We start from the raw sequence: 55767 nt of genomic DNA on the forward strand, positions 1-55767 counted from the left end.
CCAGCGACTTCACGCGCACGCGCGCCAGCATCGCGTGCGAGGTCATGTACAGCATGTGGCCATCGTTGCCGAAGGCGCAGTTGGAAACGGCCTCGCCGGTGGCGATGCGACCCAACCGTTGGCCGGCGGGATCGAAGACGATCACGCCGCCAGGGCCGGTGGCAAACAGCGTGCCGTCGGCGGCCACGGCCATGCCGTCGGGCAGGCCGGGCACATCCTTGGCGATCAGGTCCGATGCATCGGCAAACACCCGCTTGCCGGTGACGGCGCCCTGCGCATCCAGTGCATAAGCCATCCAGATCGGCCGTTGCGGATCGGAGTTGGAGACGTACAAGGTGCGCGCATCCGGCGACAGGGCAATGCCGTTGGGAAAGCTCAGGCCATCGTCCAGCAGATGCACGCTGCCATCGGTGTCCAGGCGATAGACGCCATTGAAGCGCAACTCCTTGACCGGCGATTTATCCAGGTCCTTCAACCCGTACGGCGGGTCGGTGAAGAACACCACGCCATCGCTGCGTCGCACGACATCGTTGGGGCTGTTGAAACGGTGGCCCTCGAAGGTGGTCGCAAGCGGCGTCTTCTTGCGCGTGACCGGATCGAGCCGGGCCAGGATGCGCGTGCCGGAATCGGCCAGCAGCACCGTGCCGTCGGGCTCGGCGTACAGACCATTGGCGCCGGCCTCGCGCAGCGTGGGCAGCTCCGGGCCGGTGTAGCCGGAGGGCGACAGCAAGACCGACAGGCCGGCCTGTTCGGACCAGCGATACAGCGTGTTTTCCGGCACATCCGTGAACAACAGATAGCCTCCGCTGCGCACCCATGCCGGGCCTTCGGACCAGGTGAAGCCTTCGGCGAGCTTCTCGATGCGCGCATCGCTTGCGACCGCCTCACTGAAGCGGCGGTCGAATGTCTGCAGCTGGCCAATGGCCGCAAAACGCGGCGTCGGTGGAGTCTGCTTGGTGCACGCAGCAAGCACCGCCAGCAACGGCACGGCCAACAGCAGATAAGGCGGCAAGCGCATCGGTCAGTCCTGTCTCATGGTCGGGGCGTGATGCCATCCTGCGTGTGCAAGCGACTGCCCTAGCGCCGACCAACGCGTCGCGCACCCATCTGTGACGTGCACAGCACGCAGGAATGCGGAGTTCGAGCAAGCCATGCCGCACGAACATCGGCCGTGCCCGCCTGTTGCCTGGGCGCTGGTCGTCAGCCGCTCTTCGGCCGGCAGGCGCTAGCGTGCAGCGGTCGCGGAGGGCACCGCCACCACCGCATCCAACGCCGGTTTGGGTTGATGATTGCGATCGAACAGCAGCGGATAATTGGTGCGTCCAGGCACCGGGTAATCGTTTTTCCACGACATGTCATCGCTCACTCCCCACACGCTGACGCGCGCAATCTTGTCGCGCTTGCGCCAGAACAACGCGAACAATTCGGCATACCGGTCGCGCAATTGCGCCTGCACGTCGGCAGGCAAACCATCGCGATAGGGGTCGAGAAAACGCTTGAATTCCGGCAGTTGAAACTGCTTGTGCGCCATGCCGGTACCGATGATCTGGCCTTCCTTGGTGAGCGGCAACACATCGATGTCCAGCTCGGTGATCATCACTTTGACGCCAAGCGCAGCGTACGCATCGATTGCGTCTTCGATATCGCGCAGGCTGGGGTAGTTCAGCCCCCAATGGCCCTGCATGCCCACGCCATCGATGCGGACACCGGCCTGCTGCAGCATCTTGACCATGCGCACGATGCCCTCGCGCTTGGCCGGCCGCCATGCATTGAAATCGTTGTAGTAGAGCTGCGCATCCGGTGCATAGCGCTGTGCGAAGGCGAAGGCATTGCGGACCACCGTGTCGCCGTCGCCCACGCGCTGCACCCAGTTGGTCGAACGGTAACTGCCGTCTTCGTCGATGATTTCGTTGACCACATCCCAGGCTTGCACCTTGCCCGTGTAACGCCCGGCCACCGCTGCGATATGCGCGCGCATGCGCTCCAGCTGCTGTGCCGGCGTATTGGGCCGACCATCGGCGGTGGTGAAGAACCACTCCGGTGTCTGGTTGTGCCAGACCAGGGTGTGACCGACCACGAACTGCCGATCGCGCTGTGCGTAAGCCACGAATGCATCGGCCGCGCTGAAATCCTGCACGCCACGACGCGGCGCCACCACTTCGGCCTTCATCACGTTTTCCGCGGTGACCGCATTGAAGTGACAGGCCACCAGCGCAGCAGAGGCTGCGTCCTTGCCGGAGACGATATCGGCATTGACGGCAGTCCCGAGCAAAAACCCTTGCGCATACGCCTGCTTGAGCGAGGTGCCGGGCGTCCCGCATGCGGCGAAGGCCTGCAGTGTGCACACTGCACTCAGGCCGGCGATCAGCAAGCCCAGGGGTTTGGTGAGGTTGGTGCGGTTGATGTGCATGGGCAGGTCCGTTGAGAGGCCGCAGGTTTCGCTTGCACTGGATCGCATCACTGCACCGCCACCTGTGTCTGTGCGGCTTGCAACGTGTCCGATTCCACATGCACGGTGATCGTGCCACGCGCCCCGGCCTTGGCACGCACGATCGCCAGGCACAGCCCGTTGAAGGCATGACGCTGCGAAGAGGCGAATGTTTCCAGATTGGTGGGATCGCCGTTGTCGGTGGCCACCAACTCGCCCGGGCCTTCGATGCGGAAGCGCAGGCGGTCGCCCGCGGTCGGCGCAGGACGTCCGTCGCGATCGAGCAGGCGCACGGTGATGAAACTCAGGTCCTGTCCGTCGCCGCGGATACTGCCCCGATCTGGCATCAGCTGCATGCGCGCGGCGCGGCCTGCTGTCTGCACGCGCTCGCTGGCCCACGGCTTGCCATCCTTGTACGCCTGCATCTGCAATTCGCCCGGCTGGTACACCACCGCGTCCCAGCGTAGCCGGTACTGCAGTGGCGCCTTGCGCTTGCGCCCCTGCGAGACGCCATTGACGAACAGTTCGGCCTCGTCGCCGGAGGTGAACACATGCACGGGCGTGACCTGTCCCTCGCGCCCTGGCCAGCTCCAATGCGGCAGCAGATGCGCCACCGGCAATTCCGGGCGCCAGCGCGATTGATAGAGCCAGTAACGGTCCTTCGGAAAGCCGGCCAGATCGAAGATGCCCGAGTAGGAACTGCGCGAGCTGTAATACGGGGTGGGCTCGCCCAGGTAATCGAACCCGGTCCAGACGAACTCGCCGGCGACGTACGGGTGTCGATCCAACGCAGCGAACACCTTGTCGGCACTGGAGCCGAAATCCACGGCATGCAGCTCGTACGCGCTGACCTGATGCGCCGCCGAATCGCCGCCACGGCCATCGCGTACCGGCGCGCTGTTGTCCGGAGTAACCGGAAACAGATACACGCCACGACTGCTCAGTGCCGAGGCAGTCTCGCTGCTGACGATGGCCTTGTGCGGAAACCGTGCATGAAACGCCGGGTATTGCGGCGGCTTACGGATGCGCTGCGTGCCCTCGAACTCGGCTGCATCGCGGATGCCTTCCCCCTGGTAATTGAGGCTGACGACATCCAGCGCGGCGGACAACGGCATCTCGGGCGAGGCGTAGTTCATCGCCACCGCGGCCGGGCGCGTCGGGTCTTCTGCATGCACGATGGCGCGCAGCGCGCGCGCAATCGCCGCGCCCTGTTCGCCGGTGTATTGCTCGCCAACCTCGTTGCCCACGCTCCATAGCATCACCGAAGGATGATTGCGGTCGCGGCGCAGCATCGCGCGCAGATCGGTGGCATGCCACTGCGGAAACACCAGATGGAAATCCAGCGGGGTCTTCTTCATCTCCCAACTGTCGAACACCTCATCCACCACCAGCAGGCCCATGCGGTCGGTCAGCTCGAGCAACTCGGGCGCAGGCGGGTTATGGCTCATGCGAATGGCATTGGCGCCCATCTGCTGCAGCAATTGCAACTGCCGCTCGGCGGCGCGTCTGTTGAACGCCGCACCGAGCGCGCCCAGGTCGTGATGATTGTTCACCCCGCGGATCGGCACGTGCTCGCCATTGACCAGTAGGCCCCTGTCGGCGTCGAACACGATGCTGCGAATGCCGAAGCGGGTTTCGTAGCGGTCCACCACGTGCCCCTGCTGGCCAACCTCGGTGATGGCCACATAGCGATGCGGTTGCTGCGTGGGTGGAGGCCCCCACAGGCGCGGGGCGTCGATCCGGGTACTGCCTTGCACGTGCGCGGTGCCGCCGGCAGGGACCGCGATGGGCTGCGCTGGAATGCGCGCGACCGCCTCGCCGCTGGGCCGGTCGCTTGCATCGTCGAGCAGATAGATCGCTGTGCTCACCTGCGCCTGGGTGGCGCTGCGGGCGGCGTTGTCCAGCGTGACGGTCAGCTGCACCTGCGCCGCATCGGCCGAAACGTGCGGCGTGGTCAGCTGCGTGCCCCAATGCGCGATATGCAACGGCGCCGTTTTGGTCAGCCACACGTTGCGATACAGCCCGCCGCCCGGATACCAACGCGCCGATTCGGGCGGGTTGTCCAGGCGAATGACCAGTTGATTGCGCTTACCTGCAATCACATACGGCGTCAGATCCACGCGCCAGGAGCTGTACCCGTAAGGCCATCCGCCGACAAGGGTGCCGTTGAGCCAGACCGTGGCGTAAGACATCGCACCATCGAGATCCAGAAACAACGCGCGGCCGCGATCGCTGGCTGGGATGTCCAGGCTCTTGCGATACCAGCCAATGCCCCAGCTCGGCAACCGGCCCATGCCACCGTAAGGCCCATTTGCCAGGAACGGCCCGGCAATGGCCCAGTCATGTGGCAGGTCCACGGTTTCCCATGCGCTGTCGTCGAAGTGCGGCTGCACATAAGCCACCGTGCTGCCCGGGTTGCCTGGGGGGCGCGTGTGCCGCTGGGCCGGGTCTGCGATCAAGCCGTTGGCGGTGGGCAGGATCCACGGCTTGAGCACGCGCACGGCGGACGCATCGGTGAGCTGCGCTTGCTCCGGTTGCGCATCGGCCACCTTGCCGTCATCGCTGCGCACCACCTGCGGGCGCACATCGTAGTCCAGGATTTCCTGGTTTGCGGGTGGGTCGCCACGATGAAAGCGCCACTGCGCATTGAGCGAAATACGTTCGCGCGAGGCGTCGCTGGCCGGGTGCGGTGCTGCCATGATAGGCAATGCGCTGCAGAGCCAGACAACCCCTGTGCAGGCACGTACTGCGCAAGCTGCGAGCAGCTGTCGTGTGACGTTGTGCTTGGCGTGTGTACGCATCAGTTCACCGACCCTTCCGCTGCGCAGGATGCAGCGACGACGCGTGCGGACGCGTCGGCACCACCGCCCTCCGTTTGCGCCACCTCACAGCTTGTACGCTTGCTTGGGTAGGCGGTAGGCCAGGTCGATCGCCACCTCGGTGGCCTCGTCCTCTTCTAACCGGTGCTCGGCAACGAGTTTGGCCAGGAAGGCGCTATCCACGCGCCGCGCCACATCGTGTCGCGCCGGAATGGACAGGAATGCGCGGGTATCGTCGTTGAAGCCCACGGTGTTGTAGAAGCCGGCGCTGGCCAGGGTCTGCTCGCGAAAGCGCCACATGCCTTCCGGCGCATCATGGAACCACCACGCCGGGCCGAGCAGCAGGGAGGGGTAATGCCCGGCCAATGGCGCCAGCTCGCGGCTGTAGCTGGTCTCGTCCAGGGTGAACACGATCAGGCGCAGGCGCGGGTCGTTGCCATGCCGATCCAGCAACGGCTTCAACGCATGCACGTAGTCGGTGCGCATCGGAATATCGGCGCCCTTGTCGCGTCCGTACTGCTCGAACAGCTGCCGATTGTGATTGCGGAAGCAGCCCGGATGCAGCTGCATCACCAGGCCGTCGTCCAGGCTCATCGCCGCCATTTCGGTCAGCACCTGCGCGCGAAACAGTTCGGCCTGCTCCGGCGTGGCCGCACCGCGCACCACCGTATCGAACAGGCGCTGCGCTTCGGCCGGCGACAGATCGGCGGTCGCGGCGCTGGGGTGCCCGTGATCGGTCGAGGTGGCGCCGTGCGCGGCAAAGAACGCACGCCGTTGCCGATGCGCGCGCAAGTAGCCATCCCAGGTCAGCACGTCCTCACCGGTGAGCGCGCCGAACTGCTGCAGCGCGCCGGCGAACTGCTCGTGCTCCGGGTCCACGACCGGGTCGGGGCGATACGCCGTCACCACCCGTCCCTGCCAGCCGCTGGCGGCAATGGCCGCATGGTGCTGCAGCCGATCCAGCGGCGATTCGGTGGTGGCGATCACCTCGATATTGAAGCGCTCGAACAACGCGCGCGGCAGGAATGCTGGCGTTTGCAGCGCGGCGGTGATGTGGTCGTAATAGTGATCGGCGGTACCGGCGTCGAGACGAATACGTAGATCGAAAACGTCATGGAACACATGATTGAGCCACAGCGCCGACGGCGTGCCGCGCAACAACGTGTAGTGCTCGGCAAACACGCGCCACGCCGCACGCGGGTCGACTGTTGCGCGGGTTCCATCTGCGCGTGGGATGCCCAGGGCATCGAGGTCGATGCCCTGGCTGTACAACATGCGGAACACATAGTGGTCCGGCACCAACAACAGTTCGGTGGCGTTGGCGAACGGCGCATTGGTGGCGAACCAGGCCGGGTCGGTGTGGCCATGTGGGCTGATGATGGGCAGCGTTGCGACCTGCGCGTACAGGCGGCGGGCGATCGCGCGCGTGCCGGGATCGGCCGGCAGCAAACGATCGGGATGCAAGGACAACACGGAAGAACGCATGATCGATATCAGCCCTATGGACAATAAATGGGAACCCTGGTCAGGGCTTGCTGGCGACGTAGCTGCGTAGCCAGGTCAATGCCGGGCGTTCGCTGCCGTCGTAATTGATCAGATAAGCACCTTCATTTTCGCGCCACAGACCGTGACGGAAACCCCAAAGGTTCACGCCACGCACGGCCGGGTGCTCCCAGAACATCGGGAAGAAGCGCTGCCAGGCTGCCAACTGCTGAGCGTCGGTACGCCCATCCAGGTCGAACTCGGTGATGTAGATCGGCAGGCCGGTGGATGCCAACAGGTCGAGGTTGGCACGCTGCACCGAAACTGAAGGACCGTTGCTCGAGAGGTGCCCCTGGATACCGATCGCATCGATCAGGTGTTCTTGCTGCAGCAGCTGGATGGTGTGCAGGTACTGCCTGGCTTGGTCGTTGTACTCGGTGACGTTGTAGTCGTTGATCATCAGCTTGGTATGGGGGAAATACGTGCGTGCCAGGCGGAATGCCTCAAGCACCCAGTCCACGCCGGTCGCCCCGGTGCCGCCCAGTGCCTGGAGATAATTACCCGTATCGCCGCGGCGATTGTCCGGTTGGTTGTGACCCGGCAGCGTCTCGTTGGCCACCTGCATCAGGTCGATGTCGGGGTAGCGCTGCGCAATCGCCGCAAACCAGTGCTCGATCGCAGCAAGCTGCTCGTTTGGCGGCAGGTTGCGTACCCATGTCGGCTGCTGGGCCCCCCAGAGTCCGACATGGAACTGGAACTGCATATGGTTGCGCTTGGCCAGCTGGTAAGCCTCGTCGAGCGGGCCCCAGTTCATCTGTCCGCGCACGGCTTCGACGCTGCCCCATTTGCCCGCATTTTCGGAAACGTCGGCGTTCCAGTAGTTGGTGAAGCCTGCGCTTGCCGTGGGCTGTAGGCGCTGCCCAGGACCCGTTGCTTGCCGGCAGCGATAGGCCCGGCGACAGCGGACGCACAAGCGCCCAGCAACAACGCAAGCGTGAGCGGATAACGGAGTTTCATCATGTTGGCATCCTCGATGAGTGAGCGAAGCAGTCACGGAAAGGACAGGTGCGCTGACGTGCGTCCGATCGACGCCAAAGTGCAGACACCTGGAACCGCGTCTAGGCCGGCTGCTCCACTCGCACCGGCTGCCGTCGTGGCACCAGGCGGTGCACCACCGCCAGCGCCAGAATGTAGGCCGCACCCACCATCAAAAAGACCGGCACGCAGCTGCCGATGGCCTGCAAAACGAAACCAATGAACGGTGCGATCACCATGTCGCTCGCCGCAGCGGCGACGCCGCCGAAGCCGGCGACTGTTGCAACTGCATGACACGCAAGCAGGTCAGAAAGCAGCGTAAAAAGACACGCCAACCAGCCGTGTTGTGCGGCAGTGGCCAGCCCGATCAGCGCGACTGCCCGCCGCACGATGCATGCAGCCAGCACGATGACATGATGCCTGCGGCATAAGGTCAGGACACCACGTAAGTGTCTGCGAGCGCGGTGAGCATCAGCAATTGTCATGGCGCAGGTGTACCGGGATGGGCAGCAACGTAATCGCGCAGCCACGTGAGCGCGGGACGTTCGGTGCCGTCGGCGCGGATCAGGTACGCAGCTTCCTTGTCGCGCCACAAACCGGGCCGAAAGCCCCACAAGGTGATGCCATGCACTGCCGGGTGTTCCCAGAACACCGGAAACACCCGCTTGTAGTCGGCCAGCTGCTGCGCATCGGTCGGGCCGTCCAGATCGAACTCGGTGATGTAGATCGGCAGGCCGGTGGCGGCCAACGCATCCAGATTGTCGCGGTGCACCGACACCGCAACCTCCGGCGTGGTCTCGAAGGCGTGCTCCTGCACGCCGATGGCATCGACCAGGTTCTCACGCTGCAGCAGCCGCACGATCTGCAAATACTTCTGCGTGGCCTGCGCGCTACTGGTGATGCTGTAGTCGTTGATCATCAACTTGGTGTGCGGAAAATGCCGGCGCGCAAGCCGAAACGATTGCAACACCCATTCCCAGCCGCTGTCGCCGTTGCCCCCCAACGCCTGCAGATAATTGCCGCCGCCGGTATCGGCCTTGCTAGGCGGGTCGTTGAGTGGCTCGTTCACCACCTCCAGCAGTGCGATATCCGGGTAGCGCTGCGCAACGGCGGCAAACCACTGCTCGATCTCGCGGCGCTGTTCGGCCGGCCGCAAGGTCTTGATCCATTCCGGCTGCTGGTTGCCCCACACCATGACATGCATCTGGAACGGCATCTGATTGGCCTGGGCGAACCGGTATGCGGCATCCAGCGTGCTCCAATCCATCTGGTCGCGCACGGCCTCCACGCTGCCCCATTTGCCGCCGTTTTCCGGGGTGAGCTTGTTCCAGTACTGCGCAAACCCCGGCGCCTGCTGCGCGCCGTACGCACATCCGAGGAACTTGGACGCTGTCGCTGCCAGTGGTGCCGCGTGTACAGGCGCGGCCATGCCGGCCGCCATCGACAACCCCAGTATTACTGCGCGCATGTGCATAAGCTCACCTCAGGACGATGTCGGCGCTGGGATCGGCAGGCAACTGCGCCGGCTCCAGCCGCGGCACCAGAGTGTGCACGAGCGCCAATGCCAGCAGGTAGGCGGAGCCTGCCATCAGAAACACCGGCACATAGCTGCCGGTCGCTTGCAACAGGAAGCCGATGAAGGTGGCGATCAACATGCCGCCCACCGCACCGGCAAAGCCGCCGATACCCACCACCGTGGCGACCGCGTGGCGCGGAAACATGTCCGAAGGCAGCGTAAACAGATTCGCCGACCAGCCCTGATGTGCGGCGGTGGCCAGCCCGATCAGCGCGACCGCCAGCCACAGGTTGTCGGCGCGTGCGGCAAATACGATGGGCACCACCGAAATCGCGCAGATCAACATCGCGGTCTTGCGTGCGCGGTTGACGCTCCAGCCACGCGCGATGAAACGCCCGGCCACCCAACCGCCGGCAATGCTGCCGATGTCGGCCAGCACGAAGATCACGATCAGCGGCACGCCCAATTGCAGCAGGCTCAAGTCGTATTCGGCGTGCAGGAACTTCGGCAGCCAGAACAGGAAGAACCACCAGATCGGGTCGGTGATGAACTTGCCCAGCACAAACGCCCAGGCTTGCCGATGTCGCAGCACCTGTAACCACGACAGCCGGCGTTGCACCGGCTCATGCGCATCGCTGCGGATATACGCCAGTTCTGCGGCAGACAAACGGGGTTGTTGCTCGGGCGGGTGATAGCTGAACCACCACACCGCCAACCAGGTTGCACTGAGCACGCCGGTGAACAGGAATGCCGCCTGCCAGCCCCAGGCTGTGGCAATCAACGGCACCAGCAACGGGGCGACAATGGCCCCGATATTGGAGCCGGAATTGAAGATGCCGGTGGCCAGCGCACGCTCACGGCGCGGGAACCATTCGGCTACCGTCTTGAGCGCTGCAGGAAAATTGCCCGATTCGCCAAGGCCCAGGAAAAACCGCGCAATCGCAAACCCCACCACGCTGGTGGCCAGGGCATGCCCCATCGCCGCCAGGCTCCAGAGGCCGATCGCCAGCGCATAGCCGAGCCGCGTGCCGAAGCGGTCGATCACCGCACCGCTGCACAGCAGACCCAGCGCATACGCCGCCTGGAATGCGGTGACGATATAGCCGTACTGGATTTCGTTCCAACCGATCTGCGTCTGCAGGAACGGCGCCAGCACGCCCAGTACCTGGCGATCCACATAGTTGATGGTGGTGGCGGCCAGCAGCAAGGCGCAAACCCGCCAGCGCACCCGGCCGAGCCTTGCCGATGCAGCCTCCGGCGCTGCGGTGGGCACGTTGCTCATGCGCGCGGCCTGTGCAACCGCGCCAGCGCGCCGGCGGCCTGGCTGATGTGGTGCATGCATGCATCCATCAGGTGCCGGCCGGACCCATCGCTGCCGTGTTCTTCGGTTCGATTCATCGACCACTGCACCTGCACGAAGGTGGCCTTGCGCCACGGATGATAGCGCTATCATTACCACGGCATCGCGATAAATCCATCGCGCAGTGCAGCACTGCGCCACCGTACGCAAGCGAGTCTGGCACGATGGCGTGGGTTGGCTGGCGGCCTGCCGGCGCTCCACGCATCTATGTTGCCCTGCAGCGTGATGTTCCGAATTTGTTAGCGCTAACATCCCGAGCACTGATCGTCCGTCTCCCCCATCGCACCATCGTCGCGCCGCGCAACGGCAGCGGCACTCCCTGCGCAGGGCGATGCGTGGGACATCTGCTACCTGTTAGGGAAGGGATTACGGTGAAGAACAGCTACGCACGAACCGCGTTGTCCTGCGCGTTGGGATCCATCCTGCTGGGTATGTCCAGCACCGCCGCCTGGGCACAGTCCGCCGATGCCCAGGGCACGGCGCAAACCCCGCCAACCACTGCCGGCAATAACGATGCGGTGACCCAGCTGGACACTGTCACCGTCTCCGGCTACCGACGTAGCATCCAGTTCTCCACCGACGCCAAGCGCGATTCGGTCGGCTTTGCCGACACGGTGTTTGCCGAAGATATCGGCAAGTTTCCGGACATGAATATCGCCGAGTCGCTCAACCGTATTCCCGGCGTGCAGCTGGCGCGCGACGTCAATGGCGAAGGTCTCAATATCGCCATCCGCGGCCTGGGCACCAGCTTCACCAAGACCACGCTCAACGGCGCCAGCATTGCCACTGCCTCGATCGGCCTGAATGCGCAGAACCAGAACCGCGAAGTCGATCTGAATCTGTTCCCCACCGAATTCTTCACCCAGCTCACGGTGAGCAAGACACCCACCGCAAGCATGCTCGAAGGCGGCGTTTCCGGAGTGGTGGACATGCGCAGCGCGCGTCCGTTCGATCGCCCCGGCGTGCACTTCACCTATCAGGCGCAGGCCGACTGGAACAGCACCAGCGAAAAAACCACCCCACGCGGCGCCTTCATGGGCAGCTGGACCAATGAAGCAGGCACCTTCGGCGCCTTGTTTGGGGTGGCTTCGGTACGCAGCAAACTTGGCGTGCGCGGTTTCGAGAGCGTGGGCTGGACCAACCCCGGCCTCACCTACACACAATGCGGTCTCGCGCCGCCGGCAGGCACGCCAGCCACCAACCAACCGGCGGCGTGCAACGTCAATGGCGGCGGCAACTGGCGCATTCCCGACACGGTGTCCGCCACTGCCGGCAGCGGCCTCACCACCGGCGAAACCATCGACGCCGCCTGGCTGCTGGCGCGCAACCCGGGCCTGAGCATCGATCAGATCAGCGACGCGCTGATTCCGCGTCTGGGCCGCAGCGTCTACATGAGTGGCGATCGCGACCGCGATGCGTCGGTGATGTCGCTGGAATGGCGCCCATCCGACAACATGCATTTTTATCTGGACACGCTGTACTCCGAAGCCGAGCGCACCACCGAGCGCATCAGCATGAATCTGATCGGCCGCAACGGCAACATGATCCCGCTCGGCATGCAGGTGGATCAGAACAACGTGGTGACCAGCGCCACCTTCGCCAATGCGCAATATTTTTTGGAAGCGCGCCCGTACCATGAAAACGTCAAGTTCTGGAGCGTCAATCCTGGTGCGGAACTGCTGTTTGGCGCCGAGCAGGACATCAAGCTCAATGTGCAGGCCAATGCCACCCGTAGCTGGCTCGCGCGCGAATCGCCCAGCATCCTGGTCACCTCGCCGTTCACCACCGTGGACTACCGCAACGAAGGCGGCGACCGCCCCAGCATCACCAGCCCGCTCGATCTCAACGACCCCAATCTGGGCTGGGGCTGGACGGGCGGCCGGGTCAATATCCAGAACGAAAAGCGCCAGACCGAAACGCGTGGCGCGCGCGCCGATCTGCAGTTCGGCGAGGACAAGCGCAACGTCAAGATCGGCGCGTCCTACGACATGGCCGAGCGCACCATCCGCGGTTTCGACAACAGTACCGCCTGGGAACAGGTGGTGTGCCGCGGCAACGGCGGCAACGTGTGCAATGGCGGCGCCGGCTCGGCAATCCCGAACTCGGCCCTGGCCAGTTATCTGAAACCCGGCCCAGACGGCTTCATCACTGCCGACTTCTCCCGCTTCCTGGCCGACACCAACTACTACGCGCTGCGCGATGCCGCACCGGAGAGCAACTCGGCCAACACCGGCGCTTCGACCGGCGGCATCCGCGAGAAAAATCTGGGCTTCTACATCGAGACCAATGCGGAAGCCGATGTCTGGAACCGCACCATGCGCTTCAATGCCGGCGTGCGCTATGTGACCACCGACCAGACCATTACCGGCCCGGTCACCATCAATGGCGTCCGCAGCGTGCAGGTGCTGGATTCGGATTACACCGAAACCCTGCCCTCGTTCAACGTGGCGTGGGACGTGGCCGACAAGGTGGTCGTGCGCCTGTCCAGCTCGCGCACGCTGACCCGCCCCGATCCCAGCGCGATGCTGCCCAACACCAACTTCAGCGACCCTTCCGCGCAGACCGCCACGCAGGGCAATCCGAACCTCAAGCCGTATCTATCGACCAATGTGGACTTCGGTGGCGAGTGGTACACCGGCGGCGAAGGCTATGTGGGCCTGACCCTGTTCAACAAGCGCATCACCGGCTTCACCGTCAACGGCATACGCCGCATCCCGTTCAACGACCTGGGCTTGAACTACGACACGCTGTTGCCGATCCAGCAGGCCGGCCTGGCCCAGCGCGGCGGCCCCAATGCGGCCACCGTGGATGTGCAGACGCAGGTCAATGCCGATGGTGTGCTCGATATCCGCGGCACGGAGGCCATCTGGGTCCAGCCGCTGGACAGGCTGTTCGATGGCCTGGGCTTCAGCCTCAACTACACCCACGTCAACCAGCAGTCCGAAGGCGAAGGCGTGCCGGCGGTGGCCGTCGGTGTCGCGCCCAACCTCTGGAACGGCACCGTCTACTGGGAAAAGGATGCAGCCTCGATCCGCCTGTCCTACACCTGGAACGACGACATGGTGATCTCCGGCGCCAACCAGAACGGCATTCCGTATGCGCGCCTCAACGCCGACGCGCGCGGACAGCTCGATATGTCGGCGAGCTACGCACTGGATTGGCTGCCGTCCAAGCCGCAGATCACGCTCAACGTCACCAATATCACCAACGAACCGTTGCGCACGACCTTCGCCTGGCCCAACGCCACCTACGACCTGTATGAGCCCGGGCGCACCGTCATGCTCGGCATCCGCGGTACCTTTTGAGTGTTGTCGTCATCGGTCGCCGTTCCTCCCAGCGGCGACCGGTGGCGCAATGCGCGCCGCGGCGTTTTCCGCAGCATTCTTCGAGTCCGCCCCACCTCATGAACGATCGGTCACAGCAGCTCTCCTTGCGCGAAAAGATCGGCTACAGCCTGGGCGACCTGGCCGCCAATCTGATCTTCCAGACGCTGGTCACTTTCCTGGCGTTCTTCTACACCGATGTGTTCCGCATTCCTGCAAGCGTGGCAGCGACGCTGATCTTTGTGGTCGGCATGCTGGGCGCATTCGTGTTTACGCCGGCCATCGGTATCCTGGCCGATCGCACGCGCACCCGCTGGGGCAAGTTCCGCCCGTGGATCCTGTGGACGGCGCTGCCCTTCGGGGCGTTGTCGCTGGCCGCCTTCAATACGCCCACGCTCGGCGAGCAGGGCAAGATCGCCTACGCGTTTGCCACCTACACCTTGCTGATGCTGGTGTACGTGGCCAACAACCTGCCGTATTCGGCCTTGAGCGGCGTGCTCACCGGCAGCATGGAGCAGCGCAACAGCTTGTCGGCGTACCGCTTTCTGGCGGTGACCTTTGCGCAGTTCATCATCCAGGTGCTGTTGCTGCCGTTGGTCTTGATCCTGGGCAATGGCGACAAGGCGCAGGGCTTTCGCAACACCATGGCGCTGTTCGCTGCGATCGGCACGCTGTGCTTTTTGATCACTTTTTTCACCACGCGCGAACGGGTGCTGCCAATCAGCGAACAACGCAACAGCGTGCGCCAGGACCTGACCGATCTGGTCCGCAACAAACCCTGGCTGGTGATGCTGGCGCTCACCATCCTGGTCTTCATCAATCTGGCGATGAAGGGTGGGATGTACATCTACTACTTCAAGTACTACCTCGACGCGAATGCGTTGACGCAGTTTCTCGATCACGCCGGCTTCAACCGCTTCATCGCCGGCGTCAACAGCGTACTGACTGGCGCCGGCATGAGCGCGTTGCAGTGGCCACAAGATGCGCCGACTTCCGCATTCAGCGTCTTCAGCGCCGGCGGCATCCTGGCGATGATCGTGGGCATCGGCTTTTCCAAACGCCTGGCCGACCGCCATGGCAAGCGCAATGTGTTCGGCGGCGCGCTGCTGATCTCCACGCTGTTCCTGCTGGCGTTCTATCTGTACCCACCCAATGCGATCGGCTGGGTGTTCGCCTCCTACGTCCTGCATGGGTATTTCTACGGCATCACCATTCCGTTGCTCTGGGCGATGATCGCCGATGTGGCCGATTACTCGGAGTGGAAGAACCACCGCCGCGCCACCGCGATCATCTTCTCGGCGATGTTGTGCGGCTTGAAGATCGGCCTGAGCGTAGGTGGCGCACTGGTCGCCGGCATCCTGGCGTTGTATGGCTATGACGCAGCATTGCCGCAGCAAAGCGCGGCCGTCACCAACGGCATCCGCCTGGCCATCAGCGTGTACGCCTCGCTTCCGTTCCTGCTCGGCACCGCACTGCTGGCGCTGTACGAGATCGACAAAGCGCTGGAAGTCCGCATCGAACACGAACTGAGCGTGCGCCGACACACCGCCCCGCTCGCCACCGTCTGACCTCCCCTCCCACTTCATGCACAGGTACGCGCATGTCCGATGAACTGCAAGCCGCCAGTCTGCAGGCGCTGGCGCGCACCGCCATTTCCGCACCGCTGGTGACCCATCTCTACACCGCCGATCCGTCCGCGCATGTCTTCGACGGTGCGTTGTATATCTATCCCTCGCACGACCTCGATGCCGGCGTGGCCTTCAGCGACGACGGCTCGCATTTCGACATGGCGGACTACCACGTGCTGCGCATGGCGCATCCGGGTGCAGCGGTGGAAGACCTCGGGCAAGTGCTGCATGTGCGCGATGTGCCCTGGGCGCAGCGGCAGATGTGGGCACCGGATGCGGCACAACGCAACGGCAAGACCTATCTGTACTTTCCCGCAAAACGCGCCGACGGCATGTTCCAGATCGGCGTGGCGGTGGGTGATCGCCCCGAAGGCCCGTTCGTGGCCGAGCCGCAGCCCATCGCCGGGACGTACTCGATCGACCCGGCCGTGCTTGCCGACGACGACGGCGCGCATTATCTCTACTTCGGCGGCATCTGGGGCGGCCAGCTGCAGCACTACCGCGACAATGCCTATGCGCAAACGCATCAGGAACCGGTGGGCGACGCACCCGCGCTCGGTCCACGCGTGGCGCGCCTGCACGAGCGCATGATCGACCTGGCCGAACCCAGCCGCGAAGTCGTCATCCTCGACGAACACGGCACTCCACTGCGCGCGGACGACCACGCCCGCCGTTTCTTCGAAGGCCCCTGGGTCCACCAGCACGCCGGCCGGTACTACCTGTCGTATTCCACCGGCGACACCCACCGGATCTGCTACGCCACCAGCGACTCACCCTACGGCCCGTTTACCTATCAAGGCGTGCTGCTCGCACCGGTGGTCGGCTGGACCACGCATCACTCCATCTGTTTGTTCCAGCAGCAGTGGTATTTGTTCTATCACGACAGCGTGCTCTCAGGCGGTCAGACGCATCTGCGCAGCATCAAGATGGCGCCGCTGGCGCATGCTGCAGATGGAACGATCGCGACGATTTATCCGTATGGGGAAGATGCGGTATCGCCTTGGTGAGTGCGGTTGGGTAACCGGCTGTCGGGATCCCGACCAGCCCGTCATGGCTCGACCGCCGTCGCTGAACGACACGTCCCGTCGCCGCTGCGCTTCCAGGGCGCGTCGTGAGCCTCGTTGCGGCTGATCGTCGACCCGGTGCTCATCGCGCGGTGATCGCGCGTTTCCTGGCATGCGCAACGCGTCGGCGCGGCTCTTGAACGCCGCCATGACGTATCGAACGTTACCGTCATCCCACTGGCGAAAAGAGTCATCGTGCGCCCAGTCCGGAACTGCATCGCATGGGGTTGCATCCGGACGCGCCGCAACGCCGTAGGCCTGTCTACGGATTCTTTCAGGTGGAGGTTGCCATGCGAGGTGGTTCGATGCTGTTGTTGCTGACCTTAGCGGTCTACGGAAGTGCAAGTGGGAGCGAGTCGCGTGCCGCCCTGCCCCGCGCAGATAGCGTCGATGTGCCGCGCTTCATGGGCGACTGGTACGTCATCGCGCATATTCCGACCCGTCCGGAACGCAAGGCCTACGACGCGGTCGAAAGTTACGCGCTGCGACCGGATGGTCGTATCCAGACCACCTTTACCTTTCGCAAGGGCAGCTTCCAGGCGCCGCTCAAGTCGATGCACCCGATCGGCCAGGTGGCGAAGCAGGGCAATGGCGCGCTCTGGCGCATGCAGTTCTTCTGGCCGTTCAAGGCCGAGTACGTGATTGCCTGGCTGGATGCGGGGTATACGCAAACCATCGTGGCGCGCAGCAAGCGCGACTACGTCTGGTACATGGCGCGCACTCCACAGGTCTCAGATACCGACTATCAGCAGGCCGTTCAACGCATTGCCGCGATGGGCTACGACGTGTCGCAGCTGCGACGTGTGCCGCAGTCGGCACGCTGATGCGGAACCGCCCATGGGGAATCTGCACGCCGTGCAGTCCTCCAGCCGGCCAAGCGCATCAGGCGTCTTTCGTGTCCACAGAAAATTCCCATCCATCGTTCAAGCCGTCCAAGGGCTTGGCCTCGGTTGCCAAGTCGTCCTCGAACGCCGAAATGGCCTTGTACGACGGCAGCATGGTCGGATACACCGTCACATCCATGGGAAACGCGGTATTTTCCGGGTAATGACAGCAGCGGACTTTCTGCTCGAAGCGAAGCATCTTCACCGAGAACTCAAGCGCCGATTCCTTGCTGGGGAAGACGACTGAAAAAGCGATTTCCCGCGGCGTTGAAAGGTCTACACCTTGCTGTGCGATATGCCAGAGCGTGTCGCCGTTGTCGTCTTTGGGATACAGGTCCAGATTTCTTTGCATGGTTGGTCTGCTCCGCGACGCTTGCTGGGCCAGTGAACAAGTTTAGCGCCTCGTCTTATATGATGCCTTCCCTAAGTTGCGCGTATGAAGTCATGTCGCAGCTGGAAGATTTATCGCCGTAGTTTTCTGCGCTACCGATATTCATCTACGCATTGACTGACGTATTTAATTTTCCTCCACTTCGCGGTGATCCGGAATCCATGCATCGAGACTTACACTCTTAAGGCATGGCATTGCTACCAATAGAGCACGAAGAGTCCGGGCCTGCAGCTTGACTGCCCGCATGCGTCGGTAGCAAACTCCACCACGGAGCGTAGCAACTCCGCAAACAGCGGTGCCACCCCCGTCAAGCGGTGGTTTTTTGTGCCTGATGTTCGGGCGCATGCTCGGCGTCTCCGCGCCGGGAGGGCGGCGAATACAACACCCGCAAGGGGAATAAGCCCGCCGTCTGTTTGCGGTTGCTAACCTCCCGGCATCCCGCCGCATCGTGCGGCGGGAGCCTGTCCGGAGAGTCGAGCATGGAGCAGTCTCTGTTCGGGTATTACCTGCTGCCGGAAGATGCGCAGCTTCGATTGCTGCAGACGCGTGATCATCTACGCTTCCTGGCCGCGCTGGCACGTCCTCGCTGCGTGTCGAACACCTTAGGAAACAATGGGCCTCCCATACAAATGGATGCATTGGCGTTTTGCTTCGACATGTTGGCTGAGCAATTGAACAATGTACTGCTGCAGACCACAGTGCCTGGCGACATGACAGAGCGATGTCCTCCGTCATAGCATGCCCATGATTCAAGCAACAGCGGCAATCGCTGCCGCCGTTATCTCGGTTAATTTTTTCTGCTTTTACAAGCTATAAGCAATGTGACAGAGAGAGCAAATCACCGAACACTGTCGGGCGCCAGAATCTCAGCGATGCACTTGGCAAACGAAGGGAGCAAGCGCAGTGAAATCCAAGCCAAATCCAGTGTTAGCCGTAGTACTCATGTGCTTAGCAACGTCGTGTGCAACCGCCAACCCGACGGCTGAAGAACCTCAAGGAACAAAGATGCCAACACACGCTGAGCTGACCCCTCAAGTCCTGATGGACCGCTTCTTCTCCCTGATAAGAGACGTCAAAATTTTCGACGAGCTGTCGCCGTTGGTTCTTGAAAGGTATCTAGAAGTACCGTTCACCAAGAATGCGGGTGAAAACTCTGGTTTCTACATGCTCGATCAACCTTCCCCTTATTCAAAATATGCCACCACTTACAACTTCGATGAGAAATTTTCGCAGTATTCGAATGTCACGCTGGAACTTATATCGCCAAGTAGCGTTCCTCCTGCAAGCCTTCCTCCTTGCGAGTTGATTTTTGAGGAATACGACAGTGCATTGAAAGATGCTGGCTTTGAACCCCAGCTGGGCATTTATAACGAATTTGGCTGGGTCATCTCCTTCCAGTACCTCCGCGGAAATATTCGCGCACAAATAATCCCATGGCACCCCGTCTCCCTAGACCCCCAAAGAAAATCTAGAGAGAACTGTGTCAGGTCGATCAGCCTGCACAAGTACGAGGAATGACGGAGATGACAAATGCCAACACACAATTGCAATCAATCTTGGGACAGTTCGCAGGCCGGCCGGACGTCACGCCGGATCAAGAGGCGCAGTTGCGCACTACGATTTTGGCAGATTCGAGCCTTTTACAAAAAAACTCAATCAAGCGGCAGCCAGTGGTCACCTGAAAGGATTCGAGCCAGGCGTTGGCGGCTCCGAACCGTTAACAGGCTCCTACGACAAGGCATCCGGAATCGTCACCCTACCGGCTTTTGAGCCAGGATCTGCGCCGACGACGAACTTGCGTGGTTCGCTCCGGCTGCAAGAGATGAGTATACGTTTCGCAAATAGTTCGTACGTGGATGCAAACCAGCAACGCCAGCATGTAACGCAAGACATGGTTACCAATTTGCAGTCGACGATCAATAGCTCGCCGACGTTGGCCAAAGAAATAAATCGCGCTGTCACGACCGCCATTGACAGCAGAGACCCGAAAAGCCCGATGTTGCTTGAGAATTTTGCACCTCTGAGCGGCACTGTGGCAGGAGGGACTTTCAACCCGGCTACCAAGACCATGAGCATTCCGCCAGGCACGGTCGGGCAAACCCAGAGCCGATTTAACAAGTTCTATGCTAATGACCTGACGTTTGTTCTTGGTCATGAGACGCAACATGCATTCAATCAAACGAGTATGACCTCCTCGTACAGGCAGTTTGATGCTGCAGTGACAGCAATTGCAAAAGACAATGATCCAGTCAATGACTACACCCTGCCAATTGAAAACTTGATCAAGAGCGCCAGAGAAGACGAGGCTAAGGCTCAGATCTCGGGATGGAACGCTTTGGTCGACCGGGTGCGCCAAACTAATCCGGCCGTCGACCTGAACGCAATGAGTAGGATAGGAACCTCTCGCGTAGAAGATTTTGTTGAGGTCAATCCAGCCAATCCAGATCCAGGCACGGCCAGGGATCACGTTCAGCCATGACGGTTCGCTGCCCATGACGCCTCAAAACATTTCTGCACAGGCAGCTTACTATTTCGATAAACCGCCCAAAGGCACGCCGGGACTTTCAGCACTTCAGACGACAGGCATCGGGTTCCACGGGGACTCGGACTACCCCAACTACTATGGAGCCGGCGCTGTCAGCCGTGCGATTGCATTCGACAGGGCCTATGCGCATCCAGTGAGTGGGGTCGCCCCGCAAATGCAGCTTGATATGCAACGCCTGCGCTTCAAAGAAGAGCTTTTAGAACATAACGGAATCACGCTGCCCCCAGGCACCACCGCCACACCGCAGATCTATTGGGACACCAGCACCAATCCACCGACCCGCGGGCTGCTGCAGCACACGCAAGGGACTCACCAGCACATCAGCCCGATCCCCGACATCGATCCCCGACAGCCAGTACACAGCCCGCCAGAAAGGGCAGAGCATCCAAACAATGAGCTACTGGAGAAAATCCGCAGCGGCGTTCGCGGCCTCGATCAACAGGCCGGGAAATCGTGGGACGAGAGCAGCGACCGGCTGAGCGCAAGCTTGCTCCTCATGGCTACAGAAAAGGGCTTTACAGCAAGAGACGATCTGAAGTTTGCATTCAATACGCCAACGGAAAAGCTTGCTGGTGGCGAAATCTTGCATATGTGGCGGGAAGGCCATCACTCCCCTGATCCCGCAGCACATCGAGCGCACATGACGACACAAGAAGCGCTTGCTGTTCCTGCGGATCAGCGCCTTGCGCAAATGGAAGTGATGCAGCAAACAAAAGCACAGGAGATCATGCAGGCTCAACAGCAAGAGACCATGCAAACACAATCAACACAAGCTCGGTCGATGTGATTATGCGAGCGACCATGAATCGAATTGATAGCCATTCTGCGTTTATAAAATTGGTCATCTCATTAACTCAGGAACGACAACCAATTTTCACTTAGACGCACTTTGGAATAAGGCTACATATCTCAATAGACTCAGATGAATGAAACATAAGGCACCCCCTGCAATCTAGCTTCAATTTGATAAGCGAGGTCGTAGATAACTTCATAAACTGCGTCCTCGTAAGATTTATAATATGATAATTCCGGGATAATGCTATTCTCACCGTGGGCAATTTTATTTCGCCTAGCCACAAGAGTATGAAGCTTCGATCTATTTTCTATAACCTTATCGGTACATAGGTCTGCAGATTCCATTAACTCTATTAATACGTTTGGCCATAAATTCGATTTGGTGTCCACATCCGGAAAAACAGGTGCTTTTCTGAGATATAAAGAGACAAAATTTTCTAGCTCTTCCAGAACTTCGTGATCAGGCAGACCTCTTAGCTTTCTAAGGGTAGAAGCCAATGCAAATAACCTTGTAGATCTTGGAAGATTCTCCTCTAACACCCCTGACTTGCACACCGCGTCAAAAAATATAACTAATGCGTTCTTACAAAACCCCTCGTAGTGAGCGTAAAGCAATGCCCAAGCTGCTCTCAGCAGAACGGTTTGCTGCGATGGCGTCGCTGATCCCGACGAGAGAAGGATTCGCATAGACGCGATCTCAGTCTCTCGCCAGTCGAGATCATTAGTGAGTGCGCTTAAAACGCTCATTGATCGAGAAAGTGTTTAGAAACCACTCTAATTCTCTGCTCCAGTTTTGGAATCGTGTTAGCGCCAGGGCCAGTTGATTCCAGGAATAGTTGATCTGTATATGCAGCAATCAACTTTCGCTTTACCTCTTCTCCACTCACGGGTTGAATTGCTTCGTAACAATCAGAGAAAGTACAGGCCGTCGCCTCATAGTAAGCGGGAGCAAGCCGGCCAGTTGACACTCCGTCTTCTGTGAATCTTGTAAATGCGCTATCTCCAAGCTTCTCTGCGATAAGGTCGAACACTTTCTCAAACGAGGCCTTTTGACTTGTCAAATCGAATTCGACCTTTCTGAACAATATCGATTCCATAATTGAATCGAGCCACTCCTCAATGTTTCCATGGTAATGGTCACGGAATAGCGTAACGGCGAAAAACCTAAGGACCAGCTCCTCATCAGCGCGCTTCTCTCTGAAAGTATCAGAAGACGCTGTATGGCTTTCACAAAAGATGGATACTTGGCCATCTCTTGTATAGCATCATAAAATAGATCTCCGCCCTCGACCATACGGGAGCTACAATTCCGAATCTCTTGAGACGATAGCAGGGAGCCGCCGGTATTAAGCCTTTTAAACATTTCATATTTTACGAAAGCATCACCCGACTTATTAATGATGGTTGCTCTAATTGGAGACCTTTTTATCTTCAACCGCACAGTTAAAGGCAGTTCCGAAAATACTTTTGAATTCAGTTCATTAACTATGTCGCAACCTGCAAGCCTAAGTTCTGGCTCGTTAATAGCGCCGTGATCCAAAAACTGCAGAACGGAACTTGTTCTCTGCAGTCCATCAATCAACTCAAGAATACCCGACTGACCCTCTATTAAGAAGATCGGAGGAATGGGCAGCCCTAGCACAATCGATTCGATAAGACGAGAACGCTGCTCAATCGTCCAACGGAACAACCGCTGATATTCTGGGCGAATAATTATTTATTTAGTATTATGCAAATTGAGCAGCTCTCCAAAAGAAAAGTCTACTGCCGTTGTTCTGATTTCCCTATCCAAAAAGTCAGTATCTGCCATCTGCATTAAGCCTCGCTCTTAGTTTAAATTCTAGGATTTTAAAAATTTTACGCTAAGTGTAATAAAAACTTAGAGGATTCAAGGCACCCAGATCAAATTCATCAGCTGCGGATCGGCGGTCACCCTGACCAGCTTGCCGCTGGGGCCGAACTGCACCTGGTACTCGGAGAAACTGTCGCGCCAGTAGCGCCACAGCGAGGCGTCCAGGTTGGGGTTTTCGCTGCTGATCGGGTAGCCGACCGCCATCAGCACCTGTTCGCGGGTCATGCCGCCGGTGAGCTTGCCGTCGGTGATGGCCTGGCGAATCTTGGGCGGGAAGGTGGCGAGCTTGAGCTTGGGGTCGGCGGTGACCACATAGCGGGCGGCGAAGGCGGTGTTGTCCAGGTCGCGGCTGTAATCGTTGCCGATGGATTGCTTTTCGCCGGCGATCTTGAGGTTGACGCGGTTACGGCCGAAGCCGGTGACGCTGACCGGGGTGCCGACCGGGAGCATGCGTTTGCCGTCTTCGGCGTAGTTGCTGTCGCTGATCCAGCTGCCGTCGGTGCGCAGGTTGCAGCACAAAAAGCCGTCGTACTTGGCGACATCGGCGGCGCTGGCCAGGTTGGCGGCGGTCAACAGGCTCAGGGCCAGCAGGGACGAATGCAGACGCATCGAAAGACTCCGTTCTCGACGGCCGTGGCCGCGCGGCAATGATGGACGAGGCGCGCCACCGTTTCCCCGCGGCGCGCGGGCATTGTCGCAGCCCCAGGCCGCTTGGCAAGCGCGGGTGACGCGCACAACCCTGGGTTGTGTATGCTCGGGGGGTGGAAACCCTGTCAACCGCCGAGATCGTCGAGCAGATCGCCGAGTTGCGACGCGCCCACCGCGCGTTGGACGAGGAGATTCAGCGCATGCCCGCCAATCCGGAAGACGAACTGCAGATGAAGCGCCTGAAGAAGCGCAAGCTGCAGATCAAGGACAACATCATCCGGCTGGAGATGGAGTTGGTTCCCGACGAGCCGGCGTAGCACGCGCCTGCGGATGGGTTTGCTTTTTTGTGGTGCGCGGGCACGCGTTGCGGCGGCGCGGTCCACGCATAGCCGGCGCGGCGCTCCCCCATCCGCCCTTCGGGCACCTTCCCCCGCACGCCGGGGAAGGGAGTGGACTGGCGGTATTTGAGCAGCTGGCGTCCTCGGTTCCGTAGGAGCGCGCCCGAGAGCGACAGGCCTTCTCGGGAAAGCTTCGTCGCGCTCGGGCGCGCTCCTACACAAGGTTGACTGCCTGGCTTTCGACGATGCTGCGTGTGATTGTGCCCGTCGGCTGCGGCGGCTCAACCTGCGCGCAACAGGATCTTGCCGCCTCGCCCTGGCTCGGCACTGGCCGCTGCCGCCTTGGCCGCGTCTTCCAGGTCGAACACCGCTTCCACCGGCAGTGCCAGGCTGCCGTCGAGCGCGGCCTTCAACAGCTCGCCGATCATGCGGCGCTTGTCCTCGGACTTGGTGGCGGCCATGACCTTGCTGCCCCAGAAGCCGCGCACTGTGGCCTGCTTGAAGATCACATCGCCACTGGCAATCTCCAGCGGTTCGCCGGTCATCGAGCCGAACGAGATCAACTCGCCGCCTTCGGCCAGCAACCTCATCAGCTCGCCTGCTGCCTTGCCGGCGACCGAGTCGATCGCGCGCACGATCGGCGCATCGCCGGCCAGCGCGCGCACGCGGTCCTGCCAACCGTCTTGCGCGGTCGACACCGCATTGCCGATGCCCAGTGCCTCGAGTTCGTCCACGCCGGCATCGCGACGCACCAGATTGATCACGTTGACGCCGCGTGCCGCCGCGAGCATGGCGACGGTCTTGCCAACCGCGCCGTTGGCGGTGTTCTGCACGATCCAGTCGCCTTTCTCGACATGCAGGAACTCGATCAGCATCAATGCGCTCAGCGGCATGGCGGTGAGCTGGCAGCCACGGTCGTCATCCAGTGCATCGGGCAGTGGGACCACGCCGGTCGCCTCGGCCAGAAAGGAGTCGGCCCAGCTCTCGTGTACGCCGGCAGCGACGACGCGCTGGCCGACCTGCAGGCCCTGGACGCCTTCGCCCAGCGCATCGATCACGCCAGAGCCTTCGCTGCCGCCGATCGCCGGCAATGTGGGCTTGTAGCCGTAGTTGCCGCGCACCGTCCACAGGTCATGGTTGTGGATGGGCGAACGCCGCATCGCGATGCGGACCTGGCCCTTGCCGGGTTGCGGTGTGGGCCGTTCGCCAAGTTCGAGCACCTTGGCCGGGTCGCCGTACCGGGTGTGGATGGCTGCGCGCATGCAAGTCTCCTGCCGGCGACGCCCGTGGTGCAACGCAGCCGATCACAGTGAAAGGTGCTGCGATGCTAACGGGAGTGCTGGAAGTGCCCGATGAAACGAACGGAACCGCTGCGTGAAGGCGGCCGGCGTCTCGCCCACACCCCGCCACGCGCCCAACGCCTCCCACAGGGCTTGAAGGCGTTCGCCGACGGCTTACTGCGGGGGCACGACCACGTCCGGCTTGGCCGCTGCCGGGCTGACGCGTTCGATGGTATGGCGCAGTTCGCGGCCGAGAATGAACTTGGCGTCCTTGGCCCAGGCATCCAGGCGCTCGTCGAACATCAGCTTGCTGTTTTCGTCCGGCCACACCAGGCGCAACTCGCGCAATTTCTGGATGAAGCCGCGGAACAGCGTCTTGTCGAAGAACTCCGGCGCGGCCGGTGCGTACAGCAGGCTCAGACGCTGCGCGGCCTGTTGGCACAGGCTTTCCAGTTCGCCGGCACCGAGCACGCCGGGACCGTTCTTCACCAGCACCGAAATGGCGATGTAATAGCGCTCGAAGGCCTGTTGCAGCGAGTGGCCGATCGCACGCAGGCGGAACACTTCGTCGGTCTGCCCGGTGTTGCGTGCCAGGATCCCGCCGTCGTCGTCGGTGACGTTGAGCAGCAGGCCTTCGCGCACGAACATGTCGATGGTCTGTTCGATGCGTTCGGCAAAGCGGTCTTCGCTCCACGGCAGGAACAACTCGGCCTGCAGAAACGGATACACCGTGCGACCCAGGCGCAACAGACCGGCGCGGCTCATGCGGCGGTTGTTCTGGAAACAGCACGCCACCCACGAGGAGGCAGTGAACAGGTGCAGCACGTTGTTGCGGAAGTAGCTCAGCAGCACCGCCGTATCGCCGCTGACGCTGAGCACATCGCCCAGCGGGTGCGACACACGCGTGAGCACGTTGATCTCTTCGGCATGGGTGATGATGCGCGCCGGCGTATGCGGGGTGACGGTGACGCGGTCCGAGTAGGGCATTTCGGCCAGCAGCTTCTTGCACAGCTCGATCTGCGCGATCAGATCGGCCTCGCCCATCGCGTGCTTGGGCGTGGACAGCAGGGCCAGCGCCAGCAGGTTGATCGGATTGACGTCGGCGGCGCAGTTGATGCGGGTCTGGATCTGCGTCGACAGCATGTCGACCGCGGGCGCCAGCCAGGTGGGTTTTTCGTCTTCCGGCAGCGGCTGGCCGTCCCAATCGGGCGCGTGCTTGGCCAGCACGTCGTTGAGCGCGATCGGCTCGCCGAAGTTCACCACCACCTGGCCATAGTTCTGCTTGAGCACCTTGGGGATGGACCACAGCAGGCCCCAGATGGATTCCTTCTCCTTGGGCCGGCCGGTGAGCTCGTCCAGGTAGCTGTTGCCTTCCATCAATTTCTCGTAGCCGATGTACACCGGCTGGAACAGCACCGGCTTGCGCGGCTGGCGCAGATACGCGCGCAGGGTCATCGCGATCATGCCGCCCTTGGGCTGCAGCAAACGCCCGGTGCGCGAACGCCCGCCTTCGACGAAGTATTCGATCGAATAGCCGCCGGCCACCAGTTGGGCGACGTATTCGCTCAGCACCGCCGAATACAGCGCATTGCCCTTGATCGAGCGGCGGATGAAGAACGCGCCGCCCTTGCGCAGCAGGGTACCGACCACCGGCAGATTGAGGTTGATGCCGGCCACGATGTGCGGCGGCACGATGCCGCGTTCGTACAGCAGGTAGCTCAGCAGCAGGTAGTCCATGTGGCTGCGGTGGCTGGGCACGTACACCACTTCGTGCCCGGGCGCGGCCTGTTTGAGCTTGTCCAGGTGATGTACCAGCACGCCGGCGTAGATGCGGTTCCACACGTGGGTCAGCAGGAAGCTGGCCGAGCGCACCACCGGGCTGGAATAGTCGGCGGCGATTTCCCACGCATAGGCATGCGCCTTGCGCCAGGCATCGACCGGCTTGGAATTGTCGCGCTTGGCCTGGATGGCGATGGCTTCGCGTACCGACTCGGCGGCCAGCACCTGGTCCACCAGCAAACGGCGGGTAGACAAATCCGGGCCGATCACCGCTTCGCGGATGCGCCGGAAGTGCGTGCGCAGCACGCGCTGCAACTTGCGCAAGGTGCGCTCGGGCGGCAGCCCTTCGGCCATGGTCTGGCGCAACGAAATCGGCGGAGCGAAGCGCACGATGGTGGTGCGGCCGTTGAGCAAGACCGACAGCAGGCGGCGGAAGCGGCCGACCAGCGCCCAGTTTTCCGAGAACAGCACCGCAAACCAGCCGCTCTGCTTGTCCGGCGCGCGGCCGACGAAGATCGACACCGGCACCAGATGCACGTCCAGGTCGGCGCGCACGCGGTGCGCCTGCAGCAGCTTGGCCAGCGAATCGGAATGGGTCTTGCCGCCGCGCTGCTCGGGAATCAGCGAATTGCTGCTGCTGCGCCGTGAGAGCGCCAGGTAGGCGCGCTTGCGCTCCAGCGGGTCGCCCGGCAACGGCACCAGCGGCGACGGCAGGCCGACTTCGCGACAGGCCTTGTCCAAAATCAGCGCGTTGGACATGCCGTAGTCTTCCAGCACGTACACCACCGGGCGGCCGTCGTCGTAGCGACCGGGCTGGTCCGGCTCGATGGTCAGGCTCAGCCAGGGGTCTGCCAGGCGGCCAAGCAGGCGCGCCCACCAGGGGCGCTTGCCGCTGCGCGCAGCGGCAACGCTGGGGGCGATCGATGGCGCAACCGCTGGCGGTACCGGCTCGGCGAGCGGCAATGCCGCCGCCGTGGCGCCGGTGTCGGCTGCGGCAGTGCTGGGCGGGCTGGGCTGGCCGTCCGGGAACGGCAGGGGATTCTGTTCTGGCATCACGGTCATTATCGCCCAGCCGGGCGGTTCCCGGTGTCGGCAGGCTTCGCCGGCGCGGCCGCTGCGGTGTCGGGCGCTGCAGTGGCGCTAGGTAGGGGCGTGGCCTGGGCATCGAGCAGCGCCTGTACTTCGTTCTGTGTCTGCAGCTGGTACCAGTGGCCCTCGCGCTTGATCAGCGCAACGTTCAGATCGATATCGTGGGCGGCCAGCGGATAGCGCAGCCGTACCTGGGCGGTGTCGGCATCCTGCTTGATCAACCCGGTCCGCAGCGCGTCCAGGCTGCTGTCGATCGACAGGTCGTAGCGCTCCAGCACCTTCTTGCAGGTTTCCCAGAACGGCCCGAGCCGGCGCAGGCTTTCTTCCATGCCCAGCCGCTGCAGGTCGGCATCGGACGTAATGCCGGTGGCGCGCGCGGCGGTCGTCAGATCGGCGATGCTGGCCTTGGCGCGGGGGCGATCGGCCAGCGGCGCGGTGGCAGCCCACGCGCTCAAGGCATCGACCAACTGCACGTAATGGGCGCGCTGCTCGGGCTGGTAGTCGTTGCGGCTACGCAGGTATTGCACGCCGAACTGGCCCAGCGATTGCGCCGCCTGCGCGATGCCCTGGGCCTGGCCGGCCAGCTGCGCATCGAAGGCCTGCTGCAGGCGGCGTTCGGCATCGGGCGCCGACAACGACCCCAGCAGCGCGCCGACTTCATTCGGCAGCGGCAGTTCGGTCAGCGGCCAGCGGCTGACACCGCTGCGCCACGCCGCCTCCAGCTGGGTGTATTGCGCAGGCGTTACCCGGATGCGCGCATACGCCACCAGATCATTGCGCCGCAGCGGCAGGGTCATCGCCTGCATCGCCGCGGCCGGCTCGGCCTTGGCGCCGGGCAGTGCCGGGGCGGCTTGGTTGCGCTGGCAGCCGCTCACGCACAGCGCGGCCAGCAGCAGCCACGCGGCGGAGTGGAACCGCCCTGCACGGACGGTAGGTAGCGACATGCGCACGATGTTCCCCCTGATCGATCGGCGCATCTTGCTGTCTGAATGCATTGGCGGCAAGGCAGGCCTGAACCGTGCGCCGGGGTATGGTGTGCAGATGTTACGTTTTCGTAGTTCCTGGCACATTGTCGACCAGTGTCCGACATTGGCTGCCGATGTCTTATTCGGACAAACTTGTCCAGCGATCGGGCTGCAGCCCTTGCGCCACTTGCGTTTGATCGCATGCTGCGGCGCATCATGTAAGCGCTTGCAGTTCCTGCTAGCGTGCGCTGCATCTCGCTTGGGGGTCACCATCAGATGGGGCTGATGTCATGCATGTGCCTGTCCGACACGGGCGCTCGGTGCCAGCAGGCCGTGCGCCCTACCCCGGCGCGCGGCGCCACGTGCGTTGACCTGGAGAACGCCACAGCATGAGTCGGCCACGGTCCGAAGGCGGCAGCGTCACCATCAAGGACGTTGCGCGCGAAGCGCAGGTGTCGGTGGCGACGGTCTCGCGCACCATGAACGGGCATCAGCACGTGGCCGAGTCGGTGCGCGAGCGTGTCTTGCGGGTGGCGCGTGCGCTCAATTACATCCCGCACCACGCCGCGCGCAGCCTCAGCAGCCGGCGCACCCACACCATCGGGGTGGTGCTGCCGGACCTGCATGGCGAATTCTTTTCCGAATTGATCCGCGGCATCGATCAGGTGGCGCGCGACCAGGGCTACCATCTGCTGGTGTCCAGCTCGCACGGCGACCCGCAGGCGCAGCGCCGGGCACTGGAGCGCCTGCCCGGGCGCGTGGACGGGGTGGTGGTGATGTCGCCGTCGCTGGGCGATTCGGGCGTGCATGAAGACGCGCTGCCCGGCGGCCTGCCGGCGGTGCTGCTCAATTGCGCGGGTAGCGCGAGCCAGCGCCCGGTGCTCAATGTGGACAACTACGGCGGCGCGCGGGTCATGACCCGGCATCTGCGCGACAGTGGCCACCGCCGCATCGCCTTCATCGCCGGGCCGGACGACAACTTCGATGCGCATGAGCGCATGCGCGGGTATCGCGACGAACTGGCGCTGGACCCGGCCGTGCAGCCGTGGGTCTTGCCCGGCAACTTCGACGAAGAATCCGGTTACCGCGCCGGCCAGGCGTTGGCCCGGGACACGCGGCCCGACGCGGTGTTCGCCGCCAACGACATGATGGCCTTGGGCTGCCTGTTCGCGCTCGGCCATGCCGGGCTCAAGGTGCCGCAGGACATTGCGCTGGCCGGATTCGACGACGTGCCGATGGCGCGCTACGTGCTGCCTGCGCTGACCACGATGCGGGTGGATATCGCCGGCCTGGGCGCGCGTGCGTTGCAGTTGTTGCTGGGCCAGCAGTTGGTCGATGCGCCTGCACCGCCTGCCGAAGCCGCACCGCCAGCATTTTCGCAGATGGTTCCGGAACTGATCGTGCGTGCCTCCAGCGCCGCCCGTGGCACACCCGGACGTTGACAACGATGCGCCGCATCGCATCTTCACGAATTATTTACGCTTTCTTATGTTTTTTATAACTCTATCGTTGCCGCTACCGCTGCTCGTTCGTCCTTGAAATAACGCGTCACCCTGCGCCCGCCGACCACGCTGCCGGTACGCGCCTGACCCCTGGGAGGGGGAAGTCATGAAGACCTACCTTACCGTCTCCACCCTGCCGGCGCGCAGCCTGCTGTGCTGCGCCCTGGCCGCTTCGTTGCTGGCCGCCAGCCCGGCCATGGCGCAGTCCAGTAACGCCACCCTGCGTGGGCAAGTGGCCGCGTCCCAGGCAGGCACCACCGTGACCGCCACCAACCTCGCCACGGGCACGACGCGACGCGTGGCGACCGGCCCGGATGGCACTTATGCCCTGGTTGGCCTGCCGCCGGGCACCTACAAGGTGGATGCCGGCCCGGGCACCGAGAAGACGGTGACCCTGTCGGTGGCCTCGTCGGTGAGCCTGAATCTGGGCAGTGGCGGCGAGGCGACAACGCCCGCCGATGGCACCGCCACGACCCTGGACACGGTCAAGGTCACTGCCACCTCGCTGCAGGAGGTCAAGACCTCCGAAGTGGGCACCAATGTGTCGCTCAAGCAGATCAACACGGTGCCGCAGCTGACGCGCAACTTCCTGGAGTTCGCCGACACCGTGCCCGGCATGCAGTTCGAGACCGACCCGAACGGCAACAGCCGCATCCGCGGTGGCGCGCAGGCCAGCTCGGCGGTCAACGTCTACATCGACGGTGTGGGCCAGAAGAGCTATCTGTTCGGCGGCGTCTCCGGCCAGGAGCAGAGCGCGGGCAACCCATTCCCGCAGCTGGCGATCGGCGAGTACAAGGTCATCACCTCCAACTACAAGGCCGAGTTCGACCAGGTGGGGTCGGCGGCGATCGTGGCCTCCACCAAGTCTGGCGGCAATGAGTTCCACGGCGAGATCTTCGGGCGCACCACCAATACCGATTTCCGGGCGCGTCAGGCCGACGAGCGCGCCGGTGCGCCCAATGCCGACGGTAGCAAGCGCCAGACCCACCAGGACGAATACGGCATGGCCTTCAGCGGGCCGATCGTCAAGGACAAGGCGCATTTCTTCGTCAGCTACGAAGGCAAGGGCTTCGAGGTGTCGGCCAACCCGGTCTCGGTGCCGGACAGCTTCAGCGCATTGCGCGACGACCTGCCGGCCGGCGTGCAGAGCCGCCTGGGTTCGGTCACCCGTCCGTTCAAGGAAGACCTGTACTTCGGCAAGATCGACTGGGACGTGGGCGAGAACGATCGCCTGGAATTGACCGCCAAGTACCGCGACGAGAAGAGCCGCGACGACGTGGGCGACCGCAACACCGCCATCGCCGGCAAGAACAACCTCAACACCGAAGAGCGCTACGACCTGCGCTGGCAGCATTTCGGCGAACGTTACGTCAACGAGGCGCGTGTCTCCTACGAGGACGTGCTGTTCAACCCCAATGCCTTCACCCTGGGCAACCAGAACATCTATACCCGCGGCGTCGCCGAAGACGATGTGCTGATCCGCGACAACGCCACCAGCGGCCTGGCGATCCAGCGCAAGGGTCAGAAAGGCCCGAGCTTCCAGAACGACCTGACCTTCAACAGCATCGACTGGCACGGCAGCCACGTCATCAAGATGGGCGTGAAGTACAAGGAAGTGGAGCTGACCCAGAGCGAAAACGCGGCGGTCAATCCGTCGTTCTACTACGCGGTGGCCGATGGCCTGGGAACCTCGGCGATTCCGTACCAGGTGAAGTTCAATCTGCCGTTTGCAGGTGCCGCGCCGTCGGTGACGACCAAGAGCAAGCAGTTGGGCCTGTACATCCAGGACGATTGGGACGTCAACGACAAGCTGCAGTTGAACCTGGGCGTGCGCTGGGATGGCGAGAAGATTCCCTCGTATCTGGACAACGTGACCCCGCCGGAAGTGGTGGCGGCCTTGAACGGTCCCGGCACCGACCCGACGGTGAGCGCCACCTACGCCGAGCAACTGGCCAAGGGCGGCGTCAACATCAACGACTACATCAGCAACGGCCATAACCGTCAGCAGGACAACAACAACTTCGCGCCGCGCCTGGGCTTCTCCTACGATTTCCGCGGCGACGAATCGCTGGTGTTGTTTGGCGGTGCCGGGCGCAGCTACGACCGCAATCTGTTCGACATCCTGGGACTGGAGCAGGTCAAGTCGGCGCTGGCGCAGTACACGCTCCGCTTTGCCGAAGCCGCGCCCGGCTGCACGCCGGCGCCGGGCACCTGCGTCAACTGGAATCCGGCCTACCTCAGCGATCCGGCAAGCCTCGGCAGTCTGGTCAATTCAGGGGTGCGCAACGGTGAGATCGACCTGCTCAACAACGATCTGAAGACGCCTTATTCCGACCAGTATTCGCTGGGCCTGCGCACGCGGCTGGGCGAATGGAACACCTCGGCCACGGTATCCTACATCCATAGCAAGGACGGTCTGATCCTCACCTTGGGTAACCGCTACCCCAATGGCGATTTCTTCCAGAATGGCGGCCAGCCGTGGAACGAGAATCCGCCGGGCTTCGGTTCGCTGCTGATCGGCAATAACGGTGTGGAAACCAAGACCGGCCAGCTGCTGCTGTCGGCCGACAAGCCCTATACCCAGGAAAGCGGCTGGGGGTTGACTGCGGCCTACACGTTCTCGCGCGCACGCGGTAACCGCGGCAACGATGATCGCTACGGGTTCGATGCGGCCACCATCGCCGACTACCCGTTCCTGGATCTGAACGCAGTGCCGCGCCATCGGCTGGTGCTGACCGGCATCTACGATCTGTTCTGGGGCATCAGCGCCTCGGCCAAGCTGACCCTGGCCACGGTGCCGCCGCGCAATGAAGCGGTGTCCTACGACCAGTACGGCGGACAGCCGTCGGACAACATCCGTATCGTCTCGGTGGATGCACCGGGCGGCAAGTTCATCGCCGGCGGCGACATCTTCGGCACGCGGCAGCTGGATCTGTCGCTGTCCAAGGACATGCATGTCACCGAGGCGTTGACCGTGCAGGTGCGCGGGGATCTGATCAATGCGCTCAACTTCCGCAACTACGACCAGTACGCCATCGACTGGGGCCAGAACGGCGTCTACAACCCGCGCGCCAGCATCAACCAGTACGGCGCGTTGTCCACCTCGCCGCGGACGCTGTTCCTGAGCGCACGCATCATCTGGTAAGTCGCTAGCGATGCCAGCACAGGGAGGCCGCCTGTGCTGGCCTCCGCGCACGGCACGCATCCTGGTGCATCGTTGGTCTTGCATTGCCCGGTGATTGCCGAGGCGCTGCATCGGCCACGCCCCCACTGTTTCATCCGTCTCGACCCGTGCCTGAAGGAGCAAGCACCCGTCACCGCAGACTCTTGTTGTTCTTGCAGCCCTCGCGGCTGTCGTTGCCTGTTGTCCCTGTGTTCCACACCAAAGCACCAATCCAACGCGCCAGTCACTGCACTGCGTCGCGCCTTACCCCTGGGAGGGGGAAGTCATGAAGAATCACCGCACCGTCTCCACCCTGCCGGCGCGCAGCCTGTTGTGCTGCGCCCTGGCCACCTCGTTGTTCGCCACCACACCGGCCATGGCCCAGTCCAGTAACGCCACGTTGCGTGGCCAGGTCGCTTCCGCGCAGAACGGCAGCGAAGTCGTCGTCACAAACGTCGCCACCGGCTCGGTGCGACGCGCCCCGGTCAATGCGAACGGCAACTACACCATCGTCGGGCTGCAGCCGGGTACCTACAAGGTCGAATCCAACGGCATCAGCCGCACGGTAACCCTGTCGGTGGCCTCCAGCGCCACCGTCGATCTGGGCACCGAGACGGCCGCTGCGCCCGCAGGCGATGCGACCACGCTGGATACGGTGACGGTCAGCGCGCCGATGATCCGCGACGTCAAGACCTCGGAGGTGGGCAACACCATCAGCGCGCGTCAGATCCAGCAATTGCCACAGGCCACGCGTAACTTCCTGGAGTTTGCCGATACCGTGCCGGGCATGGTGTTTCAGGTCGATGGCAACGGCAACACCAAGCTGCGCGGCGGTGCGTCCAATGCCAGTGCCGGCAATCTGTACATCGATGGCGTGGGCCAGAAGAGCTACGTACGTAGCGGTGGCGTCGCCGGTCAAAGCGATACGCAGGGCAACCCGTTCCCGCAGCTGGCGATCGGCGAATACAAGGTCATTACTTCCAACTACAAGGCCGAGTACGGCCAGATCAGTGGCGCGGCGATTACCGCGGCCACCAAGTCGGGCACCAACGAGTTCCACGGCGAAGCGTTCTATCGCTATACCGATCAGGATCTACGCGACAAGCGGCCCGACGAAGAAGCCAACGGCAAGATCGATTCGCAGACCAAGGAATACGGTTTCGCGCTCGGCGGGCCGATCATCCAGGATCGCATGCATTTCTTCGTTGCCTACGAAGGCAAGGAAAACGTGGCGCCCAAGAGCGTGCAGCCGAGTTCCGAGGCGGCGGCGTTCGTCAGCCAGCTGCCGGCCAACCTGGCCAGCCAGTATGGCCCGGCCAATATGCCGTTCGAAGAAGACCTGTTGTTCGGCAAGATCGACTTCGAGCCCACCGATCGCGATCGCATCGAACTGAGCACGATCTACCGCGACGAGACCCAGACCGCCAACGTCGGCGGCACCAACACGCTCGCGCAGGCCACCGACAAGATCAACAAGGACAAGCGCACCAACCTGCGTTGGCAGCACAGTGCCGACAACTGGTTCAACGAGGTCATCGTCGGTACCGAAAATTCGGAGAACAACCCGACCCCGCGCACCCTGGGCAACGGCATCGTCTACACCTATTTCCAGCCGCGTTCCGGTTCCACCGATATCGATGAGCGCACGTTCCTCACCACCGGTTCGGCTGGCGGCAAGAACGCGCAGCGCAAGAGCCAGAAGGGCTGGTTCATCCAGAACGATCTGACCTTCACCAGCTTCCAGTGGCATGGCGAACACACCATCAAGATGGGTGTGAACTACAAGGACATCGAGCTCACCTCGCAGGATGCGGCGGCGTTGAATCCGCAGTTCAGCTATCGCGTCAGCAATGGCAGCATTGACGCCACACCCTACCGCGTGGACTTCATCGCGCCCTACACCACGCCAGGCCAGCGCGCCACGGTGGTCTCCCCGTCCAAGCAGTACGGTATCTATCTGCAGGACGACTGGGCCGCCACCGACAAGTTGATGGTCAACATCGGCGTGCGCTGGGATTACGAAGACACTCCGGCCTACACCAACTTCGTCACCTCGCAGGCCTTCGTCGACGCGCTGTATGCCAACGACGCAGAAAATCCCGGCCAGCCTTGGGCCAACCGTCTGCTGCCCAGCGGCATCAACGTGGCCGACTACATCAGCACCGGCAACAACCGCAAGAACTTCAAGGATGCCTGGGCGCCGCGCTTCGGTTTCTCGTATGACATCTTCGGCGACGAAGCCGCCATCGTGCATGGTGGTGCCGCGCGCTCCTACGATCGCAACCTGTTCGAACAGTTGGCGCTGGAAACCAGCAAGGCGGCGCTGTCGCCGGTGGCGGTGTATTTCGAAAATCCGGCAACCGGCACCTGCTATCGCGCCGATCGCACCTGCGTGGCGTTCGACCCGCGCTATCTCAACGGCATCGATCAGCTCAACACCATTCCCGGTGTCGCCGGCAGCGCCGAGCTCTTCATGTTCAACAACAAGCTCAAGACGCCGTACAGCGACCAGTACAGCATCGGCATCACCAACCAGGTGGGCGACTGGCTGACCGATGTGACCTTTCAGCGCATCCTGAGCTATGACGGGTTCGCGATGGGTCTGATCAACCGCTATCCGGACGGCTCCTACTTCCAGAATGGCAACGTGCCGTGGGGCGAGCCGGTGCCGGGCTACCAGAACACCATCCTGGGCAGCAACGGCCTGGAGCAGCGCAACAGCCAGGTGCTGTTGTCGGCCGACAAGCCGTACACCAAGGAGTCCGGTTGGGGCCTGACCTTGTCCTACACCCACACCAGCGCGCGCCAGAACCGCAACATCGATGAGCCTTACGGTTTCGACAAGGCCACCATCCGCGGCTATCCGTTCGTCAAATCCGATGCCGTGGCCGCGCATCGCTTCGTCGCTTCCGGCTCGATCGACGGCCCATGGGGCGTGACTTTCGGTGCCAAGCTGGTATTGGCCACGCCCGAGCCGATCAACACGATCGCCTGCTTCGGCTTCACCGATCCCGATGGCGCGACGTGCCAGCAGGTCGGCGTCACCCCGCCGGGCAGCGGCAAGTTCCTGGTCGGTGGCGATATCTGGGGCTACCGCACAGTGGACTTCCAGGCCACCAAGGAGTTCACCGTGGCCGGCGACTTCAAGCTCAATGCACGTGTGAACCTGCTCAACGCGTTCAACTTCAAGAACTACAGTGCGTACGCCTACAACGGCTTCGGTAGCAATGGTCAGTTCGCTCCGGACATCGCCATCAACACCAGCGGCGAGATCAACTACGTGCCGCGCAGCGTCGTGCTGGAAATCGGCGCCAAGTTCTGATGCGTGCCTTGCCACATGCGCCGGGACGGGCATGTGGTCTGTCGAACGGGGCCAACTGGCCCCGTTCGTGTGTCCGTCCGCCGTCTTGCTCAGGAATGCATCGACATGATTCCCGCTCCACTTCGCAACATCGTCATTGTCGGCGGCGGCACCGCCGGCTGGATGGCGGCCGCCGCGTTCGCGCGCGTGCTTGGGCCCACCTTCAAGGTGCAGCTGATCGAGTCCGAACAGCTGGGCACCGTCGGTGTGGGCGAAGCCACCGTGCCGCACATCAAGGCCTTCAACAACCTGCTCGGCATCGATGAGGCCGAGTTCGTCCGCCAGACCCAGGGCAGCTTCAAGCTCGGCATCGAGTTCGTCGACTGGCAACGCCCCGGCAGTACGTACATGCATGGCTTCGGCACCCAGATCGGGCACCCGCTGGGGCTATTGCCGTTCCACCAATACTGGATCAAGCAACACGCGCGCGGTAAAGCGCAGCCGCTGGGGGCGTACACGCTCAACACCGTGGCGGCTGCGCGCGGCAAGTTCATGACCTCCGCCGGCGATGTGCCGGCCAACTCGCTGCTGGCCAACATCGCCTACGCATACCACTTCGATGCCACGCAGTACGCGCACTTTTTGCGGCGGTATTCGCAGCAGCGTGGCGTGACCCGCATCGAAGGGCTGGTCGAGCAGGTGCAGCTGCATCCGGAAAGCGGCCATGTGCAATCGCTGCAGCTGGCCTCCGGGCAGGTGGTGCATGGCGACTTGTTCATCGACTGCTCCGGCTTCGGTGGGCTGCTGATCGAGCAAGCGCTGCACACCGGCTATCACGATTTCACCCATTGGCTGCCGTGCGATCGCGCGCTGGCGGTGCCCTGCGAACAAGTGAGCCCACCGGCGCCGTACACGCGCTCCACCGCGCGCGCAGCCGGCTGGCAGTGGCGCATTCCGCTGCAGCACCGCACCGGCAACGGCTATGTGTATTGCAGCGCGCACATCAGCGACGACGAAGCTGCCGCAACGCTGCTGGCCAACCTGGATGGCAAGCCGCTGGCCGACCCGCGCCCGCTGCGCTTCACCACCGGGCGGCGCAAGCAGTGCTGGAACCGCAATGTCGTCGCGCTGGGCCTGGCCAGCGGATTTCTGGAGCCGCTGGAATCGACCAGCATCCATCTGATCCAGTCCGGCATTTCCAAGTTGCTGGAGCTGTTTCCGCGCGAGGGCATCAGCCCGGTGCTGGTGCAGCGCTACAACGACCGGCTGGCATTCGAGTTCGACCGCATCCGCGACTTTCTGCTGCTGCACTACCACGCCACCGAACGCGACGACAGCGCGTTCTGGCGGCATTGCCGCCACATGCCGATCACCCCCGAGTTGCAGGCCACGCTGGACCTGTTCCGCGACAGCGGGCGCTTCTATCGCAACGCCGAAGAGATGTTCGCCGAGATCAGCTGGGTGCAGGTACTGGTGGGCCAGGGCATCCTGCCGCAGGGGTATCACCCGCTGGTGGACCAGGTGCCCGACCGCGACGCCGAAGGCTTTCTGGCCAGCGTGGCGCAAACCATTTCGCACTGCGTGGATGTGATGCCGAGCCACCAGCAATTCATCGACCGCTATTGCAAGGCAGCGACGTTGCCGTAAGTGCCTTTTTGCCCTGCGCTTGAGCTGATGCTGAGGGTGGCAGTGACGGATGGCCGATCACGGATGCGGAGATCGAAGCATGCGCTACCGGCACGCTCCGCTCTGACGTCCGGGCGATGCCTGCTCGCCTGGTGCAGCCAATAACGCGCCATCCACTGCCACCACGCGGCCAGCCATTGCCCTCGGTCGCCGCGACATGCAACGTGACGGCCAAAAAAAAGGATCGGGCACGAGGCGCGATCCCTTCGAAAACCGGGACACGCCCGGTGGACAATGAGTGACACAGCTTCCGACTGACATCGGACGCCGGCATGTTAACGAGGCTTTCACATTAAAGCAATGCTTTAATTGTTGTCGCATAAGCCATTGATTGTTTTGGAGCCAACGGCTGTTTTAGTCTCCGTTCTGCATCAGTGCCGCGCGGATCTCCGCCTGGATGGCGTCAGCCGCCGCTGCAGGATCGCTCGCCAGGCGGATCGGGCGGCCAACGACGATCGCGTCGGCGCCGTCGATAAATGCCTGAGCCACGCCGACCGTGCGTTGCTGGTCGTCGCCGACCGGGCCGCCGGGGCGGATGCCGGGGCAGACGATCGAAAAGTCCGGACCGGTGGCACGGCGGATCGGGCCGGCTTCCTGCCCGGAAGCGATCACGCCATCGATCCCGGCGGCCCGTGCGGCCAGCGCGCGCTCCACCACCACGTCCACCGGTTCGCGGTCGATGCCCATTGCCACCAGGTCCGGGCGGCCCATCGACGTCAGCACCGTGACCGCCAGCAGGCGCATGTCGCCGTGGTTGGCTTCGGCGGCAGCCTGCAGCATGCCGGCGTGCCAGCCGTGCACGGTGCAATAGCTCACCGGCCACTGCGCCAGGCGGCGAATCGTGCCGGCCACGGTGGCAGGAATGTCGAAGAACTTGAGGTCCACGAACACGCGCTTGTCGCGCTTGGCCAGCGCATCGAGCACGTGGAAGTACTCGCCCGATGCCAGCAGCTCCATGCCGATCTTGTAGAACGACACCGAATCGCCGAGCCGGTCCACCCAGGCGATTGCTTGGTCGTGGCTGGGCACATCCAGCGCGAAGATCAGCCGCTCATGTGCGGCCAGCGGCAATGGCGCGCGGCTCATCGGGCCACCTCCAGCGCAGCGCGCTTGGCGTCGTGGCGCGTTTGCCAGGGTTGCGCGTAGTCGTTATTGAACTGCGCCGGCTCCCAGCCGCCGTAGCTGGGGTTGGGCAGCATCCACCAGCGTTCGCCGAACCAGTCGTGGTACTGCTGCAACAACGCGCCGCGTGCCTGGCCGGTGTTGGCGGTGACCTGCACGAAGTCGCCCAGCTGGTCGCCGAACTGCATCAGCACGCGGTACTTCTGTCCGGCCAGCTGGCGGCGGCAGTTCTTTTCGCTGCCGTTCTGCTCGCAACCGGGCACCACCGTGCCCAGGCCGAGAAAGACGCTGTCGTCGGCCACCGGCAGGCCCACGCTGCGCAGATTGGCCAAGGTGGCGTCCTTCAGGTGCACCGCACGATTGGAAATGTAGATCAGGGTGATGCCGCGGGCATTGGCGGCCTTGGCGAAATCCACCACGCCGGGGATGGCGGTGGCCTTCTTCTCGGCCACCCACTGGTCCCAGCTCAACTCGTCGTATTCCTTGCCATCGCGCAACAGGCGCGCCTGGTATGGCGAGTTGTCCAGCACGGTCTCATCCACATCCAGCACCACCGCCGGCTTCAGGCCGGTGGCGGCGTTGCCGCGTTCTTCCGGCACCAGCGCGTCCCAGTTGGGCTGCTTGAGCGCGTTATCGAGCTTGTCGGCAGCGGCGCGGTAGGTCTGCTCGGCCACGGCGCGGTATTCCTCCGAGCGCTGCATCCACAGCACCGCATTGAGGTTGTCGTCGCCGGCCGGTGCGGTGGTGGACGACGTTGCGGCCTTGCTGGCCGCAGCGCTGGCGTCGACATTGGCAGTTGCGGTGGCGGTGGCGTCCTGCGCGTGCGGGGCTGGCTGCGTGTCGGCAGGCTTGCAGGCGCTCAGGGCCAGCGCGGTGCAGACGATGAGGGACAACGGTGCGTAAAGCGAGGGGCGCATGGCATCCACCGGGACAGGATCGACGATAAAGGCTGCGATTTTAGCCGGTTCGCGTCGCATCGCTCGCGCTGGCCGATGGCAGCGCCATTGGAATGACAGAGGCGTACGGATGACGGCCGCCGCGATGCCGCTCGTCCAGCTGCTTGGCTGCATCGGCGTCCCCACGATTGCAGGTCTGTGCCTGTGCCCGTCCCCGGATGCACAGACCCGTTGCCGGCGCGCGACGCTGACATGCGCGATACCGTCGATGACGTCGGCCAGCTTGCATGGCGTCGCAGCGGAAGAACGCCGGCAGCGGATCGGCATATCCTTGTGCTGATTGCCCCGGAGCCACCCATGACAGAGACCTCGCCCCCGCCCGTCCTCGACACCGCCCAGGCCCGCGTGCTCGGCTGCTTGATCGAAAAAGAGGCCACCACGCCAGACGCGTACCCCCTCACCGTCAATGCCGCGCAGGTGGCCGCCAACCAGAAAACCGCGCGCGAGCCGGTGTTGAATCTGCAGACTGGCGTGGTGCACCATGCGCTGCGCCAGCTGGAAACCCTGGGCCTGGTGCGCCAGCAGTTTTCTTCGCGTGCCGAGCGTTACGAACACCGCCTGGGCAGCGTGCTGGATCTGACCCGCCAGCAAGTCGCACTGATCGGCCTGCTGTTGTTACGCGGCGCGCAGACGCTGGGCGAACTGTACGCACGTAGCGAGCGGCTGGCGCGTTTCAACGACGCCGACGACATGCGCCATCACCTGGATCGGCTGATCCAGCGTGGCCTGGCCGCGCAACTGCCGCGCGCCAGCGGTCAGCGCGAAGATCGCTACGCGCATCTGCTCAGCGGCGAACTGGATGTGGAGGCGCTGCAGGCCGCCGCCGCGCGAGCGGCACCGAGCGCGCGCAGCGGCAGCGACACCAGCGACCTGGAAGCGCGCATGCAGGCACTGGAAGCGACGGTCGTCGAACTGCAGGAAGCGCTCGCGGCGGTACAGGCGCGGCTGGACGCAGCTGGCGCCTGATCGATCGGCAGCACCCGCCGACGGCTGCAATGGCAGCGCGGCAGGTGTGCTGCAGCATCGGCGCCTGTTGCCTTTGGAGATCCGGCCGTTGCCGGATCACAAACATGCGCCACCGCACGCAGAGGCATGCGGCATCGCCCGCCAGATCCACACTGCCTTGTCGCCCGGCTGCACCGTGTCAGTCTGTGCACGTGACGGATGGATGCACCGGCAAGTCCCCCGCGTCCGTGCAACAGCACTGCCCGCGCTCGAACGCCGGGGCGGGGCACGCCAGCGTCAGGTCGGCGTATCCACCTCGTCCCACTCGGCATCTTCGAAGTGCAGTAGCCAATTGAGCGCGTAATGCCGCTCATACACCACGCCCGGCACGATGCCGGCGGGTACCGGCTGAGCGGATTGGCCGGCCTGGCGGACCGCCCAGTGCAGGCGCAGGTGGCGGTCCAGCATGTCGAGCAACTCGGGGAGCGGGCGCCGTGCCACCGTCGGGCGCTCGGCGGCTTGCGCGTTGTCCAGCGCGCGCTGTGCAACCAGGGGCACCTCGCACAGGGCGGTGGGTTCCGGCAATGTGTCGGCCAGCCCCAAGGCCCATTGCAGCACGGCCAGGCTTTCGTAGCGCCAGCCGAAGTTGGCCAGCGCCTGCGCCTCCGGCGCTGCCTGGGCAAAGAAGGCGCGCTCCTGCGGCGACAGCGCCGCGGCCACGCCGGGAAGGCGCGTCTCCACCTCGTCCAGCGATGGCGGCGTATCGCCTGCTGCCAGGATCTCTGCACGCAGCGCCACCGCAAACAACGCCAGCATGCGCCCACTGACGACTGCCGCATCGCGCACGCGTGCTTCGGCCTCGCCGGGCACCGGCGGCAGACTGGGCGGCACGCGGATGCCTTGCGCGGTCAGCAGGGAACGTTGCTGCGCGCGCCGCTGCAACGCATCGGGCGGATACGGCACCTGCGCATCGTCGTCGATCGCCGGCTCGCCCTGGCTGATCAGCACCCGCCCGTGCGGGTCGCGCACGCTACCATCGGCCAGGAAACACACCGCATTGGCCTGCTCGGCCCACTGCGCCAGCGCGCCGAACTCCGCATCGTCGACCTGGAAGCTGAAATGCTGCCGCACCCGCTGCACATGCCGCATCAGGTGATAGCGCGATTGCGTCATCTGCCCATCGCCGGCCTGATTCACGTAGCCGACAAAGCCATGCAAGTGATCGACCAACGCCGGATCGGCATGGTCGCGGTGCTGCACGGCAGCCTGCGGCAGAAAGTCCGGCCACAGCGGCGTGCGCAGCGTGGAATAAGCATTGACCACCAGTGACATGCAAGCATCCTTCGGAGAGCAACCAACTACCCGATTATGCGTCCGCGCGGTGATGCGCTGTGTCGACCAGAGCCGATGCAAGCACCCGCCTCAGCAACAGAAGCGGCTGGCAAAACGTGCCAAGTCTGGTCCGGAGCATGAACGGCGCGCAGGGCGCGGAGCGTGGATGGATGTGGATGTGGACGCGCAGTGCCCAGCAATGGCCGCGCCCGCCCGACGGCACGCACCGTCGTTGCAGGCGCCCCGTTCCAAGCACGCCCTGCGCATCGACGCTGCAGCTACTTACGCAGACTGCCGGTCGCGCTGCCCGTTGAATCGGTGCGTCAAGCCTGCTGCTCAACCCGCCCTGCCCACAGGCCCAAGATCGATCGCGTAATACAGCACTGGCGCGGTTTCCGGGCTCAATACACGCAGGCCGTGCTGCTGCAGTCCGAGCTTTTCCAGCGCACGGATCGATTCGGCATTGTCCGGCGAGACGATCGCGCACAGCTGCGACAAGCCCAGCACGTCGCGGGCATAGTCCAGCACCGCGCGGCCGGCTTCGGTGACATAGCCCTTGCCGCGATATGCAGGCAACAGCGCAAAACCAAGGTGCGGCACCGGCAAGGTCTCGCGACACAACAAGCCCAGCGTGCCGATGAACGCGGCGTCCTCGCGCGTCTCCACCGCCCAATGCGCAAACCCATACCGCGCGTGATGTGCCTGCGCCCATTCGCATAGATGCGCGCGCGCCTGCTCGCGCGTGCGGATGCCGCGGTCGTTGATACCGGCGATAAAGCCAGGGTCGTTGACCAGCTCCAACATCGCATCGGCATCGCGCTCGGGGTCGAGCGTGCGCAAGCGTAGTCGCGGGGTTTGGATCACAACGGTCACGGCACACTCCGGCATCATGAAAAACCAGACTGCCGTGCCGGCGCGTCACTGGCAAGCGATGAGCGGCAGGTGCGCGTGCTACGGCGCACTGCGCATCAGTCGAACAATGCCTGGATCGCGGCCAATCCCGCACTGGCGCGTTCTTTCTTGCGCTCGGCGTCGGCCACCGGGTCGGCGCCATCGCGCTGCAGTTCTTCGGCCGGAATCTCATCGAAGAACCGGCTCGGCTTCAGTCGCACATGCTCACCGAACTTGCGCGTCAGCTTGCTGTGACTCATCCACAACTGCTCCTTGGCGCGGGTGATGCCCACGTACAGCAGGCGACGCTCTTCCTGCAGATTACCTTCTTCCAGGCTCACTTCGTGCGGCAGTACGCCGTCCTCGCAGCCGACGATGAAGACATAGCGGAATTCCAGTCCCTTGGACGCATGCATGGTCATCATGCGCACCTGGTTGCCGCCATCGTCCTTGTCGTTGCGCGACAGCAACGCCAACTGCGCAGCCAGATCGCTGGCGCTTGCACCGCGCGGACCACCTTCGAACCACTCGGCCAGTTCGTCCAGATTGCGCTTGCGCCGCTGGAAGCCGGTCTCGTCTTTAGATTGATTGCGCAGGTCGTTGAGCAAACCGGACTTGTCGGCCAGCAGGCGCACCAGCTCGCCGGCCGGCATGCTGGACGAGTGCTCCCGCATGTCGCGCAGGATGTCGGTAAACGCACTCAAACCGTTGGCCGCGCGCGGCGGCAAATGCTGCAGGGCGCCCATCGACTCGGCTGCGCGCGACATCGGCACCGACTTGGCGCTGGCAAGCTCGGCCAGACGCGCCAGCGAGGTCGCGCCGACTTCGCGCTTGGGCGATTGCACGGCACGCAAGAACGCCGCGTCGTCGTCCGGGTTGACGATCAACCGCAACCACGACAGCAGATCCTTGACTTCCTGCCGCTCCAGAAACGCGGTGCCACCGGTGAGGTGATATGGCACGCGCAGCAGCTGCAGCGCTTTTTCCAGCGGACGCGACTGAAAATTGCCGCGGAACAGAATGCAGAAATCGCTCCACGGCACCTGCTTGGCGGTGCCCAGGAACGAGATCTCCGCCGCGACCTTTTCGGCCTCGTGCTCGCTGTCGCGGCATTCCCACACGCGGATGCGCTCGCCGTCGGCCTGGTCGCTCCACAAGGTCTTCAAGTGTTCGTGCGGGTTATGCGCGATCAACGCGTTGGCCGCGCGCAGCACGCGATTGGAGCAGCGGTAGTTCTGTTCCAGCTTGATGATTTCCAGCGCCGGATAGTCGCGCGCCATCTGCTGCAGGTTTTCCGGATTGGCGCCGCGCCAGGCATAGATGCTCTGGTCGTCGTCGCCCACGCAGGTGAAGTTGCCGCGCGGGCCGGCCAGCATCTTCAACAGCCGGTACTGCGCATCGTTGGTGTCCTGGCACTCGTCCACCAGCAGGTAGCCGATGCGCTCGCGCCAGCCCATCACGATGTCTTCGTTGGCTTCCAGGATCTGCACCGGCAGGCGGATCAGGTCATCGAAATCCACCGCGTTGAAGGTGGTCAGCCGCGCCTGGTAGCGCTCGTACAAGCTGGCCGCTTCCTTTTCGCGGGTGCTGCGCGCAGCTGCCATCGCCTGTTCCGGCGACAGGCCGGCGTTCTTGGCGCGCGAAATCAGGTTCTTGGCGTCTTCGATCGCATCGGGCTTGGCGCCATGCATCAGGTCCTTGATCTGCGCAGCGGCATCGTCCGAATCGAAGATCGAAAAGCCGCGCTTCAAACCGGCAGCGGCATGCTCGATCTGCAGGAACTTCAGGCCCAGCGCGTGGAAGGTGCAGATGGTCAGGCCTTCAGCACCGTCGCCGCGGATGCGTTTGGCCACACGCTCGCGCATTTCCTTGGCGGATTTGTTGGTGAAGGTGATCGCGGCGATCCGCTTGGCCGGATAGCGGCCGATGGCGATCAGATGCGCGATCTTTTCCACGATCACACGCGTCTTGCCGCTGCCGGCACCGGCCAGCACCAACAAGGGACCTTCGCAGTGCAGCACCGCGGCGCTTTGCGGGGGATTGAGACCGTACATAGTGGCTTCCGACAGAGCGCGCCATTGTACCGGGGCTGCTTGCGGCTGGCCGGCGCGATGGATTCATGTCTCCAGCACCGCTAGCCCTTGCCTCAAGCCAGGGGCTGCGCTTCCCCCCACTCGACGGCGGACATTGGCGCCGCCTGGCCGCGCCAACGCAGCGCACAGGCGCCGCATCCTGCCGCCCGGCCGGTAAAATCGCCCGATGGCCAAGCTCTATTTCTACTATTCGGCAATGAATGCCGGCAAGACCACCACCTTGCTGCAATCGGCGCACAACTACCGCGAGCGCGGCATGCGCACGCTGATCCTTACGCCCAAGCTCGACCACCGCGCCGGCAGCGGCGTGGTCGCCTCGCGAATCGGCCTGCGCGCGGACGGGCGTATCTTCGAGCGCGACACCGAGCTGCAACAGCTGGTCGAACGCGACATCCACAACGACGGCGCGTTGCACTGCGTGCTGGTGGACGAAGCGCAATTCCTCAGCCGCGCCCAGGTCTGGCAGTTGAGCGAGGTGGTCGACCGCCTGCGCATTCCGGTGCTGTGCTACGGCCTGCGCACCGATTTTCGCGGCGAGCTGTTCGAGGGCAGCCAGTTCCTGCTGGCCTGGGCCGACGAGCTGGAAGAGATCAAGACCATCTGCCACAGCGGCAGCAAGGCGACCATGACCGTGCGCGTGGATGCGCACGGGCACGCGGTGCAGGACGGCCCGCAGGTGGAGATCGGCGGCAACGAGCGCTATGTGTCGGTCAGCCGGGCCGAGTTCAAGAAGATCATGCGCGGCGAAGGCCGCATCGATCCGCTACAGATCGCCTTGCCGCTGCCGGTTGCCTAGCGCCGGGGCCGGGTCACGCACCCGCAGCCATCCGCGCCCCGTGGTGCATTCAGGACGGCAGTACCCCATGAGCAGCAGCATTCGGGCGCATCCTCGTTTGCGCTGCGCTATCGCGCGGGAAGCAGGGCCTACACATCGCAGTTGGCCGTTCGACAGCACCAGAGGCCTCACCGCCGCGCTGACGCCAGCCGCTAACACCCACACGTCGGCACACGCTGCGCGCCGCGTTCGTCGACAGCCACCCGCGACCCACTGGCCACGCCCTATACGCTTTGCAGGCGGTGCTAAACCTATGCGGGCATGCGGTCACGGCGGCGTCGCGGGCGCCGTCAGACAGGCGTATCGTGGTGTCTGTGAGACAGCGGCGCACCACACAACCGGGCGCAACCGCGGTCCTGTAAACTGGCAAGCGTCCACTCTTTGGAGGCACTCATGGATCCACTGCCTCCCGCATTGCGCGCCGACATCGCGCGTGTTGGCCGGCTCTCCTCGGTCCCCGACGTATTGAGCGTCCTCACCCGTCTGACCGGGATGGGATTTGCCGTCGTCGCCCGCGTCACCGACGCGCGCTGGATCACCTGTCAGGTGCACGATGCATTGTCCTTTGGCCTGCGGCCCGGCGACGAGCTGCCGCTGGCCACCACGTTTTGCGACAGCGTACGGGTGCGAGGCAATGCCGTGTGGTTCGGGCATGCATCGGATGACCCGATCTATCGCGATCACCCCTCGCCGCGGCTCTACGGCTTCGAGAGCTACGTCTCGGTGCCGATCAAGTTCGACGACGGCAGCGTGTTCGGCACCTTGTGCGCGCTGGATCCGCAGCCGCGCGTCATGGACGCACCGCTGGTGGAAAAGGTCGAACTGCTCGCGCAGTTGCTGGCCGCCCAGATCCAGGCCGAGCAACGCGCCGAAGAAAGCGCGCTGGAATCGCGGCGCGCCCGCAGCGAGCTGGGCCGCGTGGGCGCCTCGGCGCGCTTGCGCGAAGAATTCATCGGCATTCTCGGGCACGACCTACGCAACCCATTGCAGTCCATGCATGCGGTGGTGGATATGCTGTCCATCGACCAACTCAACCATCGCTACGGCAGCTCCATTCGCTCGCTGCAGCGTAGCCTGCGGCGCATGGAAGAACTGATCGATTTCGCCTGCGATTTCGCTCGCGGCATCGAACTCGATTGGTTGCAGCTGGACTATGGCGACGGGAGCGACCTGCTCGATGCACTCTCCCAGGTCGTGGACGAAACCCGCGCCGCCTATCCCAACCAGGTGCTGTCCACGCACGTGGCCATCGACGAGCCAGTACACGGCGATGCGATCCGTCTGGCGCAGATGTTCGGCAGCCTGATGATCAACGCCGTCGTGCAAGGGCCGCAAAGTTCGTTGATCAAGGCGGTCGCGGTCACCGAACATGGCCGGCTACGCATCGAAGTCTGCAATCTGGATGGGATCGATCCGCGTCGGCTGGATGTGCTGCATGCTTCCACCCATGTGCATACCGGCGGACGTGCGCTACCGGATGTCGATCTGGGCCTGCATATGGCGGCGCAGATCGCAAAGGCCCATCAGGGCGAATTACGCATCATCAGCGGCAAGGACGGCACCTGCTTCCGCGTGGAGCTGGCCTGCACACGTCCGCGCGGACGACTGCATCTGGTCGGCACCTCGGCGCCGACCTGAATGCGTTACGCAGCGACTATCGTCCCGCAAACAAGTGCGCCAAAGGTGGCGCTCCAGCCGCATGCGGCATGCCGGCCACACGTCCTCTGGCGCCGCATTGCCGCATGGAGCGGCGCTGGCAACCGGATGCCAGTAACAAGCGCCGCCGGACCCCTTGCTCGGCTCCTCAGTAGATCCTGCGCTCGCTCGGCGGCGGCGGCGTCCACTGGTACAACCAGGTTTCGGTGAGCGGCTTGCCGTTGGCGCGCAGATACAGGCGGATATCGATCTGCTGGGTGCCCTCGTCCGGCGGCACCAGGTCGAACATCGCCCGATAGCCCTTGAGCTCGTGCAGCGGGCGCGCCGACACGATTTCAGTGGTGCCGCGCGACACCTGCAACACCGCCTCCACCTTGGCCTTCGGGTCCTTCGCCAGCGCGGCCAGCTCGCCACCGGCAAAATCCACCGCAAAGCGCCAGGAGAAATGGCTGCGTTTTTGCCCGACGATGCCGCCCAGGCCGGTTCGGGTCGCCACGCAATGCGCCAACGGCGAGCTGGCCGGTGGCTGCGCGCCCCAATACAGCCGGTAGCCCATCAGCAGTTCCTGGCCCGGCTGTGGCTTGGCTTGCGGATTCCAGAACGCCACGATGTTGTCGAAGGTCTCGTCCACGGTCGGGATCTCGACCAACTGCACCGAGCCCTTGCCCCAACCACTCTTGGGTTCCACCCACAGGCAGGGGCGCTTTTCGTAGAACACGCCATCGTCCTGGTAATGGTCGAAGTTGCGGTCGCGTTGCAGCAGCCCGAAGCCGCGCGGGTTCTCGTCGACGAACATGTTGAAACGCAGATGCGGCGGGTTGCATAGGGGGCGCCAGATCCACTCGCCGCCGCCGGTCCACATCGCCAGGCCGTCGGTGTCGTGAATTTCCGGACGCCAATCCCAGTCCATCCGGTTATCGTTTTCGCCGACCTGGTACATGCTGGTGCACGGGCCGATACCCAACCGCTCGATCGCCTTGCGCGGGTACAGTGCGCTGTCGATATCCATCAGCAGCACATCGCCATTGGTGATGGCGAACCGGTACGCACCGGCAACGCTGGGCGAATCCAGCAAGCCGTACACCACCACCGTGTCCGAATCGTCGGCCGGCTGCTCCAGGTAATAGGCGATGAAATCCGGAAACTCTTCCGGCCCACCAGTACCGGTATCGATGGCCAGCCCGCGCGCCGATTGCCCATACTGGCCTTCCTTGCCGACAGCACGGAAGTAGCTTGCGCCCAGGAATGCCGAAAAGTCGCGGTCGGTGTCCTTGCGTGTATTGAGCCGGAAACCGGCAAAGCCCAGATCCTTCGGCAATTGCTTGCCGCCCAGCCCGCTGCGACCGTAATCGAATGCCGCCGGGTCGTAAGCCAGTTGCTGTGCCTTGCCATCGACGATGTCGTAAATGTGCACCGGTGTATGGAAATACAGTCCCAGGTGGAAGAACTTGGCCTGGAACTTGCCGTTGCCATCGGCCCACAGCGCGTGGTCCTGCCGGTAGCGGATGGACTGATATTGATCCCAGTTCAGCGCCTCAAGCGGCCCCGGCAACAGCTGCTTATGGCTCTTGTAAGGCGCGTTCGCCAGTTCGCGCGCCTGCCCCTTCAACCAGGCGTAGTCGAACGGCTGCGGCTGCCCGAGTCGACGCAGACCGACGGCCTTGGCCGCTAGCGCCCACTGCGGCAACGTCGGCAAACCGAGCGCGGCCAATGCGGCAGCAGCATTCTTCAGGAAGTGGCGTCGTTGCATGCGCATCGATCTGGTCAGGGAATGGGCGACATCATAGCCACAGCCCGGCTTTGAGGTGAATGCGCACCTCAGCGAGGCGGAGACGGAGACGGAGAGGGCGCACCGCATGCATTCACCAGCGCGAGCGCTTTGGCGTTGCTGCAAAGGAACTGCCGCTGCGCCTGCTCCTCATCCGGCCCGGTGTAACGCAGCAGCGTCCACTGCTCCTGTGCCTGCATTTGCGCACCTGGCGCAAGCTGCCGATACGGTGCGTGCACCTCCATTTCCAGCAATCCCTGTTCCGGATGCTGGGGTGGCACATCCAGATACAACTCCACCTGGCCTTGCTCGGGATGGATCGCCGACATCGGTTGATGTGCGAAGCGAATCACCAAGACCTGCCCGCCCGCGAAACCGGCCATCCATCCTGCAGACGGCTGCAGCAATAACTTGCCGCGCTGGATCGATCCGTCTGGGCGGGCATCGGCGCGCAGCGCAAGCAGGCCGCGCTCCTGCTGATAACGCGGCGCAATCGTGCCGGGCTCGCGCGGCGGCTGCAGCCGAATATCCGTAGCAGCGGCAACCGGCACGAACACCCGCGTCGTGGCCGCAAGCCGCGTATTGAACCAAAGATCCCAGGCAATCGGCTGCGCGCGGATATTGCGTGCGCTGGCACCGATTTCGACAGTGTCCGCACGCGCTGCAGAACGTTTGATCTGCTTGCGCAATTGCACCCCGGTTAGCGGGCTGGGCACCCCTTCAAATTCCACCACGTCATGCCGACGCACGCTGACGCGCGTCTGCGCCAGCGACAGATACGGATCCGGCGGCCACACCGCAGCCGCCGCCTGACGCTCGCGATTGAGTTGCTGGTGCAGCCACCACTGACTCTGCGGCCCGACCCACACATCATGGCCAAAATAAGCAATATCCCCGGCAGTGGCCGAGACCTCGGGCGCAGGCTGTTGCTCCACCGCTGCACCGAGCTTCAACACGTTGGGCTGGCCGCGCAGATTGAACGACAGCACGCGCCCGCCAAATGCCGGCGTGACGCTCAGTTCTATGGCGTTGGTCTTCAACTGCAGCCGCTCGACGGCAGCTGCATCGTCCGAAGAGGGCGTCACCGCGCCAGTCGACGTCATCGATAGCAACGCAAATGCACTGGTAAGCACCAGGGGAACGACTAGCTGTCGCGAGCTGGACATACAGCGCTTCCACGTAAGGACTTCACGATTGTGGCCCGCCCCCTGCGTGGACGCCAGAACACCCCTGCTCGCGTCTGCTTGCTGGCACGTTGCTGCAGGCCAGGTGCCCGTTCGCGCGATGTCTGCCTGGAGACCTGGGCCACGTAGAGCGTTTGGCGACGTCTCAACGGTCTCAAGCAGGAGGGAGCCCCGGTTGGGTCGGCGCATGCGCTCGGACATGCAAGCAGGTTGGAACCCGCATCCGATGCCGGCATCCGGAACGAGCGCAGCGAACGCGACGACTCATCGAGCCAGGTAGCCGCTTTCCTCGGGCAACCCCATACGCAATGCGTCGCAACCAGCCAGTGCATGCCAAACCCTACGGTGCCTAAGAGAGCCATGTTGATCGTCAGAACATTGCGAAGAGCAGGCGCGTGTAAGAGGCCAGAACGTAGGCCATGTCCGGAGTTAGCCGAGCCGCATTGTTGTGGCGTCCGCTGGAACGATCTGGAGACTATCGCGACAACGTCAGCGGTCAAACACCGCGCCGGCTTGATATGGCGCTTATCGCTGACAGCTCCCGCACCACACCGTAGCGCGTTGACCGATCGTCGCGTGTTTCAAGACCCGTCCACACTGTTTGCAGGCCTCGCCCTCGCGCCCATAAACAAAAAGTTCCTGCTCGAAATAGCCGGGCGCACCATCGGGGCTGATGAAGTCGCGCAATGTGGTTCCACCGCGCTGGATGGCATACGCCAGGATGTCTTTCACTGCATCAGCCAGACGCCGATAACGCTCCAGCGAGACCTTCCCCGCCTCGCGCAACGGACTGATTCCCGCCCGATGCAGGCTTTCGGCAGCGTAGATATTTCCAACTCCGACAACCACGGCCTGATCCATCAAAAAGGTCTTGACGGCAGCGCGCCGCCCCTGTGCCAGCGCGTGGAGATAATCGCCAGTAAATGCATCCGATAATGGTTCTGGACCAAGCGCAGCGAGCAAGTCATGGGCTTGTGTGCCGGATTGCCACAACAGGCAGCCAAAGCGACGCGGATCGTTGAAACGCAGCAAGCGCCCGCTTTGCAGACTGATATCCACATGGTCGTGCGCCCGCGGCAACGTGTCGCCAGGCAGCACCCGCAGACTTCCGGACATCCCCAGATGCAACAGCACGCTGCCGCCGGCATCCGTATCGATCAGCAAGTATTTCGCACGTCGGCGCACGTTGGTAATGGTGGCGCCGGGAAGCAAGCGCTCGATCTGCTCGGGAATCGGCCAACGCAGATCGGGCCGACGCAGGATCACGCCATGGATCCGCTGCCCAACCAGATGCGGCGACAGGCCACGCAACGTCGTTTCGACCTCGGGCAACTCAGGCATCAGCGCATCCAACAAACGCCGGCCACACACCGGCAAAGCAGCTAATGGGGTCGAAACACTCAAACACAATCAACGCGACCCTGCCGGCGCGCTATCGCTGTCCCCTTCCTGCTTTGCCTGCCTGATGTAACCACTACTTCCACTTCTAAGGACATTGCCTGCTAGGCCATTTCCTCAAATTTGGCGCAAAAAGAAACCCTCAGTCCATTGGACTGAGGGATTCGGGGTAAAGCCCCTGGCGATGACCTACTCTCGCATGGCTTGAGCCACACTACCATCGGCGCAGCTGCGTTTCACTTCCGAGTTCGGGATGGGATCGGGTGGTTCCACAGCGCTAATTTCACCAGGGAGACGGTTGGAGCGTCGCCATCCAAAGATCGGATGAGGCGCGCGTCTCGCAGAGGTAACTTGTGACGTAGCTTGCGTTTGGTGATCTACCAACGTTCGTTGGGACCAAGGCAACTTGAGGTTATATGGTCAAGCCGCACGGATCATTAGTATCAGTTAGCTCAATACATTGCTGTACTTACACACCTGACCTATCAACCACGTAGTCTACATGGTTCCTTTAGGGGGCTTGTGCCCCGGGAAGTCTCATCTTGAGGCGCGCTTCCCGCTTAGATGCTTTCAGCGGTTATCGCTTCCGAACATAGCTACCCGGCAATGCCACTGGCGTGACAACCGGAACACCAGAGGTTCGTCCACTCCGGTCCTCTCGTACTAGGAGCAGCCCCTCTCAAACTTCCAACGCCCATGGCAGATAGGGACCGAACTGTCTCACGACGTTCTGAACCCAGCTCGCGTACCACTTTAAATGGCGAACAGCCATACCCTTGGGACCGACTACAGCCCCAGGATGTGATGAGCCGACATCGAGGTGCCAAACACCGCCGTCGATATGAACTCTTGGGCGGTATCAGCCTGTTATCCCCGGAGTACCTTTTATCCGTTGAGCGATGGCCCTTCCATACAGAACCACCGGATCACTAAGACCTACTTTCGTACCTGCTTGATCCGTCGATCTTGCAGTCAAGCACGCTTATGCCTTTGCACACAGTGCGCGATGTCCGACCGCGCTGAGCGTACCTTCGTGCTCCTCCGTTACTCTTTAGGAGGAGACCGCCCCAGTCAAACTACCCACCATACACGGTCCCTGATCCGGATAACGGACCTAGGTTAGAACGTCAAGCACGACAGGGTGGTATTTCAAGGATGGCTCCACTGCAGCTAGCGCCACAGTTTCATAGCCTCCCACCTATCCTACACAGACGAACTCAACGTTCAGTGTAAAGCTATAGTAAAGGTTCACGGGGTCTTTCCGTCTTGCCACGGGAACGCTGCATCTTCACAGCGATTTCAATTTCACTGAGTCTCGGGTGGAGACAGCGCCGCTGTCGTTACGCCATTCGTGCAGGTCGGAACTTACCCGACAAGGAATTTCGCTACCTTAGGACCGTTATAGTTACGGCCGCCGTTTACTGGGGCTTCGATCAAGAGCTTCGCCTTGCGGCTGACCCCATCAATTAACCTTCCAGCACCGGGCAGGCGTCACACCCTATACGTCCACTTTCGTGTTTGCAGAGTGCTGTGTTTTTGATAAACAGTCGCAGCGGCCTGGTTTCTGCGACCCTCTTCAGCTATAGCTCGCATGAGCCACCAAAAAGGGTGCACCTTCTCCCGAAGTTACGGTGCCATGTTGCCTAGTTCCTTCACCCGAGTTCTCTCAAGCGCCTGAGAATTCTCATCCTACCCACCTGTGTCGGTTTACGGTACGGTCTTCGTGAGCTGAAGCTTAGGAGCTTTTCCTGGAAGCGTGGTATCAGTGACTTCGCCAAAAAGGCTCGTCTCGGTGCTCGGTCTTAAAGGATCCCGGATTTGCCAAAGATCCAAACCTACCGCCTTTCCCCGGGACAACCAACGCCCGGTACACCTAACCTTCTCCGTCCCTCCATCGCACTCACGCGAGGTGCAGGAATATTAACCTGCTTCCCATCGACTACGGCTTTCGCCCTCGCCTTAGGGACCGACTAACCCTGCGTCGATTAACGTTGCGCAAGGAAACCTTGGGCTTTCGGCGTGCGGGCTTTTCACCCGCATTATCGTTACTCATGTCAGCATTCGCACTTCCGATACCTCCAGCAGACTTCTCAATCCACCTTCGCAGGCTTACGGAACGCTCCTCTACCGCGCATAAAACACGTTTTATGCACCCCAAGCTTCGGTTCACTGCTTAGCCCCGTTAAATCTTCCGCGCAGACCGACTCGACCAGTGAGCTATTACGCTTTCTTTAAAGGGTGGCTGCTTCTAAGCCAACCTCCTGGCTGTCTATGCCTTTCCACATCGTTTTCCACTTAGCAGTGAATTTGGGACCTTAGCTGTGGGTCTGGGTTGTTTCCCTTTTCACGACGGACGTTAGCACCCGCCGTGTGTCTCCCATACAGTCCGTCTCGGTATTCGGAGTTTGCAATGGTTTGGTAAGTCGCGATGACCCCCTAGCCATAACAGTGCTCTACCCCCGAGAGGATACATATGAGGCGCTACCTAAATAGCTTTCGAGGAGAACCAGCTATCTCCGGGTTCGATTAGCTTTTCACTCCTAATCACAGCTCATCCCCGTCTTTTGCAACAGACGTGGGTTCGGGCCTCCAGTACCTGTTACGGCACCTTCACCCTGGCCATGACTAGATCACCCGGTTTCGGGTCTACTGCCCGCGACTATGCGCCCTTATCAGACTCGGTTTCCCTTCGCCTCCCCTATACGGTTAAGCTT

General features: G+C 62.8%; 39 protein-coding genes, 2 rRNA genes and 2 pseudogenes (2 of these 43 cut by a window edge). 17 read left to right on the forward strand and 26 right to left on the reverse strand.

Annotated features, from left to right (window positions below):
• The 8 genes and pseudogenes from AMD14_RS21730 to AMD14_RS21770 all read right to left on the reverse strand — a co-directional run.
• Window positions 1-1018 carry the 5' portion of an SMP-30/gluconolactonase/LRE family protein gene (locus tag AMD14_RS21730; protein WP_011052840.1) on the reverse strand. The gene continues 20 nt to the left of window position 1, outside the view, so 1018 of the gene's 1038 nt are visible here — the first part of the coding sequence; it begins with the start codon at window positions 1016-1018; its stop codon lies off the left edge, out of view.
• 207 nt (window positions 1019-1225) lie between these two features.
• Window positions 1226-2410 carry an endo-1,4-beta-xylanase gene (locus tag AMD14_RS21735; RefSeq protein ID WP_040107704.1) on the reverse strand — a complete coding sequence of 395 codons (1185 nt, stop codon included), beginning with the start codon at window positions 2408-2410 and terminating at the stop codon, window positions 1226-1228.
• A gap of 47 nt (window positions 2411-2457) precedes the next feature.
• Window positions 2458-5127: a beta-galactosidase GalB gene (gene galB, locus AMD14_RS21740; protein ID WP_011052842.1), complete on the reverse strand. Its 2670-nt coding sequence runs from the start codon at window positions 5125-5127 to the stop codon at window positions 2458-2460.
• A gap of 186 nt (window positions 5128-5313) precedes the next feature.
• On the reverse strand, window positions 5314-6732 hold the full coding sequence (gene uxaC, locus AMD14_RS21745; protein WP_005916173.1) for a glucuronate isomerase: 1419 nt from the start codon (window positions 6730-6732) through the stop codon (window positions 5314-5316).
• Window positions 6733-6772: 40 nt separating this feature from the next.
• Window positions 6773-7749 (reverse strand): annotated as a pseudogene (locus AMD14_RS21750) (endo-1,4-beta-xylanase).
• A gap of 98 nt (window positions 7750-7847) precedes the next feature.
• Window positions 7848-8144, reverse strand: a pseudogene (locus tag AMD14_RS21760) (MFS transporter); the annotation flags it as partial.
• 101 nt (window positions 8145-8245) lie between these two features.
• Window positions 8246-9238, reverse strand: coding sequence for an endo-1,4-beta-xylanase (locus AMD14_RS21765; protein WP_003485050.1), 993 nt, complete (start codon window positions 9236-9238; stop codon window positions 8246-8248).
• A gap of 4 nt (window positions 9239-9242) precedes the next feature.
• On the reverse strand, window positions 9243-10733 hold the full coding sequence (locus AMD14_RS21770; protein WP_011052845.1) for an MFS transporter: 1491 nt from the start codon (window positions 10731-10733) through the stop codon (window positions 9243-9245).
• Between the two features lie 278 nt (window positions 10734-11011).
• Between AMD14_RS21770 and AMD14_RS21775 the strand changes: the two genes are divergently transcribed.
• The 4 genes from AMD14_RS21775 to AMD14_RS21790 all read left to right on the forward strand — a co-directional run bounded on the left by AMD14_RS21775 (window position 11012) and on the right by AMD14_RS21790 (window position 17479).
• Entirely contained in the window at window positions 11012-13945 is a 2934-nt protein-coding gene (locus AMD14_RS21775) for a TonB-dependent receptor (RefSeq protein WP_040107707.1), read from the forward strand.
• Between the two features lie 98 nt (window positions 13946-14043).
• A complete protein-coding gene (locus AMD14_RS21780; RefSeq protein WP_011052847.1) occupies window positions 14044-15531 on the forward strand; it encodes an MFS transporter in 1488 nt (495 codons plus the stop codon).
• A gap of 32 nt (window positions 15532-15563) precedes the next feature.
• Window positions 15564-16598 carry a glycoside hydrolase family 43 protein gene (locus AMD14_RS21785; RefSeq protein WP_011052848.1) on the forward strand — a complete coding sequence of 345 codons (1035 nt, stop codon included), beginning with the start codon at window positions 15564-15566 and terminating at the stop codon, window positions 16596-16598.
• A 347-nt stretch (window positions 16599-16945) separates the two neighbouring features.
• Entirely contained in the window at window positions 16946-17479 is a 534-nt protein-coding gene (locus AMD14_RS21790; RefSeq protein ID WP_011052849.1) for a lipocalin family protein, read from the forward strand.
• 58 nt (window positions 17480-17537) lie between these two features.
• Here the strand turns inward: AMD14_RS21790 and AMD14_RS21795 are convergent, their stop codons facing one another.
• Window positions 17538-17891 (reverse strand): ribonuclease E inhibitor RraB, encoded by a 354-nt coding sequence (locus tag AMD14_RS21795; protein WP_011052850.1) that lies wholly within the window; start codon window positions 17889-17891, stop codon window positions 17538-17540.
• A 518-nt stretch (window positions 17892-18409) separates the two neighbouring features.
• Between AMD14_RS21795 and AMD14_RS24355 the strand changes: the two genes are divergently transcribed.
• The 5 genes from AMD14_RS24355 (at window position 18410) to AMD14_RS21805 (ending at window position 21262) form a co-directional block, all read left to right on the forward strand.
• On the forward strand, window positions 18410-18667 hold the full coding sequence (locus tag AMD14_RS24355) for an XAC0095 family protein (protein WP_040145186.1): 258 nt from the start codon (window positions 18410-18412) through the stop codon (window positions 18665-18667).
• 166 nt (window positions 18668-18833) lie between these two features.
• Window positions 18834-19448 carry a hypothetical protein gene (locus AMD14_RS21800; protein WP_223293146.1) on the forward strand — a complete coding sequence of 205 codons (615 nt, stop codon included), beginning with the start codon at window positions 18834-18836 and terminating at the stop codon, window positions 19446-19448.
• Between the two features lie 5 nt (window positions 19449-19453).
• Complete coding sequence (locus tag AMD14_RS25445) at window positions 19454-19612, forward strand: hypothetical protein (protein ID WP_162197921.1); 159 nt, start codon at window positions 19454-19456, stop codon at window positions 19610-19612.
• Window positions 19613-19752: 140 nt separating this feature from the next.
• Window positions 19753-20409, forward strand: a complete 657-nt coding sequence (locus AMD14_RS24360) for a hypothetical protein (RefSeq protein WP_223293147.1) — start codon at window positions 19753-19755, stop codon at window positions 20407-20409.
• A gap of 13 nt (window positions 20410-20422) precedes the next feature.
• Window positions 20423-21262, forward strand: coding sequence for an XVIPCD domain-containing protein (locus AMD14_RS21805; RefSeq protein WP_011052853.1), 840 nt, complete (start codon window positions 20423-20425; stop codon window positions 21260-21262).
• Between the two features lie 131 nt (window positions 21263-21393).
• Here the strand turns inward: AMD14_RS21805 and AMD14_RS24365 are convergent, their stop codons facing one another.
• The 4 genes from AMD14_RS24365 to AMD14_RS21810 form a co-directional block, all read right to left on the reverse strand.
• On the reverse strand, window positions 21394-22017 hold the full coding sequence (locus AMD14_RS24365; protein WP_011052854.1) for an MAE_28990/MAE_18760 family HEPN-like nuclease: 624 nt from the start codon (window positions 22015-22017) through the stop codon (window positions 21394-21396).
• Window positions 22014-22367 (reverse strand): hypothetical protein, encoded by a 354-nt coding sequence (locus tag AMD14_RS24800; protein WP_125459514.1) that lies wholly within the window; start codon window positions 22365-22367, stop codon window positions 22014-22016. Before AMD14_RS24800 ends, AMD14_RS24365 begins: the two co-directional genes overlap by 4 nt.
• Window positions 22328-22960 (reverse strand): DUF262 domain-containing protein, encoded by a 633-nt coding sequence (locus tag AMD14_RS25720; protein WP_011052855.1) that lies wholly within the window; start codon window positions 22958-22960, stop codon window positions 22328-22330. The genes AMD14_RS24800 and AMD14_RS25720 overlap by 40 nt, the downstream gene beginning before the upstream one ends.
• A 198-nt stretch (window positions 22961-23158) precedes the next feature.
• The gene (locus AMD14_RS21810; RefSeq protein WP_015463784.1) at window positions 23159-23731 is read right to left on the reverse strand and encodes a hypothetical protein; all 573 of its coding nucleotides are present in this window, start codon (window positions 23729-23731) and stop codon (window positions 23159-23161) included.
• A 152-nt stretch (window positions 23732-23883) separates the two neighbouring features.
• Here AMD14_RS21810 and AMD14_RS21815 point away from each other — a divergent pair, with 152 nt between their 5' ends.
• The gene (locus AMD14_RS21815; RefSeq protein ID WP_003485069.1) at window positions 23884-24087 is read left to right on the forward strand and encodes a YdcH family protein; all 204 of its coding nucleotides are present in this window, start codon (window positions 23884-23886) and stop codon (window positions 24085-24087) included.
• Window positions 24088-24389: 302 nt separating this feature from the next.
• Here AMD14_RS21815 and AMD14_RS21820 read toward each other — a convergent pair whose 3' ends face one another.
• From AMD14_RS21820 to AMD14_RS21830, 3 genes are all read right to left on the reverse strand, one after another.
• A complete protein-coding gene (locus AMD14_RS21820) occupies window positions 24390-25370 on the reverse strand; it encodes a zinc-binding dehydrogenase (RefSeq protein WP_015463785.1) in 981 nt (326 codons plus the stop codon).
• 192 nt (window positions 25371-25562) lie between these two features.
• Entirely contained in the window at window positions 25563-28229 is a 2667-nt protein-coding gene (gene plsB, locus AMD14_RS21825; protein ID WP_003485072.1) for a glycerol-3-phosphate 1-O-acyltransferase PlsB, read from the reverse strand.
• Window positions 28229-29200 (reverse strand): hypothetical protein, encoded by a 972-nt coding sequence (locus tag AMD14_RS21830; RefSeq protein WP_015471490.1) that lies wholly within the window; start codon window positions 29198-29200, stop codon window positions 28229-28231. The genes plsB and AMD14_RS21830 overlap by 1 nt, the downstream gene beginning before the upstream one ends.
• A 410-nt stretch (window positions 29201-29610) precedes the next feature.
• Between AMD14_RS21830 and AMD14_RS21835 the strand changes: the two genes are divergently transcribed.
• From AMD14_RS21835 to AMD14_RS21855, 4 genes are all read left to right on the forward strand, one after another.
• Window positions 29611-30663, forward strand: coding sequence for a LacI family DNA-binding transcriptional regulator (locus AMD14_RS21835; RefSeq protein ID WP_011052860.1), 1053 nt, complete (start codon window positions 29611-29613; stop codon window positions 30661-30663).
• 166 nt (window positions 30664-30829) lie between these two features.
• Window positions 30830-33868 carry a TonB-dependent receptor gene (locus AMD14_RS21840; RefSeq protein ID WP_011052861.1) on the forward strand — a complete coding sequence of 1013 codons (3039 nt, stop codon included), beginning with the start codon at window positions 30830-30832 and terminating at the stop codon, window positions 33866-33868.
• Between the two features lie 304 nt (window positions 33869-34172).
• A complete protein-coding gene (locus AMD14_RS21850; protein ID WP_015463787.1) occupies window positions 34173-37208 on the forward strand; it encodes a TonB-dependent receptor domain-containing protein in 3036 nt (1011 codons plus the stop codon).
• Window positions 37209-37313: 105 nt separating this feature from the next.
• The gene (locus AMD14_RS21855; protein ID WP_011052863.1) at window positions 37314-38834 is read left to right on the forward strand and encodes a tryptophan halogenase family protein; all 1521 of its coding nucleotides are present in this window, start codon (window positions 37314-37316) and stop codon (window positions 38832-38834) included.
• A gap of 393 nt (window positions 38835-39227) precedes the next feature.
• Here the strand turns inward: AMD14_RS21855 and pyrF are convergent, their stop codons facing one another.
• Window positions 39228-39959 (reverse strand): orotidine-5'-phosphate decarboxylase, encoded by a 732-nt coding sequence (pyrF, locus tag AMD14_RS21860; RefSeq protein WP_011052864.1) that lies wholly within the window; start codon window positions 39957-39959, stop codon window positions 39228-39230.
• Entirely contained in the window at window positions 39956-40921 is a 966-nt protein-coding gene (locus AMD14_RS21865) for a 5'-nucleotidase, lipoprotein e(P4) family (protein ID WP_033482470.1), read from the reverse strand. The genes pyrF and AMD14_RS21865 overlap by 4 nt, the downstream gene beginning before the upstream one ends.
• Window positions 40922-41248: 327 nt before the next feature.
• Between AMD14_RS21865 and AMD14_RS21870 the strand changes: the two genes are divergently transcribed.
• Window positions 41249-41917, forward strand: coding sequence for a YceH family protein (locus tag AMD14_RS21870; protein ID WP_003485105.1), 669 nt, complete (start codon window positions 41249-41251; stop codon window positions 41915-41917).
• A 276-nt stretch (window positions 41918-42193) separates the two neighbouring features.
• Here the strand turns inward: AMD14_RS21870 and AMD14_RS21875 are convergent, their stop codons facing one another.
• From AMD14_RS21875 to AMD14_RS21885, 3 genes are all read right to left on the reverse strand, one after another.
• Window positions 42194-43228, reverse strand: a complete 1035-nt coding sequence (locus tag AMD14_RS21875; RefSeq protein WP_015463790.1) for a DUF4272 domain-containing protein — start codon at window positions 43226-43228, stop codon at window positions 42194-42196.
• Between the two features lie 336 nt (window positions 43229-43564).
• Window positions 43565-44119 (reverse strand): GNAT family N-acetyltransferase, encoded by a 555-nt coding sequence (locus AMD14_RS21880; RefSeq protein ID WP_011052867.1) that lies wholly within the window; start codon window positions 44117-44119, stop codon window positions 43565-43567.
• A gap of 77 nt (window positions 44120-44196) precedes the next feature.
• Window positions 44197-46173 (reverse strand): UvrD-helicase domain-containing protein, encoded by a 1977-nt coding sequence (locus AMD14_RS21885; RefSeq protein WP_011052868.1) that lies wholly within the window; start codon window positions 46171-46173, stop codon window positions 44197-44199.
• Window positions 46174-46378: 205 nt separating this feature from the next.
• Here AMD14_RS21885 and AMD14_RS21890 point away from each other — a divergent pair, with 205 nt between their 5' ends.
• Entirely contained in the window at window positions 46379-47008 is a 630-nt protein-coding gene (locus AMD14_RS21890) for a thymidine kinase (RefSeq protein WP_005917020.1), read from the forward strand.
• A gap of 432 nt (window positions 47009-47440) precedes the next feature.
• Entirely contained in the window at window positions 47441-48685 is a 1245-nt protein-coding gene (locus AMD14_RS21895; RefSeq protein WP_015463791.1) for a GAF domain-containing sensor histidine kinase, read from the forward strand.
• A gap of 166 nt (window positions 48686-48851) precedes the next feature.
• Here the strand turns inward: AMD14_RS21895 and AMD14_RS21900 are convergent, their stop codons facing one another.
• The 5 genes from AMD14_RS21900 to AMD14_RS21920 form a co-directional block, all read right to left on the reverse strand.
• A complete protein-coding gene (locus AMD14_RS21900) occupies window positions 48852-50453 on the reverse strand; it encodes an OpgD/OpgG family glucan biosynthesis protein (RefSeq protein WP_011052870.1) in 1602 nt (533 codons plus the stop codon).
• A 68-nt stretch (window positions 50454-50521) separates the two neighbouring features.
• Window positions 50522-51637 carry a DUF4380 domain-containing protein gene (locus AMD14_RS21905; protein ID WP_075149920.1) on the reverse strand — a complete coding sequence of 372 codons (1116 nt, stop codon included), beginning with the start codon at window positions 51635-51637 and terminating at the stop codon, window positions 50522-50524.
• Between the two features lie 543 nt (window positions 51638-52180).
• Window positions 52181-52996, reverse strand: coding sequence for a bifunctional DNA-formamidopyrimidine glycosylase/DNA-(apurinic or apyrimidinic site) lyase (mutM, locus tag AMD14_RS21910; RefSeq protein WP_011052872.1), 816 nt, complete (start codon window positions 52994-52996; stop codon window positions 52181-52183).
• A 233-nt stretch (window positions 52997-53229) separates the two neighbouring features.
• A 5S ribosomal RNA gene (gene rrf / locus AMD14_RS21915) occupies window positions 53230-53344 on the reverse strand.
• 125 nt (window positions 53345-53469) lie between these two features.
• Window positions 53470-55767, reverse strand: a 23S ribosomal RNA gene (locus AMD14_RS21920); it runs 583 nt beyond the window's last position.

The sequence above is a fragment of the Xanthomonas citri pv. citri genome (assembly GCF_000961215.1).
Taxonomy (GTDB): domain Bacteria; phylum Pseudomonadota; class Gammaproteobacteria; order Xanthomonadales; family Xanthomonadaceae; genus Xanthomonas; species Xanthomonas cissicola.

Bases quoted from the DNA above. Each gene is read 5' to 3' on its own strand.
- AMD14_RS21790 (WP_011052849.1), top strand. From the start codon at position 16,946: ATGCGAGGTGGTTCGATGCTGTTGTTGCTGACCTTAGCGGTCTACGGA.
- AMD14_RS21905 (WP_075149920.1), bottom strand. From the start codon at position 51,637: ATGTCCAGCTCGCGACAGCTAGTCGTTCCCCTGGTGCTTACCAGTGCA.
- AMD14_RS21765 (WP_003485050.1), bottom strand. From the start codon at position 9,238: ATGCACATGCGCGCAGTAATACTGGGGTTGTCGATGGCGGCCGGCATG.
- AMD14_RS24800 (WP_125459514.1), bottom strand. From the start codon at position 22,367: ATGGAATCGATATTGTTCAGAAAGGTCGAATTCGATTTGACAAGTCAA.
- AMD14_RS24355 (WP_040145186.1), top strand. From the start codon at position 18,410: ATGGAGCAGTCTCTGTTCGGGTATTACCTGCTGCCGGAAGATGCGCAG.
- AMD14_RS24360 (WP_223293147.1), top strand. From the start codon at position 19,753: ATGAGTATACGTTTCGCAAATAGTTCGTACGTGGATGCAAACCAGCAA.
- AMD14_RS21875 (WP_015463790.1), bottom strand. From the start codon at position 43,228: ATGTCACTGGTGGTCAATGCTTATTCCACGCTGCGCACGCCGCTGTGG.
- AMD14_RS21895 (WP_015463791.1), top strand. From the start codon at position 47,441: ATGGATCCACTGCCTCCCGCATTGCGCGCCGACATCGCGCGTGTTGGC.
- mutM (WP_011052872.1), bottom strand. From the start codon at position 52,996: ATGCCTGAGTTGCCCGAGGTCGAAACGACGTTGCGTGGCCTGTCGCCG.
- AMD14_RS21870 (WP_003485105.1), top strand. From the start codon at position 41,249: ATGACAGAGACCTCGCCCCCGCCCGTCCTCGACACCGCCCAGGCCCGC.
- AMD14_RS21735 (WP_040107704.1), bottom strand. From the start codon at position 2,410: ATGCACATCAACCGCACCAACCTCACCAAACCCCTGGGCTTGCTGATC.
- AMD14_RS21840 (WP_011052861.1), top strand. From the start codon at position 30,830: ATGAAGACCTACCTTACCGTCTCCACCCTGCCGGCGCGCAGCCTGCTG.
- AMD14_RS24365 (WP_011052854.1), bottom strand. From the start codon at position 22,017: ATGAGCGTTTTAAGCGCACTCACTAATGATCTCGACTGGCGAGAGACT.
- AMD14_RS21885 (WP_011052868.1), bottom strand. From the start codon at position 46,173: ATGTACGGTCTCAATCCCCCGCAAAGCGCCGCGGTGCTGCACTGCGAA.
- AMD14_RS21810 (WP_015463784.1), bottom strand. From the start codon at position 23,731: ATGCGTCTGCATTCGTCCCTGCTGGCCCTGAGCCTGTTGACCGCCGCC.
- AMD14_RS21850 (WP_015463787.1), top strand. From the start codon at position 34,173: ATGAAGAATCACCGCACCGTCTCCACCCTGCCGGCGCGCAGCCTGTTG.
- AMD14_RS21855 (WP_011052863.1), top strand. From the start codon at position 37,314: ATGATTCCCGCTCCACTTCGCAACATCGTCATTGTCGGCGGCGGCACC.
- AMD14_RS21770 (WP_011052845.1), bottom strand. From the start codon at position 10,733: ATGATAGCGCTATCATCCGTGGCGCAAGGCCACCTTCGTGCAGGTGCA.
- AMD14_RS21820 (WP_015463785.1), bottom strand. From the start codon at position 25,370: ATGCGCGCAGCCATCCACACCCGGTACGGCGACCCGGCCAAGGTGCTC.
- AMD14_RS21795 (WP_011052850.1), bottom strand. From the start codon at position 17,891: ATGCAAAGAAATCTGGACCTGTATCCCAAAGACGACAACGGCGACACG.
- galB (WP_011052842.1), bottom strand. From the start codon at position 5,127: ATGGCAGCACCGCACCCGGCCAGCGACGCCTCGCGCGAACGTATTTCG.
- AMD14_RS21835 (WP_011052860.1), top strand. From the start codon at position 29,611: ATGAGTCGGCCACGGTCCGAAGGCGGCAGCGTCACCATCAAGGACGTT.
- AMD14_RS21900 (WP_011052870.1), bottom strand. From the start codon at position 50,453: ATGCAACGACGCCACTTCCTGAAGAATGCTGCTGCCGCATTGGCCGCG.
- AMD14_RS21805 (WP_011052853.1), top strand. From the start codon at position 20,423: ATGACGCCTCAAAACATTTCTGCACAGGCAGCTTACTATTTCGATAAA.
- plsB (WP_003485072.1), bottom strand. From the start codon at position 28,229: ATGACCGTGATGCCAGAACAGAATCCCCTGCCGTTCCCGGACGGCCAG.
- AMD14_RS21830 (WP_015471490.1), bottom strand. From the start codon at position 29,200: ATGTCGCTACCTACCGTCCGTGCAGGGCGGTTCCACTCCGCCGCGTGG.
- AMD14_RS21785 (WP_011052848.1), top strand. From the start codon at position 15,564: ATGTCCGATGAACTGCAAGCCGCCAGTCTGCAGGCGCTGGCGCGCACC.
- AMD14_RS21880 (WP_011052867.1), bottom strand. From the start codon at position 44,119: ATGATGCCGGAGTGTGCCGTGACCGTTGTGATCCAAACCCCGCGACTA.
- pyrF (WP_011052864.1), bottom strand. From the start codon at position 39,959: ATGAGCCGCGCGCCATTGCCGCTGGCCGCACATGAGCGGCTGATCTTC.
- uxaC (WP_005916173.1), bottom strand. From the start codon at position 6,732: ATGCGTTCTTCCGTGTTGTCCTTGCATCCCGATCGTTTGCTGCCGGCC.
- AMD14_RS21780 (WP_011052847.1), top strand. From the start codon at position 14,044: ATGAACGATCGGTCACAGCAGCTCTCCTTGCGCGAAAAGATCGGCTAC.
- AMD14_RS25445 (WP_162197921.1), top strand. From the start codon at position 19,454: ATGACAAATGCCAACACACAATTGCAATCAATCTTGGGACAGTTCGCA.
- AMD14_RS21890 (WP_005917020.1), top strand. From the start codon at position 46,379: ATGGCCAAGCTCTATTTCTACTATTCGGCAATGAATGCCGGCAAGACC.